Source organism: Fibrobacter sp. UBA4309, assembly GCF_002395745.1.
GTDB lineage: Bacteria > Fibrobacterota > Fibrobacteria > Fibrobacterales > Fibrobacteraceae > Fibrobacter.
The window spans coordinates 52,010-109,680 of sequence record NZ_DGUN01000074.1 but is presented as its reverse complement, the minus strand read 5'-3'; the positions used below and the strand labels follow the sequence as shown (position 1 = coordinate 109,680).

Below are 57,671 nucleotides of genomic sequence, written 5' to 3'. Positions count from 1 at the left end.
GGCCTGCATTATGCAACGTACGGCCAAGTAGAATCCGCTGTCCACGGAAATGGACGACACTTCTTTATCCGTACTGAACATGGAACGGGCCGTTCCGCGTTTATCCCCATCAGCTTTTTCTGTCCAAAAATAGGCTCCTTCTCCTATTGTCGTAGAAATTCCGTTCTTGTTGGCATAGCCGCCAAACATCGCCGTAAACGCATAGTCGTCGCTACCATTGCTGCGGAGCTTTACCGCGGCATCACTGGCGCCACCGGCATAGACTTCAAGCATCTTCCAGTCTTCGTCCGTCGCAAGGCGGGATCCTTCGGGGCATGCCGTCTTGGCGGCGGCCTGCGTGTAGAGGCGCCCGTAGGCATTGCAGTTCTCGTCGTCGCGGTCATAGCACATGGAACCTTCTTCCATGGCATAATTCAGGTTCTGCACGAACCACTTGACCCCATTGATATCCTTCACCTTGTATACCTGGTTATCACGCGGGTCGGTAAACGACTCGAACACCGGGCAACGCGTTTCCAGTTCAAGCGAAGCAAGGATAGAATCCACCTGCGGCTGCCAAGCCGTACAGAAACGGAAAAGCTGGCCACCCGGCAACGCGGTGCTGTCGGCCTTGTGCTGTTCGGCCCAGCGCTGCACATACTTCACGGACGGAATCAACGTATCGGGAATAGCCAGGGCCTTCGCGTTCGCCTGCATGATATTCGCGAACTTCACGGCAACGTTCATCGGGCACTTCCAATAGCCTTCCTTAAGGCCCGTGCCAAGTTTTTCGTAAAGCGGTGAGGGCTTCGTAACCGTAACAACCGTATCTACATAATGTTCCGGCTTGGCGGGGCAAGAAAGCTTGTGCGCGACATCGTACATGGAATCGGCCTGGGCAATGCACTGGGCAAGGCATTCTTCCTTGGCCTTACCCTTCTTGGGACAGGCGACCCACATTGTCGTATCGACCTTTTCCTTTACCGGCTTGTTGAAGCCCTTTGTCTTCAGGGCAACTTTCGCCACCTTGTCCAACATGTCCAGGGCGTTGGTGTTGCCGGCGACGGCATCGTTCAAGAGAAAGGAAACGACTTCAGTACAGGCGTTTACGGCCTTCGCATTGGCGCAAACCTTGGTTCCGTAACCGTAGGTAAACTGGTTGGGGCAAGCGGCAAAGCTCTGTTCGGGCATCTGCTTGAAAATTTTTTCGTAAACGCTGACGGCATCGTTCGCAGACATCTTGCCGCAATATATTTCTTCAATTTCTCCGTTCTTTACCATTTTCTTGGCTGCAGCCAAGTCGCCGGAATCAATGGCGTCATGCAAGGAATCCTGCGCAAACGCACCAATAGCTAAAAATAATACAACGTAAAGCGAACGTTTTACAGACAAAGTTCTCATATACTCCTTACATACCCAAACGGATTCACGCATACACCTTATAAACCGTTTATGGCCTTAATATAGCAATCAAAACATATCTTTCCGGCCATGTAAGATTATTTTACAGCAGACAGTATTTTTTAAGAAAAAAAGTAAAAAAAGTATATTTTGAAGCCCATATTGTATCCTTTTGTTTACAAGCATCCTGTTTTCGGTTTTCTAAATTTGTGGACATGAACGACGCGAATGCTCATGGCACCATTTTTCTCGACGCGGAATCGATTCGTGGCGAATTCCCGATGCTCGTAGCCGGCGACAAGGAAGAAAAACCCCTCGCCTTTTTGGATAGCACCGCCACCACGCAGAAACCCGCATGCGTCATCGACGCGATGGATGACTTCTACCGCGAGCATTACAGTTCCGTCAAGCGCGGCGTGTACCGCTTGAGCGCCCGCACCACCGAAGCCTTCGAAAAGACCCGCAAGGATGTGGCGAAGTTTTTGAACGCCAAGAGCGAAGACGAAATCGTCTTTACGCGCGGCACGACCGAAAGCATCAACCTTGTCGCCTGGAGTTACGGACGCAAATTCTTCGATGCTGACGACGAAATCGTCATTAGCGGACTCGAGCACCACGCGAACATCGTCAGCTGGCAACTCGTCGCCGAAATGAAGGGAGCCAAGATCAAAGTCATCCCGGTAAAAGATGACGGGGACCTGGACCTGACAAAGCTGCCCGAACTCCTGAACGCTCGCACCAAGATGGTCGCCGTCACGCACGTGAGCAATTCCATCGGAACAATCAACCCGATTGCCGATATCATCAAGACGGTCCGCTCCGCTGCACCGCAGGCAAAGATCCTTATCGATGCGGCCCAGAGTTCCAGCCATATCAAGATTGACGTGCAGGCGCTCGACTGCGACTTTCTCGCCTTCAGCGGGCACAAGATGTACGGCCCCACCGGAATCGGCGTGCTTTACGGGAAATACAGCGTTCTCGATTCCATGCCCCCGTGGCACGGCGGCGGCGAGATGATCAAGAACGTGACGTTCGAAAAGACGACTTTTGCCGACGTGCCCGCACGTTTCGAGGCCGGCACGCCCGCCATCGCCGAAGTCATCGGACTCGGCAAGGCGATTGAATGGCTGAACGAAAAAGGGATCGACAACATCCGCGAGCACGAAGCGGAAATGACGCAATACGCCGTCGCTGAGCTGGCGAAAATCCCGCAAGTAAAGATCTTCGGGAATCCCAAGGAACGCGGCGCACTCATAAGCATTACCTTGGACGGAATCGCCGTAAGCGACGCCGCCATGATCCTGGACGAAGAAAACGTCGCCGTCAGGAGCGGCCACCACTGCGCACAGCCCGTGATGGACCGCTTCGGAGTAGACGCGACACTGCGTCTGAGTTTCGGCGCATATACACTAAAGCGCGACATTGACCGCCTTGTCGCCGGCATCCGCCGCGTCATCAGACTTTTCGCCTAACTTCTGAAAATTATTTCTTTGACATCGCCTTGAGAGCCGCGTCGATTCGGCCCGTCATCTGCACGGCTCCCGGATAGCCGAGATGGTCCTTGTTGATGGCCATGTTGTCGGCATAGTCGTGATCGCCCATCTTGTTTTCGTCCATGAACGTGAAGTTCGGGTACTTGGCCGTCAGACCCGCAATGTATTCCACCAGGGCAGGAGCCTCGCTGCGGCGCAGACCGTACTTTCCAAATCCACCCGTCTTTTTGAAATTCGGGCTCTGCGGGAAAATGATTCCCAGCACCTGGATATCGTGAGCCGCGGCCATCTCGATAATTTCTTCGATATGGCCAAGGGATTCGTAATACGTACTGGGATGCTTGTCCATCCAAGTGCTGTCGTAATCGACCGTCGGATTGTCTTCCCACGTAGCCCCATCCAGCCGCACATAGCCCATCTCGTCCCTGAAGTATTTCGCATAGAATTCGGAGCCATAAGTCGCCTGCGTCATTTCTGCCAGACCCTCGGGGTACGCCCCCTGCCAATAGGAATGGTTCTGGTCGTATACGAATCCGGGGAATTTTTTGTAATCTTCCAAGAAGAAATAATAGTTGGAATGTTCGCTGTAGCTCCACAAGTCGATATCGATTGAGATGACCAGATACTTGAGGTTCTTCACATGCGGCAAGATATAATTTTCAAAAAGGTATTTCGATGTAATCGGCAAGTTCGGGACGTTCGCCATGTTGATCGCATAGAACTCGTCACTCAGCAACGCCGGTATAACTCCTTCGAGCATGCGCGACGATCCAAGCATTACCGTATTCGCCGAATCCTTGTGCGTCCAGAGAAGTTCGAGCTTGTAACGCAACATCATAGCGGCTTCGCCGCAATCGGGCGTACAATAGACTCCCGCACTATCGATATCCAAATCGCCATACGCTACGTTATCTGCAGAATTTGACCACAGGGCCGGGTGCCACAGGTCTTCGCCTTCTACCACCTCGATAACGAGATTCGCATAGAAATCGATAAGGACAATCTTGGTATGGGCGCCGTCGGCATTGGTAAGCGTTGCGATTGCAGCTCCGCCCAACGTTTTCGGCGTCACGTTGTAAATCCATTCCGTATGGTCAAAAGTATAGGGTTTAGGAGCCACGATTCCCTGAATCAACCTTCCGGTGCTGTCGGCGATAAAGACGATCTCATGAGTCCTGTAGTCCATCCCGGCGGCATCCTTGCCTATCTGCGGGGCAAAATCCAAGAAGAGCGTCCTCTTGCTTCCGTCTTTCGAAAGCGATGCGTTGCAGGCCTGCTCGTTACCGTACCAGACAACGTTCTGAACCGTACCCGTATCGCCTGGAGGAACTATACGGGCACGCAGCCTGCTCGATCCGGACACGGCCAGGCGGTTATCCTCGCTGATGCCGCCATGGTAGGCCCCATCGAAAAGCTTCTGGGGAATCCCGAACTTTCCGCCCGAGAACTTTACCTGCCATGTAGATTGTGCCAGGAACGAAGCTTCGTCCTTGTTGTCGGCAGCAGACGTCACGTACACGATTACGGTATCGCCGTTCGGCAGAACACGCCAACGCGGTATGGCCGCGCTTTCCACATCCAGCTTCACAAGACCGCTGCCCGAGGCATCGAGATTGCGCACATAGACAGACGAATTGGCTTTAGTGCCTTCGAGCCCGGTACAGAAAGCAACGCGGCTGCCGTCCGGAGAAATGTCCGGATGGTACGAATCGATATCGTCCTCAATTTCTACCACGGAAGGGGCCCCGACCGTGTAGTCGATAAAAGCGAGATTGCCCGTGACCTCGTTACGGAACACCAGCTTTGTCTTGTATGCGCCGGTCACTCCGCGAATGGTCACGAGATTAGCCAACGGCACAATGCGCTGACTTACGGCCTTGCCCGAATTGTCCAGCCATGCAGGATTGGGAATCGGCCCGAATGCAAGCCTGAACCCGACATACACCGCATGCGTCGACGAAGTTACCGCATAGATATCGCCACGCGAATAAATCTTCAGGTTCTCGGGAGCCGTCCTGAATCCGCCGCCCTTCACAATGCGTTGGCCGATGCCGTCCCCTTCGGCAGCACCGACAAAGTTGGTCACCTGCGACTCGCCGAAATTTCCCAACCAGTCGTTGACCCATTCCATGACGTTACCCGCCATATCGCAAATGCGGGCCTGGGATCCCGAAGTACACACCTTGTGGGCCGCATTTTCGGCATTGCCGGAATTCCAGCTATTCTTCTCATCCCAGTTCATCTGCGCGGCAAGCGTCCATTCCGCTTCTGTCGGCAGTCGCAAGCCCAAGGCCATATTGCGGAGCGTCAAGCCCTCCAGACTCGAGCAGTGCCCGTCATTATCGATAACGGACTTGCTGTATGTATAGACAGTGTCCATACCAAGAGCCTTGCTCCGCGCATTCGCATAGAGAACGGCATCGTAATATGTAACATCGGCCACGGGAAGCGAATCGGATGCACAGGGGACCTGCAGCTTGGAAACAGCCTGCATCGCCTCGTTGAAATCGCGACAAGTCACTTCGCCCTTGCCCAGGAAAAAGTCGTAAGTAAACGCCACCTTCATTTGGGGGCGTTCGTTGCTCTTGGCAGAAATTTCCTCTGTCCCGACATAGACATACTTGCCGCTCGCCTGGATCTTTTCGAAACCGTCCATGGATTCGGGGAGAGCCACCGGTTCGTCGAAGGAGCTGCTGGAAGGAGTCTGCGAATCCGACGATTCCGCATCTGTCGAACTGACATCAGAAGAACCGCATCCGGTATACAAGCCGAATACACAGAGAAACAATATCCAGAAAGATCCAACCTTTCGATACAAAACGCTAACCCCGATAACTTCTTTTTCTGCCATAAATATATATCTTTCTAACATGGCCGAAGAAATAAACAACCTCATAAAAAAAATTTCTCCCTTTTTGGAAGAAAAAACAGAGGTTTTTCGTGAACTTTCGGTGTTTTTCGGCGAAGGAACGACCCCGGAAACCAACCGCAGGGACCTTCTGGCGTTCCTGGGACGCAAGCGCCTGTTCCGAGTCATCCGCATTGCGGGCACGAGTTTCAAGGACTGCGTTTACCAACTGGTCGACAACTATCCCGAATCGCTGGAGACCTTGGGAATGTTGCGCTACTACAAGTCACCTGGCGCACAGATTCCATGGGAAGAAATAGAAAAGGCCGAGATAGCGCTCGGCAACGAACTCACGGCAAACGCCTACGGATGGACTCCGGACGCCTGGACAGCGTTCCCGAACCGGGATCCCGTCGTAGACAACGACAACCCGTACGGACTGGTCGCCATTCTCGCCTTTGATTACGGCGACTAGCGGGCCTGGGGCAAGAATTCAAACAAAGTAATTCCCGGCAGTTTACCCTTGCGACTTACAAGGTACTGTGCCAGCGGTTGCTCCACGGTCTTATTCTTTAGCGAAGAGGCGTGCCTCAATTTCGGAATTTCTCCCTTACGGAAAAGAACGAAACCGGTATGGGTCGCATCGATTTTATCGGACTTGCCAATAAAGGCGATGCCGACAACCTTATTTTCTCCCTGATACGGATTCCTGGCCCAGGCAATCGCCTTGTCCAGAGGAAGGTAACGGATTTCCATCGGGGTATCCACAGCGGGTTTTCCGTCGACCTTGTACGGGATTTTCTTCGACTTGAAGAACTCCGTCTTCGGCATAGTTCGCGTAATGACCGTATCGCCGTCCATCGGAATCACCTTGGCAAAACGGCCTTCGCCGACCCAGTCATCCAACATGTAATGCTTGCGGGCAGTGTAGTCAATTACGCCATCCCTGTAACGGATGCGCTGCAGTTGCACGAAAATGGAATCTTCGTTCGGGGCCAAGGCAAGCGCTAGGACATGCTCGACAAACGTAACACAATCCAGGGAATCCAGATAAACTAACGGCTTATTCTCGACAGAATCCAGGTAGCTTTCGCCCATGGGGCCAAGCTTGTACGGCCTATTCAAAAGGGCTTTTGAAAAATGGTCCAACCGGGCCGGAAGCCCTTTCTCGTTCTGCGCCAGGAGCCAAAGCCGTTTCATTTCCATCAACGATGCATAACTGTCGCTCGTCTGCGCAATCAGGCGCATCCACAGCGTATCCAGTACGTCCTTCAACTTCTGGTCGGGATTCTTGCCCGTCTCGTTCAGGTACATGGCCACCGTCAGCGTATCGCCGTCCATCGGGAACACGTAGCCTACAAGCGCATGAGCCTCGCCAATGAAACCCGTCTTGAAATGCGTGAGCCACGGATACGGCAGATCGAGCATTCTCTTGCCGCCCGTACCGACACCCGGACTTGCAAAACTATTGATGTAGAACGCTCCCTTCGGATGCCGCGCCATCTTGGCGAGCATCTGCGTTTCCACGGAAGGTTTGAGCTTGTTCTTGGGAGAAAGCCCGCAACCATCCCATACCTCGAAATCGTCCGGATTGATTCCCATCTCCGAAAGGAACTGGCGCTCCATCTTCTTTCCGCCCTCCACGCTGCCCTCGCCAGCCTTTTCGGCACCGAGATTGCGGAACAGCGTTTCTGCATGGAAATTCTGGCTGCGCTGATTGATTTCGTCCAGGATGCTCAGGAGCGGGGCCGCCGAAAAAGAGAACTTCTTGATGTCTATTCCGGCAGGGACGCTCTTGTCTTCGACATAAGCGATACCGCGTTCCTTGAGGGCAGTCAGCAGCGCCGCACGGAAATACCCGACCGGATTTCGGATGGGCAGCACAAGACTCGCCGAGTCTACACCCAAGCCGATACTGCCGCCCAGGGTGATTTCGGACTTGACCGAATCGATGGCGTACGTCCACTTCTTTTTCTGTCCAGCGACCGTCACCAGTTCGTTCTTGATCGTCACGTACCCCACATCGGGCAATACGGAAACAATCGCCGTATCGCCTTCCTTTTCGCCGGGCTTGAATCGCACCATGGTGCAGTTGTCGTTGAATCCCAGCGGGCCGATTTCGGCTCCGTACCAGGCGTTATAGAAGTTCTTGCGCCAATGCTCCGCCTTCCACGGCCCCGTATAGTAACTCGTATCGAGCTGGATGCGGCCATGAATGGAATCAATCCCCAACATCGCGATCGAATCCGCCATGGCGTTCAGCATGTAGAACGGATCGGCAAAGTAACGCCCCGAAAAGTTCGGATCCCCTTCACCTCGGATATTCACAGAACCCCAGAACACCTTGCTGCGGATACTGCCGTTCATGGAAACTTCCGTTTTCGGCTCGTAGTCTATCGGCAAGAAATGCAGCGCCGTCGCCGTCGTAAGCGTCTTGAGCGTACTGGCCGGAGTAAATTTCTCCATGCCGCGGATGTTCATGATTTCCTTGCCCGTCTTTACCGACCGTACAGACAGCCCATACCGCGAACCGGGAACAACCGAGTCGACATAGGCCTGGTACGGCGCCACATCTATTCCCGCCAGCAACGGAGCGGCAAGAACCAAAGAAAGGCAGACAAGTCTATTCCATCGCATCATTTGGCCAGTCTGTTGAAGTCTTCGAAATACTGCGGATATGTCTTGTTCACGCACGCGGGGTCCATAATCTTTATCGGGACTCCACCAAGGGCGACAAGGCTAAAGCACATCGCCATGCGGTGGTCGTTGTATGTTTCGATAGTCGCCGGCAAAAGAGTCTCGGGAGGAACGATGCTGATGCTGTCCATGTCGCTTGTAACCGTCGCTCCCACTTTTTGCAGTTCCGCGGAGATTGCTGCAATGCGGTCCGTTTCCTTTACGCGCCAGCTGGCGATGCCGCTAATCTTGGACGGTCCGTCGGCAAAGAGAGCAAGTACGGAGACCGTCATCGCCGCATCGGGAATATCGTTCAGGTTCATGTCGATTCCATGGAGCGTGCAGCCGGAACCATCGCACTCGATCCAGTCCGGGCCGATTGTCACCCGGGCACCCATCTTGCGCAACACCTCGGCAAAAGCCACATCGCCCTGGTCACTCTCGCTACCCACTCCCAGCACACGCACCTTGCCCTTGGCAATAGCGGCCGCGGCCAGCGGATAGCTCGCAGAACTCGCATCGCCTTCCACGAGGAATTCCCCGGAGAAACTGTACACGCCCTGCGGAACATAAAAATCGGTCATGTTCTCCTGGCGCACCTCGATGCCGAACTGCTTCATGATTTCGAGAGTCAGTTCAACATAGGGAACAGAAATCAGTTCGCCTTCAACATGGATATGCAGCGGAGCCCTGCAATACGGAGCGCAAATCAACAACGCAGACAGGTACTGGCTCGAGATGTTGCCCCGTACAGAGACATCACCGCCATTCAACCCGTTCGCCTTGATGCATACCGGAGGATACCCTTCACTTTCCTCGTAGTCAATGTCGGCGCCTAGAGTACGCAACGCATCGACCAGGTCGCGGATAGGACGTTCGCTCATGCGCTCTTCGCCATGCAAGTGGAACTCCCCCTTACCGAGTGCAAGGGCCGCCGTAAGCGAACGCATTGCCGTACCGGCATTGCCCAAGAAAAGCTCCACCGGAGAATCCACCGAAATCGCGTCGGCATTGCCGTGCACCACGGCATCCCTGCCGTCGTTCGAAATATCGATTTTCACACCGAGCTTTTGCAAAGCCTCGCCCATGTAGCGGGTATCGTCGCTCTTAAGGAGGTTGCGAAGATGCGTAGAGCCCTTCGCAAGCGCCGACATCAGGAACACCCTGTTCGTAATACTTTTCGATCCCGGCAAGCGGATTTCGCCGTTATATGAACTTAATGCAGGTAACTGGATAAAACTTGGTCGGAATTGGAATTCTTTCATACATGAAAATTATACATTATTATTGACAACTCGGAAAAAAGAGGACTCCCATGGAACAAGAAATTACGACAAAAAAATTTGAAGTACGCTTTTCGGATTGCGACCACCACAGCAGACTCAAGCTTTCGAACCTTTTCCTGTTCATGGAAGATACCGCCATCACCGACGCCGAGCAGAACGGCTTTGGCCTGTGGAAGATGATGAAGGCCGGCTACACGACCGTCATCACCCGCATGAAGATCCGCATATTGCACCAGCCCGTCTGGGGCGAAAAGCTCAGCATTTCCACCTGGGCCAAGGACTTCTACAAGGACAAGGTTGTCCTGAAGGACTATTCCATCATCGATTCCCAAGGGCACTCCATCGCACAGGCGACATCGAGCTGGCTGCTCGTGAACATGCAAACGGGCAAGTCCGAGAATCCGGCCAACAGTCCGTTCCCCATCCCGCTCTTCCCTGGCAAGAACGCCCTGCCCGAGATGATGGACATCCTGAACCCCGAAATCGAACCGCGCATCATCCGTACCGAGGTGGCCAAGTACAGCGACCTCGACATGAATAACCACGTGAACCACTGCCGCTACGTGGACTGGGTCATGGATTCCCTCGACGTGGACGAAATCAAGAACCGCCGCATCCGTTCCATACAAATGAACTACATCGCACAAGTCCCGCTGGGAGCCAAGGTCGACATCGTACGCTTCAAGAATACGAACCACCACGCCTACATCTTCGGCATGAACGCCGAGGACAGCACCCAGTGCTACTTCCAGTCGCGCATCGGATTCAGCGGCTAGCGGCTACAGGCATCATTCCTTCAATACGCCCAGTTCCCGGTACAGCGAGAACCGCACGCTACCGTCCCTATCCGTTCGGAAAAAGCGCGCAGAATCACCCAGGACCAGTTCGTACTTGCGTACGACCTGTTCCGCTGGATGCCGATAGGGATTTTTCGCCCCGACACTCACTACGGCAAACTCCGGACTGACGCGGCTGACAAACGCGAGCCCGCTGCTACCGGCGGAACCGTGGTGCGGAACCTGCAGAAGTCCCGCATCGAGCGTCGGAGAAAGTTCCAGCAGCCGCCGTTCCCCGGCACTGTCCAAATCTCCCGTCAACAGGGCGCTGCCCGCGCCGAACCCGACGTGAACGACAATACTCGCACCGTTTCCGCCTTCACAAACATAACCGGGAGGCCAAAAGACCTCGAAGGACGGAACAGCCCCGTCGACCTCCGGCAAGCCGGCCACCGCATCGCCGCGCACGAGCGTATCTACCGGGATGCCGAAACGGCGGGCTAACCCGAGAACGCTGTCCCGCACGAAACCGCCCGCCGTGTCCGGCCCCACGTACAGCCGCTTCACCGCCACGCGCGGCGAGCTGGACAGGCCCTTCCCGGAAGCCAATTCCATAAACCCGCCCGCATGGTCCCTGTGGTTATGGCCCAGCAGTACCCATTCGAGCGTATCTACGCCGCGGGCCTCGAGCGAGTCCATCACCCCCGCCGAATCGGGGCCCATGTCGTACATGGCATAATGCCCCCCGTACTCCAGCAGCACCGCGAGCCCCTGCCCCACATCCAGAAAGACGGCCCCCAGCGCGAATTCTTCTTCACGGCCGCCGCTTTCGTACATACATCCCGCAATCCACGACAAACAGGCTCCGCAGACGCCCAATACAAAAGTCTTTTTTAAGAAAAAGGGTATCCTCATACCTATATAGACGGATTTTTCCCCGGATTCGAGCCTTTTCCCAACTTTTTTACTAAATTTTAGCCATGCAGCTTCCTAAATACAAAAAGAAAAAGCGTATCAAGCTCAAGATTTGCCAGGAACCCGGCTGCGGCCGCGAATTCTGGGGCCACCCGATTGCCAAGTACTGCGAACTGCACCGCGACATCAAGCAGCGCCAGAAGCAGAAGAAGAACATCGAGAGCATCGAGTCCAAGAACATCATCTTCCGCCACAACTACACGGAATCCATGGACCTCTCGTTCAAGTGCTGCCTGGACGGGTGCAACGAGCTGTTCACCATCAAGGTGTTCCCCAAGCAGACGGTCTACCCCCGTTTCTGCATGGAGCACAGGAACGACTTCAAGCGCGAAAACTTCATCCGCATCATGGCCAAGAAGGCCTCGGATTAAGTTTTTTCGACTAAAAAAGACTAAATTTGGCAACTTTTTTCCGCCATCCCTTGAAATTTGGGATGGCTTTTTTATATTTGGTCTCGCTACATGGTGGATGTAGCTCAATTGGTTAGAGTCCCAGATTGTGATTCTGGATGTTGCCGGTTCGAGTCCGGTCATCCACCCGAAAAAGACCCCGCATCAAGCGGGGTCTTTTTTTTCCTCCTAACCAAGTTCTACGTCTACTTGTCGTAGATGGTAATATTTATTCTGGCCCGGAACAGGTAGCCTTCCGCGCCGAGATCGCGGTAATAATCAACAACCGCAAAGACCTCTGCCTCATAGCGGAATTTTTCGACTTCCTTCTCGAACCGGTAGAATGTCAGTTCGCCGTCATAATCCGATTTTGCATATTCCGTATATTGCATAGACTCAAGGTCGTCTATGGTGAGCGTTTCCTGGCTCTTCAGGGTAAAGCCGTGCGCTTCCATCATCAAGGCATATTCATCGGCCTTGGCCTTGGCTTCATCGAAATAGTCATCATTACTAGCGCCGACACTAGAACCGAGTCGGGTATAACAATTCCAAGACGTCCACTTCTGGTCATTCGAATAGTACCTATAATGGTACTGCGTCGAATCTAAGACAAACTTCAGGTCTTCGGGGATTTCCCTGTACTTGGGAGAATCATAGTCCTTTTTCATTTCCGTCGGGATTTCATCAGCACCTTCCTCGCGAACAATCAACTTTACGTAGAACATCGCCGAAGGCATCGTGAAACCAAGCGTAGTCCAAACACGGACCTCGCCCTTCGTAATCACGAGCGTATAGACCTTGCCGCCAGACGTTCTCACGTAAACATACGAATCCTCGGTATAATCGTTATCCAGTGAATCATTGGAATACACACCTTCATATTCAAAGCCCTTTCCCGCAGCCTCGTTTATCAGTTCCGTCGCAACGGAATCACAAGCACCCCAAAGTGCAGGAGACTGGCCCCGCCACATAATCTGCGCCCCTTCCGCATACTCGGTGTATTCCGTCTTCTTTTCAAGGAAATCCTCGACAAAAGCCAGTTCGTCGGGCAAGTCCGGCAAGGTATCCTTCTTCTGTTCTACAGAACTTGAAGAAGATGAAACATACGGGTTGTAGACGGAACTCGACGAGGCGGCGCTGGAAGAGGAACCATCGGAACTTCCCCTCTTCTTTCCTGTTCCCTTGACGCAGCGGACAGAGAGCGCCCATCCGAGATCGGCCCCATAATACCATATCTCGGAATCCTTTTTCCTAAGTATCACATAATCCACAGTATTGATCATATTTCCCACCCCAAAAGTCTCGGTATTAGACGATGTCCAAAAATCAGTCAAGGAATCCAGCCCCACATAATTTTCGCCATCAAACATACCTGCAGGCATAGCATTGAATCCAAACTTGTCCGTACCGTACTGCCTTTCCCAATCATCGTCCCAGTAATACGACTGCAAACTATACGCAACAGAATCTTCATGGCTGTTATCTCTAGCGTATTCCACAAGGTCCATCCATTCTCCCTTATCCGGCAAATGCCATCCATCGGGGCACACACCTTGACGGGGATAGAAATCACTCTTCAAAGTGCATTTATAGAAGTACTTGCCACATTCTTCGCTTGTCGTATCCAAAGCAATGTCCCAGTCATACAGGCGGCCATACTTTTCGCAATTCTTCTCGTCGTCGCCATAGCAGAGGCTACCTTCAGCAGCATAGTTGAGGTTCTCCGCCATCCAGACCTGATTACCAATCCGGACCGTCTTGTATTCCTTTCCATCACGGGAATCCTTCATGGTGCCAAAAGATTTTCCGGACGAATCCTGGTTCGAACTGCTGCTCGATACAGGTTCCTCACCCGGAATATGCCAGCGCCCCTTTTCGCACGCGAAGTACTTGTCGTACATCTTGCTCAGCTTGTTCACGTTGCGCTTGACTTCGCCTTCGCGCTTTTCGGTACACTGGCCAAGCCCGTAGTTTTCCCACCAGTAGTTGGTCACGAACTTCTCGAACGCGGGCACGGTATCCGCATACTTCCAGCCTTCGACATTCTTGCGCACGTTCGCGAGCGTTCCCATGAGGTCGGCATCGCACGCCCAGTCCGCAATCACGGTCTTCGCGTCGGCATCTTCCCAGGCGCCGCCTTCCGCAACCGCGATGCTGAACTCGCCCATACGCTCGGTGAGGCCCGCGACATCCACATCCGCCTGCATCAATACGCTGATGGCGAGCAGGGCAGCGTTTCCGTCGCCCGATTCAAAGATGTTCAAGTCTTCGGATTCGCCGAAGTCACCCGCGATATTGAACGCCGCAAGGATTTCCTTGTCCGCCTGCGCCTTCGCTTCGGCAATAGGCTTTTTCTTCTCGGTCACGAGGTACATCACACGCTCGTATTCCAGATGTGTGAGCAGGTTGATGTTCACCGTCTTGCGGTTGCTGAGGTCGGTCAGCGCGCGGAGCGTCACCGTGCCCGTAGATTTTTTGCCTGAAATCTCGTCGCGGTAATAACCCGACGCCTCGAGGATGGCATACTGCGACTTGAGATCGATATCCTTGATGGCAAAATCGCCCTTGTCGCTCTTGATGGAGCCCTTGAAGCTCTTGCCCGTCTGCTTGAGCGTAATGCCGTCAAGTTCCTGCACCGTCACGGCGGAACCTGTGACGAACGGGCCCTTCTGCGTAACACCCGCCACTTCCCAGTCCGTGACCGCAGTGATGCCAGCATCTTCCGAAGTACCGCCGGCAATATCATCGGAGCCAGAATCGGAACAGGCGGCAAGCATGCCAAATATGGCTACGCATGTCGATACAAAAAGCGAGCCCCTTCCAAATACCTTATAGAGATTCGTTTTCATTTCCGATCCTCCCCTTTAAATTTATATTCCTTTTTTTCCGGCAGGCGTTCACTCATCGGAAACAATTGTAAGTTCAGGCGGTACACCTGCTCCGTCCCGTCATCTTCTGCGGCAATCGCCACGATGCGCCGGCGGCAATCTGCCAATTCCTTCTTGATCCGGTCATACGCACGGCGCGTAAGCCCCATGGTCAGCCCCGACATGTCGCGTTCAGAAAGCGGCAGGTCCAAGGCCTTCACCGCAAACTCCCCCATCTGTCGCTGCATATCGCGGGCCGCCACGGGGACCGCATCTACCGAGCCCATCGAGATGGACTTGTCCGTCTGGCGGTAGTTCCCGCTCCTGTCCTTCTTCAGGAGCTTCGCACGCACCAGAAAGTCAAGCGTTTCGGACACTTCGGCTGCCGTGATTGCGGGTTTGCAAGCCCTCGCCATCTCGAGGGGCCTTGCACCGGGCATGTGCGGGGCAAGCTCGCGCAGCACCGGGTTCCTCCAAGACTTAAAATAATCGAATTCCTCGTTCCCGAGCACGCGCACCTTGTGGGCATGCGCCAGCGCGCAACGTTCCTCGAATGCGGCACGTTTCGCCTTGTCGCTCTTGGCATGTGCATACGAGACCATCAAGACAAAGTACGTCTGTTCGTAACCGGCGAGGCCCATCGCGGCGGCAACGGAACCTGCGGCGTTTACGCTCAGGTTCTTCTTTCCCTCACACACGTACTTCAAGTACACCGCCGACGAAAAACCGGCATCGCGGGCGAAGTCGCGCCACGTGAATGCCGAGCAACGCTTGCGTTCATCGTAGTAGTCCTGGATGAACTTGCGGTAATCTGTGTATTCAACGATTTCCTTCATGTACACAAATATAGGCTGTTTTTAGCGTTTTAGAACACAAAATCGCCATTTTTATGCAATTTTTACCATTTCTAGCAAAATTTTCAAGAATTCAAAGAAACAGAATACAAACGTTGTATTCCAGGAGTACAAGAAATGTTCCCCGGAATACAGAAAAACCCCGCCATCGCTGGCGGGGCATTCCCCCTACCCTATTTAAGATTTAGTTCTTTACGCAGCGGACAAAGGCCTCACTTAGCGGATCCTTGGACATTGAATAATCTACGCCCCAGATATTAAGCGTGGAAAGACCATGTATCCCATATTCACGGAGATATTCTACCATTTTCCGAGCATCCTCTTGATGACCTTCATTATATAATTGCGTCCAGATTTCGATTTCTTCCTCATCATTTTCAGCACTAAAGACAGCCGGGTAGGTGTGGTAAGAAAGCGGATCCTTTTCATCTTTCGGCTCTTTAAGGTTGAAGTCAAACCTGTTATAGTATACGCCGACATCTTTCCACGTTTCATCAATCAGGTTGTAAACACCTCCTACATAATCAATCAGGGCTTTCCATTCCAAGTCATTGAACACGTGCCAGCCATCAGGACAAATTCCTTGATGAATCGAATCGAGTACGCCCTCCTCTACAGCCTTCTTCATGTATTTTTGGTCAATCTGCAAAGCAGTCGTCCAACTGTAAAGCCCCGAGGCTGCTTTGTACTTGAGGTCTTCCGCCATCCATTCATATCTTTTGCCTTCGTACTCAAAGCTTACCGTCTTGTAAGTCTTTCCATCTCGCGGATCCGTCATCGTTCCCGATTCATGGTCAATCTTCATCTTGAGCGAGTCAATATATCCCTTTGTATTCATTTCCCAGTAAACCCCGTTGCAAAGGAAATAACCGGAATCCTTAACCACCATCCTATAATCAGTGTCATCCATAACTAGGATAGGCCTATGAAAATCCCTATATTCACCCCAGAGACTTTCAGTGCATTTTTCTAGTCCCATATAGTTCAAGAACAAGAGCACGCTAAATTCGTATTCCTTTTTCATGGCAGAAAGAGACCCATACGAACCTGGATCGACCGCATCCTTTTCCCTCATACCGCTTTCATCTATATATTCAAGATGATAGAATTCCTTGGCATCACCGTAGGCTTCCGCCACGAGCCATTGCATAATGGCATCGCTGAGAATACCATCATCGGCAAAGTCATCTGCAAAGCCATCAATAAAGTTTTGCAATCTAGAGCAGTCAATATTGTCCTTAGAATCGTAATAGGCCCATCTATCATATTCACTGCCCTCGCCGTCCCAAGGATCCCACAGGGAGCGGCTATCTATAAGTTTGCTGATATTGTACAGGGTTCTATCCGCTTCGGACGACTTGAATATGTTCAAATCCTCTGCAGTAGGCACTTCCATTTTGACACCGAATGCGCCAAGGACTTCCGTAGCCGCCTGCTTCTTGGCCTCCGCGAAAGCCTTGCCGGATTTCACCAGGTTCAAGACCCTCTTGTATTCAAAATGGGTCAAGAGATTGATGTTCGAGACTTTGCGATTTTCCAAGCTAGTGACAGCATCAAGCCGCATCGGACATTCCGAACGCTCACCGTCATATTCATGGGTATAGTAGCCTTCAGCAGAAAGTAACACGTACGGGCTTTCAAGTTCCACCGAGTCTATTCCGAAACGGCCCTTATCGTCAATGGTTGTGGTTTCGAATTTCCTTCCTGTGGGTTCGAGTTTTCCGTCTGCCGACGTCTCCCTCAAAACAACGGAGGAACCCTTTACAAGCGGGCCCTTCTGAGCCACACCCGAAATCATCTTGCCCTCAAGCGCAATGACGCCTTCGCTCTCTTCGCTCGTACCCGCGACATCCTTGCCGCTCTCGAAACAGGCGCAAAGCATCGCCCCCAATACAAGAGTCGGCAAAATCCACTTTGCCTTTTTCATTCCATTACCTATAACCATACCCTACTCTCCTTTCCCCGACCCGTCCGAGTCTTTGTTAATGTTTTCCGTAAGCGGGAAAAGCTGCATGTTCAAGCGGCAGACCCTTTCCAGTTTCTTGTCCTTCGAGACGATAGCCACGATCCTCTTGCGGCACAGCGCAAGTTCCTCCACGACCTTCGCGTAGCTTTCGGCAGTCACGCCCATGGTGATGCCGCTGAAGTGGCGTTCCGAAATCGGCAACTTGTCAAGCGCCTCGAGCGCGAATTCGCCCATCTGGCGCAGCAGCGAATGCACCGCCACAGAGACAACCTTCAGGCGCCCCGTTGTAAGCGAGCGGTTCGTCTGGTGGTAATTGCCCTTGATGTCGCGCGTCAACAGCCCCGCCTTCGTAAGAAAGCTGAGACTCGCGCTCACGTCGGCCGCCGAAATCGCTGGGCGGCATACCTTGGCAATCTCGTTCGGCTTTGCACCCGGCATGGCAACCGCCAGTTCGCGCACCACGGAATGCTTCCAGGTTTCGTAGAACGTGTAGAATTCGCTCCCGAGAATCTTCACGTTGTGCGCCGAGCTCAAAGCCTCCATTTCCTCGAAGCACTTTTTCTTTTCGCGGTCCGTCTTCGCGCTCTCGTAGCGCACCATCAAAATAAAGTAGTCGTACTCGAAGCCGAGCAACCCCATGGCAAGGGCAGTTTTCTTCGCCCCCTCTTCGCGAAGGCGCGTCTTGCCGTCGCAAACCAGCTTCAAGTACGACCCCGATGCGAACCCGGCAATCTTCGCGAACTCGCGCCACGTGAAAGCCGAGGTGCGCTTGCGTTCGCGGTAGTAGTCCAGGATATACTGGCGATAGTCCTTGTATTCGACAACCGATTTCATCATGACAATAAAATAGATTATCGCCGCACCCCACGCAATATTTTCTAAAAAACAAAAATAGCGTTTTTTTAGAAATTTAGCCATATTACTCTACAAGAATAAATTTTTTCACATTCTATAAAACAAAATGCAGGAATACATAAAACAAAAGGAACCCGGATTATTCCGGATTCCCTGTTTCTAGAGTCAATATTTTATAGACGAACTAATGGCAGACTATTTTGCAGTCGGATGATATCCCGAAGTGAGAGGATCGTAGGCCGTATGCGCAGTATCTATCGTCGCTGTCGACGAAGATTTAAGAACGCGGATCTGATCATCTCCCCTAATCAAGAGGTTATTCGTGAGGAGAACGGCGTTATTATAAACTCTAAAGCGGGAAATCGGAAGTCGGAATGTATTACCACCTATGGGTCGTGCGACAAGATTAATTCCATTCAAAGTCGGCCATGCCATGGTAGTATTGTCAACAAGGAGTTTTCCCCTGACAATAAACGTAGATGCGGTATGCCAAAGGCCATTTAAATCGCCTGTAAAATCCAATATTTCAGAGTTGATAATTTGCATGGTCGTATTGGCACCAACTTCGACGTGATTTTCGTTATATAAATTCAAACTGCCCACCTTTGTTGCGTCATACATACTCGCATCAAACGACATATGCGAATTCATAATACGAATGGGGCCGTAATTGTCTGGACCGGAGTATATACGGCCAAGCAAGTTGCTATTGGAGAAATTCACCCCAATTCCAGAATTTATTTCTTCGGCATAAACAGCATCTACGCATAAATCACATCCGCTATTCTGGATATCCACCGAAGGTACCGCACGGAAGAAATTATTACCATTGAATCCCCTTCTAAAATAGAAGCCCTTATTAGCCTTAAAGATAAACACATTGCTTATCCAAGCCCAGTCAACCCAGCCAAATTCCATACCCACCATATTGTTCAGAATATACGATTCTATGTCGTTATACATTTTCGTTGCCGTCGCTTCTCCCGCATAAACACCCGTAATTCCATAGTAACTCGTACAGAACTGGGTATGGATATTGACATCCTCTATCGCACCCTGAGAAGTAATAGCATCCAAACGCAAGCCCCTCTTAAGGGCCGTCATATTGACACCCTTGATATAATGGTCGTTAGAGCCGCTCAAGTCAATGCCGGCATACGAATTAACCAAGGTCGTATTCATAACGGAGCAGCGCGAAAAATAATCGCCGCCCTCGTACCCATCGCCATGCGGGAAGGTTCCAACACCCGTCTGGCAAGAAATGGTCCATGGGTAAGGAACAGGATGAAATTCATCATTAGCTGTCGGAATCGCCTGTTGCGGGTAAAAAACATTTACGCCATCAAGAGTCGCGGTCCCCTGAAGGGCGATGCACGCACCGTCGTCTTTATGGTCCCAGGCCGGGTTGAAATTTGCAGGATTCCAGCCCCAGCCATGATAGCACGCGATATTAGTTCCATCCGTTCTATTCCACGTCACGTTTGCCTGGTTCACATATGTCTGCACATACAAATCTGATTGCGTGACATTGTGAGGACGATTGTAAGAACCCTTGAGCGTCATACCATGCGGGACAACGATTTGGTCGTTAAAATTCCACACTCCCGGAGGCAAGTAGACGCCTATTCCTTTCAAGTTTCGGGCATCGGCAAACGCTTCTTGCAACATCGCATTGGTAAAGTAACGACGTGTCGAATTCGTCCCGTTAACACATGACATCTTATAGCTGTCAATCGTCTTACATGAACCGCTCGGCTGGCCAGACGCATTAACAACTTGTTTATTCTTTTCTCTAACGAAGTCCTCGAAATTAATGTATTTACCATCCATAAGCTGGATGGCGAATGCCGATTGCATCATGGCAAGCAGCAAGACTGATATTGATTTTTTCATTTCGTTCCCTTTCCCTAAAAAAGGTTTAATCGTTTAACTTGTTTTGCTTTTTATAAATTTCTTTGAAAAAAGCGTTATATATATAAATTGCTTTTTAGACAAAGTAACATTTATTTTAATCAAAATATTGTTACCAAATTATTAAGGAAAAGGTTCAAACTGATTCAAAATCAATCCTTATAAACAAAATCCCCGGCCAAAAGCCGGGGACAATTAGAAAAACCGAAAAAGCTTCTGTATTTCGTTATTTCACCGAGACGCGTTGCACAAGGCCTCCGACGCGCACAAGGTAGCTACCCGCACGGTCCACCGGAATCACGACGTTCGCATCAGCCAAGATTCCCTTGCGGAGCACGCGGCCCTGCATGTCGATCAAGGCGTAGCTACGTCCAGCCGATACTCCCGACACCTGGATATCGCGGCCGACAACCGTTACCGTAAACGACGGCACCTGCGCAACAGCAATCAAACTTTCCTTGCTGCTGGAACTGCCGGATTTGCCCGAAGAACTGCTGGACTTGGCAGAAGAACTCGACTTCGCGCTACTCGAGGAACTCGAAGAACTGACAGGAATCCACTCGAAGTGGGCGACAAGCGTCGTATCACTCAGCACCTTGAACGCGAGAACCGGATTCGTATTTTTCACGTCGTCGGCCCAATAAGCGAACCTGTAGCCGTCAACCGGATATGCAACGACAGAATCAACTTCTTCGTAGGCATATATCCTGCCGTCTTTCAAGCCGTCGATGCGACCGCGGCCGGGCTTGTCGATGTACACGGAAACTTCGAAGTTGAGCCTTTCCCACTTGGCATAGAAATCCAGAGGTTCCGTACTTTCCTTCGAGATGGACGTCACCGTCTCGCCGCTCAGAGCGGAATCGGCATACCAGCCCCTGAATTCGAAACCACGCCGTATAGCCGTGTCGGGAAGCGCCGTTTCGACACCTTGGAAGTAGCTCTTGAAATAGGCCGCCGTATCGCCTTCGAAGGTATGGAACTTCACGGCAAGCTCGGTGCCGGCAAAATTCTTGACTACGCCGGAGAAATTCGGATATTCATCCACACCGACATTTTGCCCCCAGATGGAGCCGTTCTCGCCATCGTGCAACAAGCGCGCCACAGATCCATTCTTGAACAGCTCCATGGCCACAGGCGTACCGCCACGTTCATTGTCATGTACATTTTCCGGATAATAGGAGTTCTCTATGGTCACCCTACTATCGTCCCTGCCAATCAAATCATACTCAATTTTACCTGAATCTAGATCAACAACCGGTCCTATATTGTGGCTATTGACAATGGTCAAATAATTCTTTTTCTCATAATAGTGTTTCCAGCCGACAAGGCCTCCACCGTAAGAACTCCTGTACTCGACACGTCCGGCATTATAGCTATTCTCGATATAGAGTTTCGTGACTCCGACGTCACCCCCCACAAGACCGCCAGCAGCGACCTCACCATAACCCTTTTCGTAGCTATGCACGGTAGACGTACTATAGCAATTGACAACCCTGATATCGCCCTGCTGCTCGTATTCATAATGGACGGTCCTGCCCATAAGGGCGCCAACAATGTCATTCGCCGCAAAATAGGATTTTTCGATACCCAGGTTCTTGATAACTACATCTTCGTAATCGCCGACCTTGTCCACGCTCCCGAAGAACCCTGTTCCTCTCCGATCCTCATCCAGGGAGTCATTGAAATACAGTCCCGAAACGGAATGGCCCCGGCCATCAAATACGCCACCGTATTCCATGATGGGCGTCCATTCCAGGAAAATGTCCTTGTCGGCTTCGTTCAGCAAGCCGTTCTCGTCGATAACATCCTGGTTTACCACGATATCGTTCGCGAGGGACGCGCAGGCATAATAATCCTGTCCAAACCCGTCTGTACCGTTCACAATGGCGGCAAAGCCATACAGTTCCATGACCGTCTTGATGACATAGCAGCCATCGGCATCCTTTGCCGGACTTTCTTTCTTGGCCCACTTGGCGTAAAACACCTTGTCTCCGGTGTCTTCGGCAGTAATTGTGCCTACACGCCCACCGCTATAATCGCTTTTCGCATACCATCCGGCAAACAAGTAACCTTCGCGCACGACCTTATGCGTGAGCGTCAATCCCGTACCTTCTACATACGACGTTGCCGCATTGGAATCGACGGTACCGCCTACAGCGTTATACGTAATCTTGCATATCTTGGAAAACTTTGCCCAGAATTCCCTGTCTCCTTCGGAATCGGCAAAGATCATCCCAACAGTATCCCCTGACAACTCCACATTTTCATACCATCCTTCAAAGACATAACCTTCTCGATTGGCCTGAGGAAGCCGGAATTCGTAACCGGGAACATAATAATTCGGATAATCCGCCGTGTCCCCTTCATACGTATGCAGGACAAGATCATCAACTGATTCCGAAGCAAAACCCGTAATTTGATTTTTGAATACCGGACCAGGATCAGCCCCTACATCTTGCCCCCATACAGTTCCGTCACCATAATTATAGGTGTAGTTGCGCAGCAGATAGGCTACGGTACCATCCTTGAAGAATTTATCAGGCATCGCGACAGCAAACGTGTCCACTTCTTTCGAGGCCGCATCCAAATAAAAAACATTTTCAAAAGCAGGATACCGGCAATCATAGTTGCCGCCTTTATCATATGTGCCGACAAACCCGCCTTGATACCATGTAGCAGCATTCACTATACCCGTGCTATACGCCCCCACCACATGGGATCCACACGTTGGCTTGAAGAAGCCCAATATGCCGCCAGCATACCAGCTTCCATCAAGATTTCCCGTATTGTAGGCATTTTCCACAAAGGCTTTCCCTTCCAGACGGCCGACAATTCCCCCCGCGGATTCATACGCATTGATCTCAGCCTCATTGTATGATGTCCTGATATAAACGGCACTACTGTAGTTTTCCTTAATCACTTCACCAACAACGCCACCTCCATACATGCCATAAACGCTTCCGGTATTGCCGCATTTTTCAATGACAGCAACCCCCTCAACGCCGCCTATTATGCCACCCCCACGATGAACAGAACTTATATGCGCACTATTGGTGCAGTTCTCGATACTTGCCGAAGCATCCTCCTGTACATGGCCAACAATTCCCCCAGAAGAAGCACCAACACCCGAAACAATAACTCCAGAAACCCTACAATTTTTGACAGACGCGGATCCCTTCGATTCGCCAATCATTCCACCGGCATACTCATAAGCATCTTTCACTTCTATTCGCACATGGCTAAAACAATTTTCTATAGATACAGACGATTTGTAATCAACAGTACCGACAATGGCACCAACATTATCAGGTTCACTGAAAAAATACGAATCCACAACCCCTAGATTCTTGACAACAGTAGTGTTCCCACTTAATTCCGAGAAAAAACCTGCGGGAGTTTCCGAGACAAACAATGTTGTCTCCGCCATTTTTACATAATACAGCCCTGAAACCGTATGATTCTGGCCATCAAAAACTCCAAAAAAATCGGACAGCGGAGTCCACGGGACAAAATTCGCCGTATCCGCGACGTTGAGCGAGTCGTTTTGGTCTAACACGTTCTCGTTCACAACGATATCGGCCGTCAGCTTCGCACACCCGCTAAACGATGGATTAAATGTGCCCAGAAGATCGGCAAATCCATAAAGCTCCTCGGCATCCGAGATTTCGTAGCAACCATTCACAAAAGCGGGGGTTTTAGGAGTGATTGTCCTTGCCGCATTTGCAAACGTGGCAAGCAGGGTGACTACGGCAAGAAAGGCTCCTTTTTTCGCGAACATGATTTGCTCCTGTACGTTGTTCTAATAAATATAAACCAAAAAAAATCCCCCGGCATTGCCGAGGGACTTTTTAAGGGCTTTTTCTCAACTACGAGAGCCTAGAAATCATGTAACCGGCGCAAACTGCAGTACCGATAACGCCAGCCACGTTCGGGCCCATGGCGTGCATCAGCAAGAAGTTCTGCGGGTCATACTTGGCACCTTCCACCTGGGACACGCGAGCAGCCATCGGCACGGCGGACACGCCGGCAGAACCGATAAGCGGGTTCACGGGGTTCTTCGGGGTGCACTTGTTCATGATCTTCGCGAGGAAGAGGCCTGCAGCGGTCGAGAAACCGAAGGCGACCACGCCCATGGCGATAATCATGAGGGTCTGCGGGCGGAGGAAGATGTCGGCAGACATGGTGAGACCCACGGAAGTTCCGAGGAAGATAGTCACGATGTTCATGAGTTCGTTGGAAGAAGTCTTCACGAGACGTTCCACGACGCCGGCTTCCTTGAAGATATTGCCGAGCATGAGCATGATGATCAAGGCAGATGCATCGGGCACCACGAGGATGCACACAATCATTACCATCACGGCGAACACGATACGTTCGGCCTTGCTGACCTTGCGGAGAGCCTTCATGCGAATCTTGCGTTCCTTGTCGTTGGTCATCAGGCGCATGATAGGCGGCTGGATGAGCGGCACAAGGGCCATGTAGGTGTAAGCAGCCACGGCGATGGGGCCGATGAGGTGCTTAGCAAGTTTGTTCGCAGTGAAGATAGAGGTCGGACCGTCGGCACCACCGATGATACCGATAGAGGCCGCTTCACCGAGAGTAAAGCCACCGAAAGCCACGGCGCAGAACATCGTCGCGAACACGCCGAACTGAGCGCCACCGCCGAGAAGCAGTGTACGCGGGTTAGCGATAAGCGGTCCGAAGTCCGTCATGGCGCCCACGCCCAAGAAGATGATGGGCGGGAAGAGTTCCAGGTGGATACCCTGGCTGATGTAGTAATAGAGGCCGGCCGTCGGGGTAAACATACCTTCGATGCTCCAGCCGCCATCGTAGAATCCCGCACTCGGGATATTCACCGCCAGTGCGCCGAGCGAAATCGGCAAGAGCAACAGCGGCTCGTACTTTTTGACAATCGCCAAGTACATCAGGACGAAACTCACGACCCACATGATCACCATAGACGGGGTGACGTATGCGAATCCGGTGTCGCCTGCGAACTCAACGACCGATTGCAAGAGTGAACTCATTTATCTATACCTCTTAGGCGATGGTCATGAGAGTCTGGCCGTCGACGACAGTGTCGGTTTCCTTGACGGCGATGGAGTTCACGGTACCGGCGCACGGAGCGACGACCGGGTTTTCCATCTTGAGGGCTTCGATGATAGCCACTTCCTGGTTGGCGGCAACGGTGTCACCGACCTTGACCTTCAGCTTGAACACGGAACCGGCCAGCGGGCTCTTGACTTCGGTACCACCGGCGGCGGCAGGAGCGGCAGCGGGAGCAGCGGCCGGAGCGGCAGCGGCAACCGGAGCAGCGGCAACGGCTGCATTGGAATCAAGAACTTCTACTTCGACATCGTAGGTCTTGCCTTCGAAACTGATACGGACGGTTTTCTTCATTTTGTTATTTCCTGGCTTAAAAGCCTGTTGAGTTTTTAAAGGTTATCCTTACTTGACGATTGTCCAAGCAGGGGAGTTAATGTTTCTGTAAGCAGTCACGCGGCAGGGCTGACCAATAGCCTGGGTCGCCGCTGCAGTCACGAGGGCGAGGAACTGGTCGTTGCTCATACCCGGGTGTTCTTCGAGGGCTGCCACGGCGGCAATGCCGAGGAAGGCCTGGAGCTGCTTGTTGGTAAAGCCCGGATGGACGCTCTTGGCGTTCGGATCCCAGTCACAGTGGGCAGGGCCGATCGTCTTGGAAGCGGCGGCAGCGGCCGGAGCGGCCTTGACCGCAGGTGCCGGAGCCTTGTCCTTGTTGAGGCCGAGCTTGGCCATAATGAAGTTCATGAGGTAGCAGAGCACCGTGAGGCCCACGATAACCACCATCACCACGATAAGACCGGTTGCCTGGAATTCGATCAGGGAACCGATACCGAACGTTTCGGAATCGCCCTTACAACCCTGTTCGGTCGAGAATTCGCCCTTGCAGTAGGTGGAACCAAGCTTGGCCTTGGCGATGGGGAGCACCTTGTGGCCGCCGGCGTTCTCGATGGAATCGCGCACGTCGCGGGCAAGGACTGCCTGGTCATAGGTCTTGTAGAGAACAGAATGGTTACCAGAGTGGTTTTCCACGATCTTGTAAACCATGTCGTCATTCATACCCGGCATGGAGAGCTGTTCCTGAACCTGGGCGGCATCGGAGGGGAGCATGAGTCCGAGCTGTTCGTCGAACTTGCCCTTCACCTTTGCTTCAGGCTGCGGAGCAACGAGAGCCGGCTGCTGCACTTCCGCTTCCGGAGCTGCGGCGGGAGCCACTTCTTCGACTTCGGGTGCATTGGTCTGTGTTTCGTTCATATTGGACTTAATCCATTCTTATGGGTTTCTGTTTTGTAAAAATCAGCGGTGTAAATGTAGAAAAAAAGGGGGTTCTGGCCCCTACATCACGCCGGTTTCGAGGCCCTTCACGGGGATATAGCGCAACGAGCCGTCCGGAGAGACTATTATGGCCGCCCCGGCAAGGTAATTTACCCATTTCCACTTTTCGTAATAGCGCACATTCGCATGCCCGTCGGTCACATAGGCAAGGAGCGGCACCACCAGGTAGTCGTGGGTACACATGAAGTTGACCCGCTCCATCTGGGGCAAACTCGCAACGAGTTCGCCTTCGATAAGCTGCACGCTGCGATCTTCCAGATCGTAGAACGCATCCGCATAGGCACCGGTAAAGGCGTACCTGGAATAAACTTCCCAACCGCCATTGGCATCGACGTAGCCGCTTGCCTTCGCATCGTCCTTCACATACCACGCCCCGTCCATGGCAGGGACCACATTGACGGCGTAGCCAGCCTGCCCGTAACCTACGGCAATGTTCTCGCAAGTTTCCTTGGTGCGCGTGTAGCCGGAATAGCCGTAGTAGAAATTCCCCTTTTTCCCGGCATCGGCAAGGCGCTTGCCCAAATTCTTGGCGTACTTTACGCCGTTATCGGTCAAGTGTCCGTTCGGGCCCGTATCGTTCGTGCGTTCGCTATGACGAATAACGAAAATGACCTTTTCATCGGCCTTGAGGTTCGCATAGACTTCAACGATATCCGTAAAGCCGTCCGCCTCCTGCGGAGTCGCCTGTCGCCAGCTTCCCTTGTCGAAAATGTAGTAGTTGTCGTGAATGACGCGGCCTTCTCGGACCTCCCTGTCGTAAGTGCCCTGCCCGAAACCGGCCGTATCCTTTTCCATGGGCTGCGCGATGCGCCATTGGAATCCATTCACATCGCAAATAAAACGCACCGCCGAATGGTCAGATGTTTCGTAGTCGTTTGCAAAAATCGCACTCTGTCCCTGGTTCACGTATGTGACCTGTCCCGCATTCGCAGCGCTGCAGGGCACAAAGCTGTACGCCAGCGGGAAAAAGGCGCGCATGTACTTCTCGAAATTCGGCACGTTGCCGCCGTAGGCGGCCATCGCGTTGTTGCGGATATCGTTGTACCTCCAGTTGGAATCGAGACCTACAATCCAGTCCGCAATCTTGATTTTTCCGTTGGGGTCGCTCCATACGCCATCGCCTTTCAGGTCTTCGCCCAAAGTACGGATAAAATTCAGCGTTTCATCCTTGCTACCGCGATTCTGCACCATCGCCGCCACGGCGAGCACCACCGCACCGGAATCCATCGCGAACTGCGCGGAATCTATTCCGAAGGCGGCAGCCGTCTCGTATTTCGCCTGCACTACCGCCACTTCTTCGGGGATATGGCTCATCAACAACTGCTCTACACGCGGCTCCGACAAAAGGTCCAATATGTCGATACCGGAAGAATCGGGTGCCGCACGTTCCGCCAGAATCTCGTACACAAAGAGCGGGGCGTCTATCGTCTCTACAACTTCGCGGGAATCGTGCCCCGAATCCGTCTTGGCCCCGTTTACGGCACCTCCGTCCGCATCAGAACCGCAACCCGAAAATAAAAGAACTAACGCAACCACCAAACATTCCAAGCACCATTTCTTTTTCACCACACTACCTACATCGTCATCGTTCCGGATTCAAGCCCCTTTACCGGTACGTAACGGAGCTTACCGTCTTTACCCTTGATAATCGCGAGACCGGCCAAGTAATTAATCCATTGTTTTGTTTCAAAATATCTCAAATTCACTTTCTTGTTCGTGCAGGCAGCCGTCAAGGGCATGACGAGCATGTCGTGAGAGATCCATACGCCGACGCGATTGATTTTCGCAAAGCCGGGTTCCACCACTTCCTTGATAAACTTCTCGTTGTACGTTTCAAGATCGTAGAATGCATCGGTAAAGGAACTTTTGTAGACATACGCCGATGTCACCGTCCAGCCGCCTTCATTGGAATTCTTGTAGTTCTCGAACTTCGTTTCGTCTTTCACGAACCACTCGCCATCGAGTTCCGGAATAGTGTCAGAAACAAACGGGGACACTCCCGCGCCAGAGGCAAAGTTTTCGCAGGTCTCATAGCTTCTCGTGTAGGTGGAGTTTGCGAACTTGATATCTTCGCCCTTCAGCTTGGCTCCCACGGACTTCGACTGGCTCTTGCCATCGTCGGTCAGGTGACCCTTCTTGCCCGTATCGTCCGTGCGCTTGGCGTGGCGCAATATAAAGATGACCTTCTCGCCCGCAGCCAGCTTCGCGTATACGTCCTGGATATCCTCGAATTCCTGGATATCGTCGGCTGTAGTCGCGCGCCAGGCCTTGGTAGACTGCTCATAGATATAGTACTTGTCGGCATTGATCTTGCCGAAACGGAGCTGGCCGTCGTATTCGCCCTTCCCGAAACCGACCGTATCCTTCTCGATATCGGTAGCGACTCTCCAGCGGTGTTCCTCCGCATCGCAGATAAAGCGCACCCTGGGGCCGTCGGGCTGTTCGTAATAAGAGACAAAGAACTTGCTCTGGCTGTTGTTGATATGCTTGACAGTCCCCGCGTTCATGGTTCCGCAAGATTCGAACTGGTGAACCTTGGTCCAGAAGTTGCGCAGGTGCTTTTCGAAATCGGGTACGGGGCCCAGATTCCAGCTGGCCACGTTCTGGCGTACAAATTCGTACGTACCGCTCGTATCGAGAACCAGGAGCCAGTCCGCCAAGTCCGCCTTGGCGCCATTGTCGTCCCAGTTGCCGTTGCCCTTAATGCGTTCGGCAATCCCGTTCGCATACTGGAGCATCTCGCTACCCGAACCCTTGCGCTGCATCATGATAGATATCGCAAGCAGGGCAGCGCTGTACTCGTCGCCGTCGAACAGGTTGACATCTTCGGCAAAGCGTCCGTCGGTCGTCGTCACCGTCTGCTGCTGTCCGCCAAAATTCCAGCCTCCACCCCAGGCTCCGCCGCCGCCCGTGCTAGAAGATCCGCCCAGGTTGATGTCGAACGACGAAAGGATTTCTTTCAGGGACTGCGCCTTCACGGAACGGATGGGCTTGTTGTTGCCGCTGTCTTCTACAAGTTTCTGCACGCGGGGGGCTTCCATGTGCGTCAGCATGTTCACGTTCACCGTATCGCGGTCCGTGACATCGACAATCGCCTTGAGCGTTACCGACTTCGACGACACGCCCCCCGTAAGCTCGCTACGGAACATGCCGCTCGCTTCAACGCGCAAATAGGGAGAACGCAGATCCAACGCGTCAAAACGGTATGCGCCATCGACACCCGTGATGCATGCCGTATGCGTCAGGCGGGAATCGGCCAACCTCTGTACGCTGTCCAGTTCGGTAATCTTCACCGAGGCGCCATAACGGAACGGGCCCTTCTCGGCAATACCCACGATGGTAGCGCCCGGAATACGCACATCAAGCGTATCCAGACCCGAAGAAACCGTAGTGCCGCCACCGTAGCCGCCAAAACCGCCATAGCCTCCGTAACCGCCGGCCGGAGCCGCAGCGGCATCGTCCGCCGCGGTCTCGTCAATCGTCAGAACGCCATCCTTGCAAGATACCGTGAACACTTCTTCGACCGTAGAATACGGGACCCAGTTGCCGCCCAGGCAGAAATAGACCATCTTCTCGGCGTTCACCATGAACGTCTCGCCCTCGTTCTTCGCGGAACAGGCGGGTAGCTGGTCCACGTCCGTCACTATCGTCGTATCTTCTACGACGTTCGTATCGGCAATGACATCGGGCGGGACATACGAACTGGAGGAATTCGATACACGGCCGCTACTGCTGCTACCGTACTTCTTGTCCGGCTTGCCCGAAGACTTCGAGGAATCGGAAGAGCTGTCCTGGCCTTCCAGCAGGGTTTCGGAGGAATCAGCAAGAGCATCCGCTTCGGAAGCAGAGTCCGAACCGCACGAGGTAAAAAAGAAAACTGTCAGTCCTAGAAGGACGGCACGAAAGTACATAATCTAAGGACATAATATATATTCTAGGCGGCCATTTTTCCAATAGCCGCCCGTTGGATATAATCCAAAAAAAGCATTATTCGTGCATTTTGCCCGTTTTCAGGAACCGGGAGTGCATTTCGAAGGCACGGTCGAGCGGCAGCGGCTGGTGCAGTCCCTTGGCATGCTTCAACCCGTACTCCAGAAAATCCGTCAGCTCGTCACGGAAATCCGGATGTGCGCAGTTCCTGATGATCAGGCGGGCGCGTTCTTCGGTCGGGAGCCCGCGCAAGTCCGCAAGGCCCTGTTCCGTCACAAAAATCTGCGTATCGTGTTCCGTGTGGTCGACATGGCTCACGTAAGGGACTATGCTCGATATGGCACCGCCCTTGGCTACCGACGGCGTCAAGAAGAAGCCGAGGGCGCAGTTGCGGGCAAAATCCGCCGAGCCGCCGATGCCGTTCATCATCGCGGAACCGCAGACCAGCGAGCTGTTCACATTCCCGAAAATATCCGCTTCCAGCGCGGTGTTCATCGAGATTACGCCAATGCGACGGATGAGGTCGGGACTATTGCTCACTTCCTGCTGGCGCAGCACGAAATGGCGTTTCCAATCCTTCGCGTTCTCCACGAATTCTTTCTGTGCGGCCTGCGACAGCGTGAGGGCGGTACCGCTAGCGATACCGAGTTTGCCCTTCTTGAGGAGCGGAAGAACCGCCTCCTGGATGACTTCGGTAAACAAATCTATCTGGCCGAGACGGTCGTCATTGGCCATGGCGCAGAGCACCGCGTTCGCGATCTTGCCTACGCCGCTCTGGAAAGCCATGCCCTTCGGGAGCCTGCCGTGGGATTCCTCGAAGCGGATAAAGTCCAGGATGCGCTCACCGATATTTCTCGAGACTTCGTCGGGTTCCACGAACGGGGTCACCTCGTCGTAGCCGTCATTCTCCACGATAGCAATTACTTTATTCGTATCGATACGGACCGTATCTTCGCCGACGCGGTCACCGGCAGAATAGATGGCAAGCGGTTTTGCATGCGGAGGCAGTTCGGGAAGGGCGCAATCGTGCATGCCCATGCAGCTGTCGCCCAGGCGCGTGTTCAGTTCCAAGACAATTTTCTGCGCCATCTCCAGGTACGTGACGGAATTGCCGCCCGATGTAGAAAGGCAGACACGGCCGTCGGGCATAATCGCGCTGACCTCGATAATGGCGACAGTCGGCGCAGGCACGGCACCGGTGCGCACGAGATAGCCCATCTTGCCGAGATGCGCATCGATGTAGTCGACACTGCCGTCGTTGATTCCCTTGCGCAGGCTCGGATTGCTCTGGTAAGGCATACGGAGCTTCATCGCCTTCGCGCGCGCAAGGGCGCCGTCGCAGCTATCGCCTGTCGAGGCGCCCGCGAAAAGGGTCACCTGGAACTTTTCGCCCGCCTCATGGAGGCGTTGCGCCCGCTCCGCAATCGCGAGCGGAACAGCCTTCGGATAACCCGCCAGCGTAAAGCCGGAAACTCCGAGAATATCACCGTCTTGAATCATTTCGGCCGCAGCCGCGGCACTGCACTTTTTGCTAGCAATCCAGTCCATGGCGTAAAGATAAATTTTTCTATCTTCCTAGTGTGATCCACTTTATCAAGTACAATATCATCGGCGTACTGAACACGCTCATCACGCTCGCCACGGTGTGGGTGCTGCACCAGATTCTGGACTGGAACCTGGAACTGTCGAACTTCCTGGGCTTTGTCGCGGGCGGCATCAACAGTTACCTCATGAACCGCATCTGGAACTTCAAGAGCAAGAACAAGAAGCGCACCGAGGTCTTCCGGTTTCTCGTCGTGTTCCTCTGTAGCTACGCCCTGAACCTGCTGGTACTGGAGCTTTGCGCCTACCTGCTCGTGAACGCATCCTGGACAGCGCCGTTCACCACGTGGATTTCTAAGTTCATGAAGCCCACGTACTTCGCGAACATCGTCGCGAACGTGGTCTACGTCATCGCCAGTTTCCTGCTGTACAAAAAATGGGTGTTCAAGCGCTAGCCGCTAGCGCACGTATCCCTTGAACCATTCGGCAAAGGCCTTGATTCCGACATCCAGGTCGGTATCGGCCGTATAGCCCACGTCCTTTTCCAGTGCGGTCGTGTCGGCCCACGTCACCTCGACATCGCCGGGCTGCATCGGCATAAAGTTCTTCTCCGCCTTCTTGCCCAGGTGCTTTTCGAGTGTCTCGATGAATTCAAGCAGATTCACGGGCTTGCCGTGACCGATGTTATAAAGGCGATGTTCCGCTTCGGCACCAGGAGCATCCATGCGGGCAGCCCCAGCCTCGAATACCTTCACCACGCCGCCGGCAATGTCGGCCACGTAGGTAAAGTCACGCATCATGTTACCGTTGTTGAACACCTTGATGGGGCGGTCGTGCATGATGGCATCGGCAAAGAGCCACGGAGCCATGTCGGGCCTTCCCCACGGGCCATATACCGTAAAGAAACGGAGTCCGGTCGCATTCACCTGGAACAGGTGGCAATAGGTTTCAGCCATCAGTTCGTTGCTGCGCTTGGTCGCCGCATAAAGGCTCGAAGGCTTGCACACGGGATCGTCGGTGCAGAACGGCGTCTTGGTATTGCGTCCGTACACACTGCTGCTCGACGCATACGCGAGATGTTCCACCGGGAACTTGCGGCAGCATTCCAGCACGTTCAGGAACCCGGTAATGTTGCTGTCGACATAGGCCTGCGGATTCTGCAGGCTATAACGCACGCCAGCCTGCGCGCCCAAGTGGATGACTCCATCGAACTTCTCGCGTTCAAAGAGACTTGCCATAGCGGGAGCATCGGCGAGGTCCATCCGGTGAAAAGAAAAGTTGGCATGGTCCAGGCGCTTCAGGCGGTCTTCCTTGAGCGATACCTGGTAATAGGAATTCATGTTGTCTATGCCTACCACCGTGTAGCCCTTCGAAAGCAAGATCAAGGAGACCTCACAACCAATGAAACCGGCGGCACCTGTAACTAGAACCTTCTTTGCCATTTTTTTCTCCGCCGCAAAATGTAAAAAAAGGCTCCCCGGAGGGAGCCTTTTCATTTACAGTTCTAGCCGATTATTCGAACGGAACGAGTTCCACGCGGCGGTTCTGCTTGCGGCCCTTCTTGGTGCCGTTGCTTGCGATGGGCTTTTCGCCACCGTAACCGACAGCGCGCAGGCGGCTCGCTTCGATACCCTTCATCACGAGGTAGTTGACCACGGCAAGAGCACGGTTCTCGGAGAGTTCCTTGTTCTTCTTGGCGCTACCCACGTTGTCCGTGTGGCCCTGCACTTCGAGCTTGGAGTTCGGGATCTGCTGCATCAAAGCGACGATGTCGTTCAAGGTTCCATAGCTGTTCTTGGTGAACTTGGTGGAGTTGGTCTTGAACTCGATACCCTGCTTGAGCTTGTTCAAATCCTGCTTCTTGTCGGTCGGGCAGCCCTTGCCGTCGATCTTGATGCCTTCGAGAGTGTACGGGCACTTGTCGAGGTAGTCGGCCACGCCGTCCTTGTCGGTATCCATCGGGCAGCCGGTGCTGTCGACAGAAACGTTCTTCGGAGTATCCGGGCACTTGTCGACGCCGTCAGAGACGCCATCCTTGTCGGCATCCAGCGGGCAACCGGTGGAGTCGACCGTCACGCCTTCCTTGGTGTTCGGGCACTTGTCGAGATCGTCCGGGACACCGTCCTTGTCGAAGTCGAGAGAGCAGCCATTGGCATCGACAGTAGAACCGATAGCGGTATTCGGACACTTGTCGAGTTCATCGGGCACGCCGTCCTTGTCGGCATCGGTCGGGCAGCCAGTCGTGTCAACCGGGACTCCCTTCCTGGTGTTCGGGCACTGGTCAAGGGCGTCGGGCACGCCGTCGCCGTCGAAGTCGCCTTCGCAGCCATCGGCATTCACCTGGGCACCGACTCTAGTATTCGGGCACTTGTCGAGAGCATCGGGCACGCCATCCTTGTCGGCGTCGGCCGGGCAACCCGTGGAGTCAACCGGGATACCGACAGACGTGTTCGGGCACTTGTCGAGAGCATCCGGGATGCCATCCTTGTCGGCGTCAGCCGCGCAACCCGTAGAATCCACAGGCAGGCCTACCGGAGTATTGGCGCACTTGTCGAAGGAGTCGAACACGCCGTCCTTATCGGTATCGGCCGGGCAACCCGTCGTGTCGACGATAATGCCGGGCTGAGTATTCGGGCAACGGTCGTTGGAGTCCTCGACGCCGTCCTTGTCATAGTCACCTTCGCAACCGGTCACGTCGATCACAGCACCCTTCTTGGTCCTCGGGCACTTGTCGATGCCATCGAACACACCGTCTTCGTCGGTATCGCTCGGGCAACCCACGGAGTCAACCGTAGCGCCTTCCGGAGTGTTCGCGCAGTTGTCGTAACCGTCAATAACGCCATCCTTGTCCGTATCGATCGGGCAACCCACGGAGTCAACCGTAGCCTTTTCGGGCGTATGGGCGCACTGGTCGTTGGCGTCGGAAATGCCGTCGGAGTCTTCGTCCTTGACCATCGGGGTTCCACCGATATGCCAGTTCAACATGGCGACAGCCGCGTAGAGCGGGCCGGAGGTATAGCAGTAAGAAGCCTTGGAGTCGCTCTTACCCTTGTAAGCGATGGTGTAGTCGGAGCAACCCTTCATCTCCTTCTTCGGGTCGTAGTTGAAGTTCTTGAAGTTGCGCACAGCAAAATCAAGACCGATGCCCATGTCGACATTGCGTCCGAGGTGGAAACGCAAGCCCGGAGTGATGTACATGGGGTCAACCATCGCATCGCGCGGGAACCTGGTATTTTCGACACGCATTTCGCCGGAGTATTCCAGGAACATGTCCAGGCCTTCGCTCACGATCAGGTTGAGGCCGGCATCGTAAATCACGGCGTCGGATTCGTCAAGGCCGAAGGTATGCACATAGCTGCCATGGCCGTTCACGCGAATGGGGGCGCCAATCTTGGTAAAGTCCAAAGTCATCACGAGACCTGCACCGCCGGTCCATGCCTCGGATGTATACGGATGCGTGTATCCGTTATCGTCCAGATACCACACGTGGCGGGGACGCACACCTGCAGAAGTCGTGCCCGTCGGAGCATAGAGGTCGAAAATACCCGCAAGGGCGAAAACGGTCCTTTCGTTGCCGAACGGAGCGCGAATCTTCATCCACATGTCGATATCGCCCAAGCCGGCAGACCACATGCCGTTCTTCGCGGCAACGCCGTCCGATTCGTGGGCATGTTCATAATAGACGGGGAGGACGGCACCGAGGTCGACAAAGCTCAGCATGCCGACAGACATGTTGAAATTCCCGGAGAACGATCCAGCCCAGTCCTCGAAGGAGTACTGATGGCCGCCTTCGTCGCGGAAGTTTCCGCCGCGAGAGAAGGACCAAGAATCGTTAGACACGTCTCCACCCGTACCAACGGAGAAACCCCACTGGCCTAGCGTATACGCATTGTGCTGATGGAAGCCGTCCGAACCACCCTGAAGCCCAGCCTGGGCAAAAGCGATACTCGCAGCAACCAAGGATAAGGCGAATATTCCCTTCATATTGACCCCTTGTTGTTAATCATTCTAGACATTTTTAATTATAGAAAATGAATTCATTTCAAGTACAGGAATCAAGAATTATGCGTCAACAAGCGCCTTTTATGAAAAAAAGTTATCTTCAGAGGCGCGAAATGCAACGAAAATTTATCATTAATCATCAAAATTTACAGATATGACAACCGAGACGCCGATACTTTCTGTAAAGAACCTCCACCGCGACTTCAAGATGGGTGACGAGACCGTGCATGCGCTGCGCGGGGTGAGTTTCGATATCCACAGGGGTGAATTCGTGACCATCATGGGTACCAGCGGATCCGGGAAATCCACCATGCTGAATATTTTGGGCTGCATGGACCGTCCGACATCCGGCCACTATATATTGGACGGCGAGCACACCGAAAAACTGAAACGCGACGCTCTCGCCAAGATACGCAGCCAAAAGCTGGGATTCGTCTTCCAGAGCTACAACCTGCTAAGCCGCACCACCGCTATCGAAAACGTCGAGCTTCCGCTGCTGTACAACTCGAAAATTTCCTCTGCCGAAAGGCGCCGCCGCGCCGTAGAAGCGCTCGAAAGGGTCGGGCTCGTCGACCGCATGAACCACCTGCCAAACCAGCTTTCGGGCGGGCAGCAGCAGAGGGTAGCCATTGCGCGCGCCCTGGTGAACGATCCCGTAATCATCCTCGCCGACGAAGCGACAGGAAACCTGGATACGCGCACCAGTTACGAAATCATGATGATTTTCCAGGAACTCAACCGACAGGGGAAAACCATCGCCTTCGTGACGCACGAACCCGACATCGCGACCTTCAGCGGGCGCACCATCACGCTGCGCGACGGACTCCTGAAAAAGGACGTCAAGAACGAAACCGTGCAAGACGCGAAGACCGCATTCGAAGCACTCCCTCCGCCGGAGAATTTTGATAATTGATGATTGATAATGGATAATTGACGATGTCCCCACTAACTCTCATAAAAATCGCCATCCGTGCCCTGCTCCGCAACCGCATGCGGACGTTCCTCTCCGTACTCGGCATCGTCATCGGCGTCGCGGCCGTCATCACCATGGTCGCCATGGGCGAAGGCTCCAAGAAGTCGATCAAGGAACAGATGACCGCCATGGGCACGAACGCCATCATCATCATGCCGAACCGCGACCGTCGCGGCGGCGTGCAGATGGAATCCACCGAATCGCTCGAAGAAGCCGACGTGATTGCTATCCGCGAAAACGCCACCTACATTAACGGCGTCTCGCCCATGATTACCGTTGGCGGGCAGGCCATTGTAGGCAACAACAACTCCCCCACGGCATTGAGCGGCGTATCGGCCGACTACCTGAAAATCCGCAACTACGAAATCGAAGACGGCGTCATGTTCGACGACCAGGCAGACCGCATGGCCAAAGTCTGCGTAATTGGCCAGACTGTCGTGAAAAACCTGTTCCCCGAAGGCGACCCCATCGGCAAGACCATCCGTTACAAGAGCATTCCCTTGAAGGTCATCGGCACCCTGAAAGCCAAAGGCTCCGGCGATTTCGGGCAAGACAACGACGACGTGATTTTTACACCCTACCAGACGGTGATGAAGCGGTTCAACGCCACCACGAACATCCGCCAAATCTACGCGAACTCCATCGGCGAAGGCTACGCCGAAAAGGCGACCGAAGAAATCATGGGCATATTGAAGGAACGCCGCAGCTGGACAAAGCCCACCGACCCCTTCCGCGTCTTTACGCAAGAAGAGATGATCCAGATGGTCACGAGCACATCCGACATGCTTTCACTCGTGCTGACGGCCATTGCCGGCATTAGCTTGTTCGTAGGCGGAATCGGCATCATGAACATCATGTACGTGTCCGTGACCGAACGCACCAAGGAAATCGGCCTCCGCATGGCCATAGGCGCCCGCGGCCGTGATATCCTGCTCCAGTTCCTCTTCGAATCCGTCATTATCAGCCTGCTCGGCGGCGCCATCGGGATCGCGCTCGGCATTGCCGCCTCCGAAACGGTCAAGATTGCGATGAACTGGCCCATGAGCGTGTCCATCACGAGCGTTATCGTGAGCTTTGCCGTTTGCTTTACCACCGGAGTCTTTTTCGGATGGTACCCCGCCCGCAAGGCAAGCCAACTCGACCCTATCGAAGCTTTGCGATTTGAATAAAAATTTTTCGTTTACCAGGAACAGGCGCTTTACTATATTTGGGCACATGAAATTTTTTTGTATCTGGCTACTTTTGGGAATGTCGCTCAGCTTTGGGCAACTTGTACAAAAAAAACCGGCACCCACCAACGATACCGTCAACCTTTCCGGCCAGACGCACAAGATGCCGATGGTCTATTCGGACAGCCTCCACCAGAAAAACAACAAGGCCGCCTCGGGAGCTATCGCATCGGTGAACAAGGAAGAAGAGGGTGACGCCCTTACCGGAGCCGTCATCGGTGTCGGGGCAGAATTTGTGGGCCAGGTCCTCAAGGACATGATTTCGCCCAACTCCCCCGAAGCAGACGCCGTCGAGCTGGAAAGAACTAGACGCTAGTCCGCGCCCTACGTTTCAACGTCATTCCGAGGCGAAGCCAATAAACGAAACTTGGAAACTTGTTTCCTTAGTTGAGTTATGCCCTTTGGGTAGAAATCCAGGCCAAAACATAAAGAGCGGAACCATAGTCCCGCTTCTTCGATGCTACTCTCAGGATGACGTTTAGCCTAAATACTTCTCGCCGGATTCCACGCTCTGGTAGATGAGCGTGTTGATGGTCATGGGGCCAACGCCGCCGGGGACCGGAGTGTAGGCAGATGCCACGTCGTCGAGGCCCTTCTCGATGTCGCCCACGCCACCCGGATGGTAGCCGGCGTCGACCACGACCGCACCCTGCTTGATCCATTCCTTCTTGATGAACTCGGGCTTGCCCACGGCACCCACGAGGATGTCGGCCCGCTTCACGAATTCGGGGAGGTTCTGCGTTTTGCTGTGGCAGATGGTCACGGTACAGTCCGCGTTCAGGAGCATCATGGCCATCGGCTTTCCGAGAATGGCACTGCGGCCCACGACTACGGCATGCTTGCCTGCGAGCGGGATGTTGTAGGCCTTCAACAGGCGCATGATGCCGGCGGGAGTCGCGCAACCGTAGGCGGGTTCGCCCATCGCCATGCGGCCAAAGCCGAGGCAGGTCACGCCGTCCACGTCCTTGCGGGCGTCGATGGCCTCGAAGGCTGCACGTTCGTCGATATGGCGCGGTACCGGATGCTGCAGCAAAATTCCGTGCACGTCCGGATTCTCGTTCAGTTCCTGGATCTTGTCGAGGAGTTCCTGCGTGGTGGTGTTCTTCGGCATTGCCACGCGGATGCTTTCCATGCCCACGCGTGCACAGGCGTTGCCCTTCATCTTCACGTAAGTGGCGCTGGCCGGGTCGTCGCCCACCAGGATGGTCGCAAGGATGGGGGTCTTGCCCGTCTTTTCCTTGAGCTTCGCCACGCGGGCGCTGAGTTCTTCTTCAGTGGTCTTGGCGAGTGCCTTGCCGTCGAGGATGAGTGCTGCCATAAGGTCTCCGTTCGGGCAAAACGCCCGCTTGCAGGGTCAAAGATAGAAATAAAAAACTCCCCTCAAAAGGGGAGCGCCAAGCATTGTTAAAAAAAGGAGACAATCACATGATCACGTCGAGCATCGCCGGAATCACGATGCAGACGATTGCCCACGGGTAAGAAAGGGAGCCGCGGAGCCAGCCCGTGTTGCTAGGCCTGCTGTTGGAACGGACGTAAATCGGGGCGTCGCTCATTCTGAGAGAATCCTGAAGAGCTTCCTTCACACTGCTTACCGAAGCGTCAAACTGCTTCTTGCTCGCAGTAGCTGATTCGTAATAATGTTCAAAGTGGTTCATCATGGAGTTATCCTCTTGTGGAGTTTTTCCTCTTATTGTGTATAAATTTATAAATATTTCTGGCAAAACCAAGGGGTTTGTATGTTTTCCGTAACAATGGAAAAACCTCTAGAAGTCCGTCTGAATCAAGGACTTATCCACAAAAAGTGGCGAAATTTGAACGGTTTTGGGGTTTTTGGGTCGTGTAAAAGATTGTCCACTATGGACAAATCCTGTAAAATGCGGTTCAAAAAAGTGTTCGCCCACTGTTCTCATTCGGGCTCTCCGGACCACGATGCAGCCCCGATTGTGATGTAACGCACCTTTTTTTGCTAACTTAGTAGGGCACAATCCTGTATTTGAAGGGGTAATGAATGACATTTGCCAAGTATTTTCCAGCAATTTTCGGGATGTTCGCCCTGGTAGCCTGCGGCGGAAACAAGGATGCCGCACCTGCCGTGGACCCGAATCCCGCTCCGGCACCCGAACAGAGCAAGAAGGTTTCTCTTGACAGCCCGGAAGACCGCTATAGCTACGCCCTGGGTATGGACCTGGGCAAGGCCATCGCCAACGTAAACGTTCCCCTGAAGATGGACGTGCTCATGTCCGCCATCCTCGACGAGACGGATTCCACCCGCAAGGTATTGCTGAACGACACCGCGGCAGAAACCGCCCTTCAAGACCTCCTGCTCCTGATGCAGAAAAAGAAGGAGACCGACGAAGCCGCCGCTGCCAAGAAGGCCCTCGACGAACAGGCGGCCTTCCTTGCCAAGAACATCATGGATTCGACCGTAAAGACAACCCCCAAGGGCGTGCAGTACAAGGTCCTCAAGAATGCGGATTCGACCGGCATCTCCCCGAAGGCTAGCGACAAGGTCAAGGTCCACTATATCGGCTCCCTCCTCGACGGGACCGAATTCGACAACAGCGTCAAGCGTGGCGAACCGCTGGAATTCCCGGTGAACGCCGTCATCGAAGGCTGGCAGGACCTGCTCCAGGTGATGAGGGAAGGCATGAAGGTGAAGGCCTGGATTCCGAGCGCTCTCGCCTACGGCGAAGAGGGCGTCCCGCCGCTGATTCCGGCAAACTCGCTCCTGGTGTTCGAAGTTGAACTCCTGAAGGTCTACGCCGAGGCCCCGGCCGCAGATACCGCAGCCGTAGTGCCCGTAGCCCCGGCCGACAGCGCCGCGCCAGCCGCCGAAGCCCCCAAGGCCGACGACAAGAAACCCGCCGCCAAGGCCGAGAAGAAACCTGCCGAAAAGAAGCCGGCAGCCAAGAAATAGGCTAATTTAACACTTTATTGAATTACGGTCCCTTGACGGGGGCCGTGTTTTTTTATGTTTATAGGCATGAACAAGTCTGCGTCTGATTTTTACTCTCAGCACTTCGAAGTCGCCGGGTTCATCCGGGAAGTCTTCGGTTACATGGACCGGTTCAAGGGCCAGCTCTTCATCTTGAAGATTGACGACAGCCTCATGGACCACCCCCTGTTCCCGGTGCTCATGCGAGATATCGCCCTGTTGCACAAGGCGGGTATCCGCATCATTATCGTGCCGGGTACGCGCAAGAGTATCGACGCGCAGCTCAAGGCTTGGGAAATCGATTCCAAGTTCCACGACGGCGTGCGGCTTACGAGCGAAGAAGCCCTGCCCCTCATCGAGCAGGCGTCTTTGGGTGTTGCCCAGCGCATCATGAGCCACCTCACGGCGAGCGGCCTGAGCGGCATCCAGGGCAACTGGGTGCTGGCGCGGAGCCTCGGCGTCATTGACGGCGTGGACTACATGAGGACGGGCCGGATCGAACGTATCCAGCGCGACATACTCGACCAGCTTTTGAACGAGAAGTTCGTGCCCATCATTCCGCCTATCGGCTGGAACAAGCTCGGGCATGCCTACAATATCAGCTCCACCGAACTGGCGACCGAAATCTGCAAGTACATGAAGGTGGGCAAGCTGTTCTTCATCGGTAACGAGAACGGTATCAAGCTCAAGGGACTCGTGACAGGGAAGAACACCAAGTACCTGGAGCCCACCGAGTCGGGCGTGATTTCGGCTTTGGACGTGGACCAGGCGAAGGAACTGTTGGAACTCAATTCCGACATGCTGAACTTTGCGCAGATGGATTACCTGATGAACGCCATCCATGCTTGCGAGGCGGGCGCGAACCGCGTTCACCTGCTAAGCGGTGAATTCCAGGGCAGCGTGCTGCAAGAAGTATTCAGCGCGCGGGGCGACGGTACCATGGTGTACGCGAACCAGTATTCCAGTATCAGGCCCGCGAACATCGAGGACATTCCGGATATCCTCCGGATTATGCAGGACTACATCGCGAAGGGTTACCTGGTGCCGCGCACGCAGGAAAGCATTTCCGAAAAGCTCAAGGACTACGTGGTGTACAGCATCGACAACAGTATTCACGGCTGTGGCGCCTTGCACGCCTTCGAAGACGGTATGGCCGAAATTGCGGGCATTGCCGTGGGCGCGAACTACCGCAAGTCGGGCATCGGCGATGCGATTGTACGGCACCTGATTTCCATCGGGCGCATGAAGGGCTACAAGAAATTGTTCCTACTTACGACGCAGGCTCTCGATTGGTTCTACCCGTTCGGATTCGAAGACGGGACGGTCGAGGACTTGCCCAAGAGCAAGCGGGACAACTACAACCAGAAGCGTAACTCGCGCATTTTGGTGCTGCCGCTGGACAAGTAGTATGAACGCACTTGAAGCAATACACACACGTCGCAGTACCCGCAAGTTCAAGGCACAGCCTGTGGAACTCGAGAAGTTGAAGCAGATTGCCGAGGCGGGCCAGTTCGGGCCTACCGGTGGCAACGCTCAGACGAATCACTTCTTCGTGATTTCGGATGCTTCGGTGATTGCGAAACTCAAGGAACTGGTGCAGGCTGCGTTCGCGAAGATGGAACTCCGCGATGACCTGTACAAGAGCCTCAAGAATTCCATCACGCTCGCCCGCAAGGGGAACTATTCCTTCTGCTATACGGCACCCGTGCTGATTGTGGTCGCGAACAAGAAGGAATACGGCAACAACATGGCCGATGTCGCCTGTGCCGTGGAAAACATGATGCTTGCGGCGAACGAGCTGAACTTAGGCAGCTGCTACATCAACCAGCTCAAGTGGCTGAACGAGGATCCGGCAATTCTCGAATACTTGCGCACTCTCGGTCTCAAGGAAGACGAGCGTGTGTACGCCTCCGTTGCCATCGGCTACGCCGATACCGAATCGGGCCTGCCGAACCGCGCGGAATCCCCGCGCGTCGGCAACGAAGTCGTGTTCGTGTAGGAGTGCACATGGATTTTCCGGCAAAGAGTATTCTGTCCATCGCCTGTATTGCGGCATTTACCGCTTGCAGCGACGAAAGTTCCGAATCGAGTGCAACAATTCCGGAATCGAGCAGCGCGGTGACGACGGACACCGTATGGAATCTCGCGAACCTCACATGGTACACCTCGTGGCCGGAACCCGGAAGCGAAGAATGCGAAGACTATAACGGCTGTACCTGGGCGGGCTGGTTTGCCGGCCTTGACGACCAGCAGACAGAAGAATGGGTAAGCCAGCACAACATCATCGCGGTTCACCAGAAAGACTGGGATACCTACAAGCTGAAGACCTTCAGACTCCGCAAGAACGGACAGACCATCGACGCCGTAGTTTACGACATGTGCTCCGACGACGATTGCGACGGCTGCTGCACCGAGAATGCGGGCGAAATCGGGTTCCTGATCGATATCGAAAGCTATACTCGCGCCAGGTTCAACAACTATGGTTCCGGAACCGTGGAATGGACCTGTCTCAACTGTGAATAAAAATGCCTGAACAAGAACTGACACGAGAAACCCTTGTGGAATTCTTCGGCGAAGAGGAATTCAAGAAACTGTGCAACCACGAGGCGGGCCACGCGCTAGTCGCCTACCTGTTCAAGCGCCCCGTCGATTACGTGAAGATGGACAAGTCCAAGGAACGCCCGGGCATCACCCACATTCCCGGAAGCGAGCTGGAAGGAGACGCGCATATCGCCATGGCGGGACACATCGCGGAATTCTTGATGCGCAAGGGCTTCGATTGCGGCCTTGACACGCTCATGAAGGACTTACCGGCGGAACTCTACAGAAGCGACCCGGACTACCAGCGGTTCCAAGCGGCCTGCTATTATTTTCACCTGGTAGAGACGAACGTGGTGGAACAGGATTACAACCTTCTGATGGCATGCCGCAAGGCCCTTTGTGGGATTGCCGAAGCGTTGAATCAGCGCGTGTACCTGACCCGCGATGATATCGAAAACATCCTGAAAAAAACCTAAAAACCCCAAAAATACGGTTTTTGGCAAGTGACATTTTTTGTCGCTCTCTTTTTTGTATATTAATCACTGTGCTTATGCATATATTTGCATACATGCATAACAAATATGAAACAAACATTAGAAAAATACCAGGAGGTTTTCCATGGCAATCATATTCGACGATTCAAGATCTATCAACGATTACCTCAAGAAACCGGACTCCCATCCGGAATCGTTCGTCTCAATGTGCAAGCGGCAGGCGGCGGGGCTGAAGCTGATTAGCGACGAAATGGAAAAGGAGAGAAAAGAGCAAGAGGAACTGCACGAACTCCAGGAGAAGCATTTCGAGCGCAAGAAGAAATTGCTGTTCGACAACCTGGACCTCATCATGCGCCACAGGGACGAAATTCTTGCGACACCGCGCTACGCGAACATAGACGCCCACTACGCCATCAAGGGCGGCGGGCTCTACGTAGGCCCCCTGCACACCTCAAGGGCGTTCAACGTCGCAGGCAGCATCTTCAGGGTCGGCCTCAGGCTTGCGACACTTCTGCGCATCTGGGAAACCGACCAGTTCAAAGTCGAGTGCAAGTGCGGCGGAACGGCGGTCATCCGCAGCTTCACCGGGTCCCCGCTTTCGGGCAGTTCCCGCGCGACCGCATATTGCCCCGAGTGCAAGCAGGAAATTCGCGTCAAGAACCGTAGTTTCGGGCAGTATTTCTGGTTCTTGCAGACCAGCCTTTCCGAAGACGTCGAGACCATCGCAAAGTCAATCATCGCCAAGTGGACGCTCGCCGAAGCGGAATACGAGAAGAAGGTCAAAAAGGGAAACTATAAAGACCCGAGACCCGGAGCCGAATTCCACGGCGACGGCGAGTACTGCGACCTGGAAACGATGATCAACGAGCTGAAAATGAAGGAATTTGACTTTTCAACGACTTCGCAACACAAGCGACAGAATTTGACATAACCACTGATTAAATTTAAAATAGAGAAAAGGAGCAAACCATGACACTCGAAGAAAAGGTAAAAGAACTCTACAACGAACTGAAGCCCAAGTGCGAAGCGGAAGGCCTGAATCACTTTTGGGAAGTCCACAAGGCATTAAGGCGATTCCGCAAAGAACATCCCGATCTGGACGAGCAGTGGTCCAGAGAAGCCGAAGGACTGTAACTTATAACTATATTCTTGCCATGCTGCACTTGAAATTCGCTTTGAACCTGGAAAATCTGGCCGACGAGATGATTACCGCTCTCGGCAAGTGTTGGACGGACCCTTTCGATTCGCCCATCGTGATTTTCCCGGACCCGAAAATCGAGCAGTGGTTCAGGCTGCGCTACATTGTGAAATGCGGTGTCCTCGCGAATTTGGAGATTGTCACACTCGATAAATTCCTGTTCAGGTATTTGACGCAAGGGGATACGTCCAAGCAGAAGTTGACTGCAGATATCCTGTGCAACGTGCTAATCGCTTACTTGAACGAGACCTATTCCGCAAAGTCGAAAGCGATTCCGAAAGAAATCAAGAAGTACCTCTATAAAAAGTCCGGTGAAATCGACGAATCCAAGTTGTTTGATTTTGCACGCACGCTGGCGGGGCTCTTCTTGGAATACGAAACGAGCCGCCCGGGCGGTTTTATTTCGCCCTTGCAGAACAAGCATCACGAGGGCCTGCTTGCCTACTGGAAAGAGGGCGAGCTGCGGGATTTCTTCTCGGATAAAGGCAGCATTTTGCCCAAGGAAAAATGGCAGCGCGATGTGTATGCACAGCTGTTCCACAATGCGGGCGGCAAGTCCCTGCTGACTCGCGTGTTCGAGGCGACGCACAAGCGCACAGGCAGCGATACGGAATACCTCACGATTCCCTACCTGTTTTCGCAACAAAAAGATTCGTCGCAATGGAAAAAGCCGGTCTTCATTTTCAGCCTTTCGGGTATGGGCCAGTTCTACCGCGTAATCTTGCAAAAGTTTGCGCAGGAACACGACATTTTCGCCTTTATCCAGAATCCGTGTATGGAATTCTGGGAAGATGTGGGCAACCGCGCCGTGACGCGCTGGAGCAAGAAAGACGAACCATCGCGAATTGCGCTCCCGGCGGTCCAGGATTCCGCTACCGAAGAGGGGCTTGCCCAGAACGAGAACTTACTCCTTAAAAACTGGGGCCGCACCGGTCGCGAAAACATTCGCCTGTGGTGCTTGGCATCGGACTATACTTTTGACTTTGTCGGTTACGAATACGCTCCGGATTCGCTGTTGCATCAGATGCAGTACCTGGTTTCGCACCGCCTGAACCGCTTTGACGAATCCGAGGCGACGCCTGAATCCATTTCGCCTAAGGCCGACCGTTCGCTGACTCTTACCGCTGCGCCCTCATCGTTACGCGAAGTCGAGAATTTGCATACGCAGGTGTGCCTGCTTTTAAAGCAAGGCGTGCGCCTGGACGAGATGGTAGTGATTGCGCCCGAGCTGGATGCGTACCGCACACCGATTGAGCAGGTGTTCAACGCGGCCCCGCACGATAGCGAGTTTTACATTCCCTACGCGATTACGGACTACCCGGAAAAGGATTCCCTGATTGGCAAGGCCATTGCAAATCTTCTGGATATCCACCAGCAGCGTTCCATTTCGAGGCCGGCGTTCTTCGACCTCGTGAAAAATCCGGTGGTCCAGTCTACGCTGCAGATTACCGACAGCGATGTGGCCGCCTGGGAAAAGTGGGTGGTGAACATGAACGTTTACCGCCATACCGCCGAGGGTTCCGAAGACGACTGGAGCCGTTGCATAAACCAGATGCTTTTTTCGCAGGTGACCGACGCTCCGTTCGCCTCGGCCCACGAGCGTTACTTGCCCTACGAAGATATCGAATCTTCGGACGACGGGCTCACCATGAAGTTTATCGCCTGCATCGACGAACTGAACCGCTGGATCCGTTTTGCGCCGGAGGGCATCGAACCACACCAGCCGAATTCGCTTGCGGCGCTGAAATCGCATTTGGCGCATTGGGTGGCGTTGAACGCCAAGGAAGACCGCTTCGCCGTCGAAAAGAAGATTTGGCAGAGGGTGCAAGATGCAATCGACCTGATGGAATTCCAGTTCGATGCGGGCGCATCTTGGATTTCGTGGAAAATCGCGGGGCAGATGCTTTCGAGCGCCTGCCAGGATTCCCACACCGGAAACACGCGGCTTTTCAGCGGTGGCCTCACCTTTATGCGCTTCGCTGTCAACAGGGTCGTCCCGGCAAGGCATATCTTTTTCCTCGGCGCAAACGCAAGCGTATTCCCGGGACAAAAGAAAGCGAACACCATGGATTTGCGCACCCAGACGACGCGCTGGCCGGGTGACGATACTCCGATCGACAAGAACTGCTATACCTTCCTGTGCCAGCTGATGAGTGCTGCCGACGGGTTCCACATCAGTTACATCAACAGGAACCTGAAAAAAGACGAAGAACTTTTCCCGTCTTCGGTGATTCGGGATTTGCAATTCTTTATTGCCGAAAGCGAGGTTCCCAATAAAGCCGCCTTTGACGAAAAGAAAATCCATCTTGACGAAGACCGGCCGGACGAAGAACTGTTTACGCTCCGCTCCATCCGCAACAAGTTGAACCGCATTCTGGAAACCCGCACCGAAAATACAAGCGAAAACGAGCCGGAAGAAGTTCAGGTTGCCTTGCCCGATACGGTGAATACCCGCGACTTCAAGCGGTTCTTCGATGATCCGTTCCAGTTCCAGCTGGCGCGAAAGGTGACGTTGCCGTCGGTAGAAAACGACCCCGAAAAGGAACTTTTCGAGCCGGTGTCGCTGAACAACCTTGACCGCTCTATTTTGCTCAAGGATTTTGTGCAGTCCGTCATGGATGCCGAACGCATCAAGGATTCCAAGACAGAAGAGGAATGGATTTTAAAGAAGAAAATTCCGCGTGGAGTTTTTGGCGACGTCGCCCTTGACGACATCAACAAGGAATCGGAAGTTATTTACAACCTGGTTTCTGAAAGCGTTGGCTGCAGGAACGCGAAATACCAGGAACAGCTGGAAGTTTCTTTGTCGGAAGGTGCACACAGCTGGACATTGCGCAGCAAGCTTGACTGGCACAATGAACTTGCAAATGGAACGCATGTGCTATTCAGCGTCAAGTCCGGCGACATTTCCAATACGGATTTTACCAAGCTATTTTTGGACGCCCTATTGATTGCAGCATCAAACTCGAACGATGCTGACGGAATTCCTTTTGAATTGAGGGTGTTCTCAAGCAAGAACAAAGTTGCCGAAAAGAAATTCTCGATAGACCGTCGCGGCGCCATGCAGCGCCTGAAAATCATATACCACCGCTGCTATGTCGAAAATTACCGCAAGTGCGTGCCTGCGAAAATGTACACCGAGGGCGACATGCAGACCTTCTCCAATTACCGCCTGAAACTGGCGGGCAAATATGGCCCATGGTCATATTTTGACGGAAAGAATCTATTCGATCCCGAAAAGTTCTCCGGATTTTCGCACGAGGATTTTTCGAAGGACTGGGAAATCGCCGTAATGGAACAAACCCGTTTGCTGGACCCGATTTGGAGGGATGACGATGAATAATGTTTTTGACATAGAATCGTTTACCGGCAACGAGAACCTTTTTATCGCAGCCTCCGCAGGCACGGGCAAGACTTACACCATTCAGCAGGTAGTGGGTAAGCTGGTGGCCCAGGGAATGAACCTGAACCAGATTCTGATTGTGACCTATACCGAGAAGGCCGCCGGCGAACTCAAGGACCGCATCCGCAAAAAAATCGAAGAAGAATTCAAGAAGGATAGCGGGAACATTTACTTGCAGCAGGCATTGCACGATGTCCAGGGCGCCCCCATCGGCACCATCCATTCGTTCTGCCAGAAGGTGACGCAGGAATTCGCCTACGAAGCCGATGTGCCCTTGAAGCAGGAACTAATTGACGAAAGTGCCGTAGAAGAACTGATTCAAAAATCGATACGCGACGCGTGGGCGCACGAAGAACTTTTCAAGTGCTTTGTGAAATACAACGGGGACTTGGAAAGCTTTACGGAATTGCTGAAGGGCGCCATCGCAAGCTATATTCCCGAAACAGTGCACTTCGCAGGAAACATGGAACTTCGCCTCGGCACAAAAGACATTGACTTCGACGATGTCGGCTGCATGGCCGAAGCCGAAAACTTTGCGCATTTGAGAGAAATTCCTTGTGTAGATGCCGCCTGCGACATCCTCAAGATTCACCAGGACGAACTCATTACAAAATCCAAGACGGCAGGCGACTTGCTTAAAGCCATTTCGACTTGGCAAAGGGGGACAGGCCTGTATAATGGGGTGTCGTTCAAGTTCAATGTCGTGGGCGATGGCTCGGAACTGGATTCGGCCCTCGGTATCATCAAGGATTTGAAGGCTTTGCTCGACGAAAAATCGGGCGGTATCGAAACGCTGCTTTTGCACAAGTGCCTTTACGAATACACTCCCAGGCTTTTCGATGCCTGGCAACTCCACAAGAATACAAGCAAGATCCAGTCCTTCAACGACATGATTCGAAACGTCTACAAGGCGGTCCTTGATGACGATTCTCCGCTGGTAGATTCGTTGCGGCAAAAATACCTGTTCGCAATTATCGACGAATTCCAGGACACGAACTTGTTGCAATGGGAAATTTTCAAGCGCGTATTCTTTGATGCCGACGACGGACTGCACCATATTCTGGTGGTGGGCGACCCCAAGCAATCAATCTACAGTTTCCAGGGCGCAAACGTCAAGGTTTACGAAAATGCCGTTGACCAGATTGCAAACGGCAAGGTGCTTTCGACAAACTGGCGTTCTTCCAAGGCGATGATTGAAGCCTGCAACGAACTTTTCCCGCCATTCGGTTTTGAATTCGAACCGTCGAAGAGCCCTATCGAAGCTAAAAAAGATGCGACCTACAAGGGAAAAACCATCAAGCCATTCCTAGTGAGCGAGCCGAATATAGACCCGAAAGATTACGCCGAAATCGTGGTCAACAACATTGTGGACTTGTGCTCTTTCAAGGGCGGCAAGACGAACCTCCAGATTCCGGACAAGGAAACGGGCGAACTTCGCAACGTCATGTTCTCGGATTTTGCCGTCTTGGCAAGAACCCGTACCGAACTTGACAATATCGAATACGGCATGAAAAAAGCCGGCATCCCGTTCTTGCGGTACATGGACGCGAACCTGTTCCGGAGCCGCGAATGCGCCGAATGGACCGCGCTTTTCAGGGCCATCGATGTTGAAGACTATTCCGACAGGAACCGCAGCCTGCTTTATGCGGCGCTCATGACGGACTTTTTCGGCAAGGACATGGACTACATCAACGCGTTCAAGCCCGATGAAGACGGCGCACAGTTTATTACCATCTTCTCGCGGTGGCATGCATTGGCGGAACAGCGCCGCTGGGCCGAATTGCAGGAATCCATTTACAGCGATTCGAGCAATCTTGTGTCGCTCAACGCTCCGGATCAGCTCCAGAGCCTGAACAAGATTCGCCAAGTGGGCGATTACGCTATTGAATACCTCTATACCGCCAACGCCTCGCTCGAAGAACTGATTCGGCATTTGGACGGCTTGGCTATCGGTAGCGAAGACGCTCTCGAAAATTCGAACATCGTGGCGAAAGGCACCGACCTTGACGTGGTGCAGACCATGACCATTCACGCTTCCAAAGGCCTGGAATTCCCGGTAGTGATTTCGGTCGCGAGCGAGCGTGGGCATGCAGGGTCTTCGGGGCCATACGTTTTCAACAATCCATCGGGCGACCTTTCCCGCGTAATGACTTTTGAAAAAGGCGGAAAAGAAATTTGCCAGCATGAAACCGAAGAAGAATGGCGCAGGCTTTTCTATGTCGCTTTCACTAGGGCCTCGTACTTGATGATTTTGCCCTGGTTCCCGAAATTCAAGCCTGACAAGAATGGGAAACTTCGAGCCCGCTGCAAGGCGATGGACTGGTACGTAGACATTCTTGAGGGCTTTTGCAAAAAAGCCGAGAACGCCAAGTTCTTCGATTTTGTCGAAGACAAAAAGTTTAAGGACCGTAATGAATCCGTACGCACAATTTTGAAGTTGATGCAGAAAGATTCCGAAACGGTTTCGGCGGCAAGTATTGAATCGGCCGCACAAACGCTCAAGTCGCTTGATGTGTGGCGCAAGTTCCCGCATTCTACCTCGTACTCGCAAATTGCCCACGGTACGCAGGAACAAGAAACGGACGAAGGCCGCCTGCAAAAAGACGAAGTCGACAGCACGAAGGCCAAAACGGAAAACGCAGCGCCAACGGCCGAAGACAAATACCCTCGCGGCGCCGAACTCGGTAACGCCATCCACAAGATTTTCGAGCTGGTCGATTTTGAAGAAGTCGGCAAGCTCACGCTCGCAGAGGCTCTCGAATTCAAACCGCTGCTGGAACTGGTTCGCAAGTCCTTCATTGACGAGAATCTGGATATTGAACATCATCCGCAATGGCCCGCAAGAACAGTCGAGATGGTTTGGCATACCCTGAACGGCAAACTGGAAACAATCGAGGGCGCGCAAAAGACCGGCGAATCGTTTACCCTGAACGAAGTCTCGTTTACAAACCGCCGCAGTGAACTTCCGTTCCACATGGCGCTCGATGGCGTAAAGGGGTCGGAACTTCTGGACCGTTACTGCAAGGGCTTTATAGACCTTCTGTTTGTCCGCGATGGCCGCTACTGCATTCTCGACTGGAAATCCGACGTGCTGGGCGATTACGGGAACGAATCGATGAAAGAACACATGGTGTTCAGGCACTACGATGTGCAGCAGATCCTCTACTCTTACGTGCTGATTCGCTGGCTTAAGGGATTCTACCGGGATTTGACGGAACAGCAGATTTTCGAGAAGTATTTTGGCGGCATCTATTACGTATTCTTCAGGGGCTGTAGTGAAGGTGAAACCTCCGGCATCATGTCGAGTACGTTCGCCTCTTACGAAGAACTGAATACACTTTACAGCAGGATTATCTAGCCATGGACAAGAGCAACGAAAACTTGATGAATGCGTTAGTCGACTGTGGCGCCGTAACCCCGCTGCAAAGGCGTCTCATGGATGCGATTCCTACCTTCTGCACCGATGCGGACCCTGAACTGTTTGATTTGCTTGCCCTTTTGCTCTGCAGGCAGAATTTTGGCGATACGCGCATTCCGCTAGATTTTGGCAAACTGGAAGCGAGGCTTTTGAAGACGCTCGAAAACTTCGCCATCCCTTGCGAGCCCTGCCATAAAGAATCCCTGCAGAAAGCGGCAAAAAAAATCAGCGACGGCGGTTACGAAGGAATTGTCGGTACAAGTGCGCACGAACATTCCTTTTTCAAGAAACCCTTTACGCTGAAGGACAATTACCTTTACCCGACCAAGTATTTCTATTCCAAGCTCACTGTTGAGCAGAAAGTCCGCGAACTCTTTGTGGCACATGCCCCGGTAAAAGGGGCCGCGGAAAAATGCATCGAAAATGTCGCCTCGTTCACAAAAGACGCAAACGGAAATCCGGTACGGCTCGAAGCGGAGCAGGCCGAAGCGATTGTGCGCGGTGTCGACGAGAACTTGATTGTCACGGGTGGCCCAGGCACGGGCAAGACGACCGTCATATTCTTCTTGCTTCGGGAACTTTACTGCGAGCACCCGGACAGGCTTGCCTACCCGCTGTATCTGGCGGCCCCGAGCGGCAAGGCCGCCGACCGCATGAAGGAAAGTATTGTCAATTCCATGAATCTGGTCGGCTCCGAGGAATTCGAGAACCATCTTGAGATTTACAACAAGATTGCGAATGCAGAAACGTATACCATCCATCGCCTGCTGGGTTACAAACCGAACGAAAACAAGTTCTTTCACGACGAACAGAATCCGTTCCCCGAAAATGCGGTTATTGTCATTGACGAGACGAGCATGGTGGACATCTCGCTTTTCGGGGCTTTCTTGAAAGCGGTCCCCAAGAGCGTTCGGCTGTTCTTGCTGGGCGATGCGGACCAGTTGCCGCCTGTAGATGCGGGCGCCGTGCTTGGCGACTTGCTCGGCGTAAAGACTAATTCCACCGTCAAATTGACTATTTCGAGACGCTTCGACAAGAATTCCCAAATCGGGAAACTCGCCTCGCTCGAAAATGCCGATACGCTTTTCGGTTTCAAGGATTTGAACGCGTGGATTCCCGGAAGCACCGCACAGGATTCCTCGCAGAGTGCAGTACAGATGCTGGGATTGCCTGCCGAAAATTACCGTAACGAAGTCGAAGCCTTGCTTACCCGCTGGTTCGAAAATTACCTCTCGGACTTTGTAGATGCGGTTAGCCAAATCAATCCGCAAAAGCAGTGCTCCCCGCAAGATGCGGAATACGCAAATTGCCAGAAGGTGTGGGAATTCTGCACGCAGTCAAAAATTCTTTCTGCCGAGAGGCAGGGCGGCATCGGCACGGACTTCGTCAATCAATTCATGGAACGCCTCGTCCTCGAAAAATGCCGCGGCAAAAGAACATGCAAAATGCTTATGCTCGTCAAGAACCAAAAAAACTTCCGGCTCTACAACGGCGACATGTGCATTCTCTGTTACGATCGGTCGGGCGAAAGCTATCTGATGTTCAAGAAGGGCAACGACTTCGTCTTTTACCCCACGTACCTTTTCCCGAAAGACGTATTCGAGCTCGCCTACGCTTCGACCGTCCACAAGGCCCAAGGTTCCGAATACAATCACGTACTGATGTTCCTGCCTGCGCGCTTGGGCCACCCCCTGCTGAATCGCCAAATCCTCTACACGGGCATTACCCGCGCCAAGAAGACCGTGACCATCGTCGCGACTCCCGAGACGTTCAAGGCGGCCTGCGAGACGGTCATCAAGCGAGATACGGGAATCGAGTTGTAAGAAAAGAGCGCCGAACGAGCACTCTTTTTTCAAAAACAGTCCGCAGCACAGCGACGGTTAGATGAGCTTTTCAACCTTAGAGCAAAGCAACTCCGCTTCAGCAGCAGTCGGTGCCTCAGCAATCACGCGAATTACTGGCTCGGTGTTGCTCGCGCGCACATGTACCCAGGACTTTTCGCTGCTGAGCCAGAGGCCGTCGCGTTCATCCATAGTCCAGCCTGCAAACTCCGCCTTGACCTTCGGCAAAATATCGGCCACCTTCTTGTCGCCGAGTTCGAATTTCTTCTTCGGCATCACGTAGGCAGGATTTTCGGCCACGAATTTTTCGGGACCGCCGTCATGGTGCGCCATCCAGCTCAAAACAAGCGCCGCGGCCACAAGGGAATCGCGCCCATAGTGAAGCGCCGGCAAAATCACGCCGCCGTTACCTTCGCCACCGATAACGCAACCGTTGTCCATCATCTGCAGGCTCACATTGATTTCGCCCACCTTGGCGCGGCTGAAACCGCAGCCGTACTTCGCAGCGACATCTTCATTCATGCGGCTTGTCGAAAGGTTCACGCAAACGCTCCCCTTCTTCTGAGCAAGCACTTCGTCGGTAGCGATGGCAAGCGTGTATTCTTCTCCAATACTTTGTCCCAAGCCGTCCACGAGGGCGCAGCGGTCGGCATCCGGATCCACGGCAAAGCCCACGGCGCAACCATTCTTCTTCACGGCTTCACGCAAGTCGCCCAGATTCTCCGGGATAGGCTCAGCACCGCGCGGGAAAGTGCCGTCGGGGGTGCAAGATACGCGCACCACTTCACAGCCGAGCTGCTCCAGGAGGCGCGGCACAATAAAGCTGCCCGCACCGTTCACGGCATCTACCGCCACCTTGAACTTTTTCGCACGGATCGCTTCCACGTCCACGAACGGAATCTTGAGCGTACCGTCAATATGGATGCCGTCGGCATCCGGCGCGACCTCGTACTTGCCCATCGTGCGGTAATCCGGATACGTGAAATTGTCCGCATCGGCGAGTTCGAAAAGTTTCTTCACGTCATCGGGGCCAAGGAAGAGTCCCTTGTTGTTGAGGAACTTGAGCGCATTCCATTCAAGCGGGTTATGGCTTGCGGTAATGATGATGCCCGCATCCGCCTTGAAATGTGTCGTCAAAAGTTCCACGGACGGTGTTGTCGAAAGGCCCACGTCCACCACGTCCACACCGGAGAGGCGGCAGATGCCCGCGACGTACTGCACGATAGCTTCGCCGGTGGGGCGGCTGTCACGCCCGATAACAACGCGTTTCGCCTTCGTAATCTCAAGGAAGGCTCGCACATGACTCTTGAGAACCTGCGGGGTGAGGGTATCGCCGACAATACCGCGGATACCCGAAATAGAACGCATCAGTTTAGACATCTTGTATACTCCGTTTTTTAAATTTTCGCGACCCGATTTTACGCGGCATCTATCCGAGTTCAGGAACACACGCATAGAACACGAGCGGTTCCGCACTCTCGTTAATCAAACTGTGGCCGTGGCCCTTCGGACAGAAATGGCACTGGCCAGCTTCGACGTATTCTACGCCATCGTCAAAGAGCACCTTGCCCTTGCCCGCGAGAAAGAACATAATCTCGCTGTTCGTCTCGTGCTTGTGGTAGCCGATAGATGCGCCCTGCTCGAGCGTCCCATGCATAATGCGGGTCGTGCCGTCAAAATACATCTTGGCCTTGTATTCCTTTTCGCCGCCCTTGAAGTTCGGGAGGACGGTGGTCTCCATCCCTTTCAAATCAATAATCATACAACCCTCTAATGAGATTCCGCCAAATAATAGAAAAAGCTACGCATCCATACGCGCATAGATTCCCGCCAGTATCGTTCCGCTAATGGAATGATAAGCGCAGCTGATGGCACAGGGGACTATGCACAAGGCCGCCTCCGGATGTGCGGCGATATTTTCGGGATTGGCAAAGAACGCCGCGGCGAGCACAGTCGCCATACCAGCATTCTGCACACCGACTTCTATCGAGATAGTACGCTTTTTCGCCGTATTGAACTTGAAGAGTCTGCCGACGCCGTAACCCAACGCGTAGCCTAGACCGTTATGCAGGAAAACCACGGCAAGCACCAGGGCAATCAGGCCAATACCGTTCGCGAACAGCTGCGGACGCACCGTGACAATCACGCCGCCCACGATCAACGCCAGGCCGATAACGCTCACCGCCGGCATGTTCGACTGCACTTCCTTGAACACGGCGTTCTTACCCAAGAAATAATTGCAAAGGAATCCGATGGTAATCGGGGCTACCGTCACATACAAAATATTCAGGAACATCCCGACCGCATTCACGTTGATGCTAGTATCGGCGAGCCAAAGCACCAGCATCGGCGTCATAATCGGGGCCAGGAGGGTACTCACCATGGTCATGCTTACGGAATACGCCACATCGCCCTTTGCCAAGAAACTCATCACGTTGCTGGACACACCGCCAGGACAGCAACCCACAAGGACTATGCCCACTGCCAAATACGGATCCAGCCCGAACAGCTTCGTGAGGCTAAAGGCAATCAGCGGCATGATAGTATACTGAGCGACCGCGCCCAGAAAGATATGTGCAGGCTGTTTCATGAGGTTTCGGAGATCATCGACCGTAATGGTCAGGCCCATGCTCAGCATGATTATTCCGAGAATTACGGAACTGACATTGCCATGCACCCACCCGAACAGGAACGGCAGGAAGAAGGCTATGACGGCACAACCTATGACAACAAAAGAAGTATAGGTCGAAAGAAAGCGGTTAAACAACTTGATAATCTTAAGCATGATTCAAATATAAGAAAAAAAACGTATAAAGCACATGTAATAGCCCTGTATTACGGTGGCAATACGCCTTTATAAGGGATTATGTGTTTTTTGCATGGTTCGGCCGCCATTTTCTCACAAGTAATATTCTTGTATCTATTTTGTAGCCTTTATAACAAATAAATTAGTTATTTTATTTGTCATAAATTCATTTGTTCTAAATAATCATGGAGGTTAACTTGAAGCAGCTACTATTTCTGCTATTCCTGTGCTCATTCGCATTCGCCCAGACAGGTCTTTTCGTCGAGGCACGAGATGAGCAGGTATACAACAACAATCAGATAGCGTTGAGACTACGCGTCAACAATAGCACCAGTGAGACATATAATAATGTTTCTCTAAAGTACTATATCCCCTACGATGCCAGCCGCACCTTGCAGGTGAACCCCTACTATGTTCCGTCTGCAACCGTTTCCCAGGACGTTGTCGGCGAGCAGATCGAAATTACCATCGAGATTCCTACCCTTGCACCGGGAATCTTTCCGAACGAATCCGGCATGAGCATCGGCATTAATTATGCCGACTGGCAGAGTTTCGACAAGACAGCTAGTCCCAGCTACCCCAATTCCAACAGCTTTATCGTAGCTGAAAACATCGCTATCATCACCGAAGGCGGCGAGACCGATCCGGAGCTCGGTGGCGAAACCGACCCCGAACTCGGTGGCGAAACTGACCCCGAACTCGGCGGTG

At 53.2% G+C, this 57,671-nt stretch carries 43 protein-coding genes and 1 tRNA gene (1 of these 44 cut by a window edge); 20 read left to right on the top strand and 24 right to left on the bottom strand.

Features of this window, described 5'->3' with window-relative positions; genetic code table 11:
- Positions 1–1,305 carry the 5' portion of an FISUMP domain-containing protein gene (locus B3M32_RS10670; RefSeq protein ID WP_290746579.1) on the bottom strand. It extends 6 nt beyond the left edge of the window, so 1,305 of the gene's 1,311 nt are visible here — the first part of the coding sequence; the start codon lies at positions 1,303–1,305; the stop codon falls past the left edge of the window.
- Positions 1,306–1,595: 290 nt separating this feature from the next.
- Between B3M32_RS10670 and B3M32_RS10665 the strand changes: the two genes are divergently transcribed.
- On the top strand, positions 1,596–2,852 hold the full coding sequence (locus tag B3M32_RS10665) for an aminotransferase class V-fold PLP-dependent enzyme (protein WP_290746576.1): 1,257 nt from the start codon (positions 1,596–1,598) through the stop codon (positions 2,850–2,852).
- A gap of 10 nt (positions 2,853–2,862) precedes the next feature.
- On the opposite strand, the gene B3M32_RS10660 is transcribed toward B3M32_RS10665, so the two are convergent.
- Positions 2,863–5,724: a TIGR02171 family lipoprotein gene (locus tag B3M32_RS10660; RefSeq protein ID WP_414655180.1), complete on the bottom strand. Its 2,862-nt coding sequence runs from the start codon at positions 5,722–5,724 to the stop codon at positions 2,863–2,865.
- Between the two features lie 19 nt (positions 5,725–5,743).
- Between B3M32_RS10660 and B3M32_RS10655 the strand changes: the two genes are divergently transcribed.
- Positions 5,744–6,196 carry a hypothetical protein gene (locus B3M32_RS10655; RefSeq protein WP_290746570.1) on the top strand — a complete coding sequence of 151 codons (453 nt, stop codon included), beginning with the start codon at positions 5,744–5,746 and terminating at the stop codon, positions 6,194–6,196.
- Here the strand turns inward: B3M32_RS10655 and dacB are convergent.
- The gene (gene dacB / locus B3M32_RS10650; protein ID WP_290746567.1) at positions 6,193–8,361 is read right to left on the bottom strand and encodes a D-alanyl-D-alanine carboxypeptidase/D-alanyl-D-alanine endopeptidase; all 2,169 of its coding nucleotides are present in this window, start codon (positions 8,359–8,361) and stop codon (positions 6,193–6,195) included. The genes B3M32_RS10655 and dacB overlap by 4 nt on opposite strands.
- Complete coding sequence (gene aroA / locus B3M32_RS10645) at positions 8,358–9,662, bottom strand: 3-phosphoshikimate 1-carboxyvinyltransferase (protein WP_290746564.1); 1,305 nt, start codon at positions 9,660–9,662, stop codon at positions 8,358–8,360. The genes dacB and aroA overlap by 4 nt, the downstream gene beginning before the upstream one ends.
- 50 nt (positions 9,663–9,712) lie before the next feature.
- Between aroA and B3M32_RS10640 the strand changes: the two genes are divergently transcribed.
- Entirely contained in the window at positions 9,713–10,459 is a 747-nt protein-coding gene (locus tag B3M32_RS10640) for an acyl-[acyl-carrier-protein] thioesterase (protein WP_290746560.1), read from the top strand.
- 12 nt (positions 10,460–10,471) lie between these two features.
- Here the strand turns inward: B3M32_RS10640 and B3M32_RS10635 are convergent, their stop codons facing one another.
- Entirely contained in the window at positions 10,472–11,317 is an 846-nt protein-coding gene (locus B3M32_RS10635) for a ComEC/Rec2 family competence protein (protein WP_290746557.1), read from the bottom strand.
- A gap of 122 nt (positions 11,318–11,439) precedes the next feature.
- On the opposite strand from B3M32_RS10635, the gene B3M32_RS10630 reads away from it, so the two are divergent.
- Both B3M32_RS10630 and B3M32_RS10625 read left to right on the top strand, forming a co-directional pair.
- Entirely contained in the window at positions 11,440–11,805 is a 366-nt protein-coding gene (locus B3M32_RS10630; RefSeq protein WP_290746554.1) for a hypothetical protein, read from the top strand.
- A 93-nt stretch (positions 11,806–11,898) separates the two neighbouring features.
- Positions 11,899–11,972 (top strand) — tRNA-His (locus B3M32_RS10625).
- Between the two features lie 57 nt (positions 11,973–12,029).
- On the opposite strand, the gene B3M32_RS10620 is transcribed toward B3M32_RS10625, so the two are convergent.
- The 12 genes from B3M32_RS10620 to B3M32_RS10565 all read right to left on the bottom strand — a co-directional run bounded on the left by B3M32_RS10620 (position 12,030) and on the right by B3M32_RS10565 (position 32,129).
- A complete protein-coding gene (locus B3M32_RS10620) occupies positions 12,030–14,672 on the bottom strand; it encodes an FISUMP domain-containing protein (protein WP_290746552.1) in 2,643 nt (880 codons plus the stop codon).
- Positions 14,669–15,526: a TIGR02147 family protein gene (locus B3M32_RS10615; protein WP_290746549.1), complete on the bottom strand. Its 858-nt coding sequence runs from the start codon at positions 15,524–15,526 to the stop codon at positions 14,669–14,671. Before B3M32_RS10615 ends, B3M32_RS10620 begins: the two co-directional genes overlap by 4 nt.
- A 202-nt stretch (positions 15,527–15,728) precedes the next feature.
- On the bottom strand, positions 15,729–17,489 hold the full coding sequence (locus B3M32_RS10610) for an FISUMP domain-containing protein (RefSeq protein ID WP_290746546.1): 1,761 nt from the start codon (positions 17,487–17,489) through the stop codon (positions 15,729–15,731).
- Positions 17,490–17,492: 3 nt separating this feature from the next.
- Positions 17,493–18,347: a TIGR02147 family protein gene (locus B3M32_RS10605; protein WP_290746543.1), complete on the bottom strand. Its 855-nt coding sequence runs from the start codon at positions 18,345–18,347 to the stop codon at positions 17,493–17,495.
- A gap of 213 nt (positions 18,348–18,560) precedes the next feature.
- Entirely contained in the window at positions 18,561–20,258 is a 1,698-nt protein-coding gene (locus B3M32_RS10600; protein WP_290746541.1) for a hypothetical protein, read from the bottom strand.
- 244 nt (positions 20,259–20,502) lie between these two features.
- Entirely contained in the window at positions 20,503–24,054 is a 3,552-nt protein-coding gene (locus B3M32_RS10595; RefSeq protein ID WP_290746538.1) for an InlB B-repeat-containing protein, read from the bottom strand.
- A gap of 88 nt (positions 24,055–24,142) precedes the next feature.
- Positions 24,143–25,303 (bottom strand): sodium ion-translocating decarboxylase subunit beta, encoded by a 1,161-nt coding sequence (locus B3M32_RS10590; RefSeq protein WP_290746535.1) that lies wholly within the window; start codon positions 25,301–25,303, stop codon positions 24,143–24,145.
- 13 nt (positions 25,304–25,316) lie between these two features.
- A complete protein-coding gene (locus B3M32_RS10585) occupies positions 25,317–25,676 on the bottom strand; it encodes a biotin/lipoyl-containing protein (RefSeq protein WP_173342189.1) in 360 nt (119 codons plus the stop codon).
- A 48-nt stretch (positions 25,677–25,724) separates the two neighbouring features.
- On the bottom strand, positions 25,725–26,570 hold the full coding sequence (locus tag B3M32_RS10580; protein WP_290746532.1) for a hypothetical protein: 846 nt from the start codon (positions 26,568–26,570) through the stop codon (positions 25,725–25,727).
- A gap of 81 nt (positions 26,571–26,651) precedes the next feature.
- Entirely contained in the window at positions 26,652–28,187 is a 1,536-nt protein-coding gene (locus B3M32_RS10575; RefSeq protein WP_290746529.1) for a phosphoglycerate mutase family protein, read from the bottom strand.
- A 38-nt stretch (positions 28,188–28,225) separates the two neighbouring features.
- The gene (locus B3M32_RS10570; RefSeq protein ID WP_290746526.1) at positions 28,226–30,562 is read right to left on the bottom strand and encodes a histidine phosphatase family protein; all 2,337 of its coding nucleotides are present in this window, start codon (positions 30,560–30,562) and stop codon (positions 28,226–28,228) included.
- A gap of 76 nt (positions 30,563–30,638) precedes the next feature.
- On the bottom strand, positions 30,639–32,129 hold the full coding sequence (locus B3M32_RS10565; protein ID WP_290746524.1) for an acetyl-CoA hydrolase/transferase C-terminal domain-containing protein: 1,491 nt from the start codon (positions 32,127–32,129) through the stop codon (positions 30,639–30,641).
- A gap of 32 nt (positions 32,130–32,161) precedes the next feature.
- Between B3M32_RS10565 and B3M32_RS10560 the strand changes: the two genes are divergently transcribed.
- Positions 32,162–32,578, top strand: a complete 417-nt coding sequence (locus B3M32_RS10560; protein WP_290746521.1) for a GtrA family protein — start codon at positions 32,162–32,164, stop codon at positions 32,576–32,578.
- A gap of 3 nt (positions 32,579–32,581) precedes the next feature.
- Here B3M32_RS10560 and B3M32_RS10555 read toward each other — a convergent pair whose 3' ends face one another.
- Entirely contained in the window at positions 32,582–33,565 is a 984-nt protein-coding gene (locus B3M32_RS10555; protein ID WP_290746518.1) for an NAD-dependent epimerase/dehydratase family protein, read from the bottom strand.
- Positions 33,566–33,635: 70 nt separating this feature from the next.
- Positions 33,636–36,107 carry an OmpA family protein gene (locus B3M32_RS10550; RefSeq protein ID WP_290746515.1) on the bottom strand — a complete coding sequence of 824 codons (2,472 nt, stop codon included), beginning with the start codon at positions 36,105–36,107 and terminating at the stop codon, positions 33,636–33,638.
- Positions 36,108–36,279: 172 nt separating this feature from the next.
- On the opposite strand from B3M32_RS10550, the gene B3M32_RS10545 reads away from it, so the two are divergent.
- The 3 genes from B3M32_RS10545 to B3M32_RS10535 are packed head-to-tail and all read left to right on the top strand — an operon-like array spanning position 36,280 to position 38,643.
- The gene (locus B3M32_RS10545; protein WP_290746512.1) at positions 36,280–37,038 is read left to right on the top strand and encodes an ABC transporter ATP-binding protein; all 759 of its coding nucleotides are present in this window, start codon (positions 36,280–36,282) and stop codon (positions 37,036–37,038) included.
- A 23-nt stretch (positions 37,039–37,061) separates the two neighbouring features.
- Positions 37,062–38,267: an ABC transporter permease gene (locus tag B3M32_RS10540; RefSeq protein ID WP_290746509.1), complete on the top strand. Its 1,206-nt coding sequence runs from the start codon at positions 37,062–37,064 to the stop codon at positions 38,265–38,267.
- Between the two features lie 46 nt (positions 38,268–38,313).
- Positions 38,314–38,643, top strand: a complete 330-nt coding sequence (locus B3M32_RS10535; protein ID WP_290746506.1) for a hypothetical protein — start codon at positions 38,314–38,316, stop codon at positions 38,641–38,643.
- A gap of 162 nt (positions 38,644–38,805) precedes the next feature.
- Here the strand turns inward: B3M32_RS10535 and folD are convergent, their stop codons facing one another.
- Together folD and B3M32_RS10525 are read right to left on the bottom strand one after the other, a co-directional pair.
- The gene (gene folD, locus B3M32_RS10530) at positions 38,806–39,645 is read right to left on the bottom strand and encodes a bifunctional methylenetetrahydrofolate dehydrogenase/methenyltetrahydrofolate cyclohydrolase FolD (RefSeq protein WP_290746503.1); all 840 of its coding nucleotides are present in this window, start codon (positions 39,643–39,645) and stop codon (positions 38,806–38,808) included.
- A 103-nt stretch (positions 39,646–39,748) separates the two neighbouring features.
- A complete protein-coding gene (locus tag B3M32_RS10525; RefSeq protein WP_290746500.1) occupies positions 39,749–39,985 on the bottom strand; it encodes a hypothetical protein in 237 nt (78 codons plus the stop codon).
- 350 nt (positions 39,986–40,335) lie between these two features.
- Between B3M32_RS10525 and B3M32_RS10520 the strand changes: the two genes are divergently transcribed.
- The 10 genes from B3M32_RS10520 (at position 40,336) to B3M32_RS10475 (ending at position 54,139) form a co-directional block, all read left to right on the top strand.
- On the top strand, positions 40,336–41,244 hold the full coding sequence (locus B3M32_RS10520) for an FKBP-type peptidyl-prolyl cis-trans isomerase (protein WP_290746497.1): 909 nt from the start codon (positions 40,336–40,338) through the stop codon (positions 41,242–41,244).
- A 66-nt stretch (positions 41,245–41,310) separates the two neighbouring features.
- Complete coding sequence (gene argA / locus B3M32_RS10515) at positions 41,311–42,669, top strand: amino-acid N-acetyltransferase (RefSeq protein WP_290746494.1); 1,359 nt, start codon at positions 41,311–41,313, stop codon at positions 42,667–42,669.
- Between the two features lies 1 nt (position 42,670).
- A complete protein-coding gene (locus tag B3M32_RS10510) occupies positions 42,671–43,261 on the top strand; it encodes a nitroreductase (protein WP_290746491.1) in 591 nt (196 codons plus the stop codon).
- Between the two features lie 8 nt (positions 43,262–43,269).
- Positions 43,270–43,785 carry a hypothetical protein gene (locus B3M32_RS10505; protein WP_290746488.1) on the top strand — a complete coding sequence of 172 codons (516 nt, stop codon included), beginning with the start codon at positions 43,270–43,272 and terminating at the stop codon, positions 43,783–43,785.
- A gap of 2 nt (positions 43,786–43,787) precedes the next feature.
- Entirely contained in the window at positions 43,788–44,279 is a 492-nt protein-coding gene (locus B3M32_RS10500; protein ID WP_290746484.1) for a hypothetical protein, read from the top strand.
- Between the two features lie 142 nt (positions 44,280–44,421).
- Positions 44,422–45,228 carry a hypothetical protein gene (locus B3M32_RS10495; protein WP_290746481.1) on the top strand — a complete coding sequence of 269 codons (807 nt, stop codon included), beginning with the start codon at positions 44,422–44,424 and terminating at the stop codon, positions 45,226–45,228.
- Positions 45,229–45,266: 38 nt separating this feature from the next.
- Complete coding sequence (locus B3M32_RS10490; protein WP_173382651.1) at positions 45,267–45,431, top strand: hypothetical protein; 165 nt, start codon at positions 45,267–45,269, stop codon at positions 45,429–45,431.
- A 20-nt stretch (positions 45,432–45,451) separates the two neighbouring features.
- Positions 45,452–48,838 (top strand): exodeoxyribonuclease V subunit gamma, encoded by a 3,387-nt coding sequence (locus tag B3M32_RS10485; protein ID WP_290746478.1) that lies wholly within the window; start codon positions 45,452–45,454, stop codon positions 48,836–48,838.
- Positions 48,831–52,256 (top strand): UvrD-helicase domain-containing protein, encoded by a 3,426-nt coding sequence (locus B3M32_RS10480; protein WP_290746475.1) that lies wholly within the window; start codon positions 48,831–48,833, stop codon positions 52,254–52,256. The genes B3M32_RS10485 and B3M32_RS10480 overlap by 8 nt, the downstream gene beginning before the upstream one ends.
- A gap of 2 nt (positions 52,257–52,258) precedes the next feature.
- Entirely contained in the window at positions 52,259–54,139 is a 1,881-nt protein-coding gene (locus tag B3M32_RS10475; protein WP_290746472.1) for an ATP-dependent DNA helicase, read from the top strand.
- Positions 54,140–54,196: 57 nt separating this feature from the next.
- On the opposite strand, the gene glmM is transcribed toward B3M32_RS10475, so the two are convergent.
- From glmM to B3M32_RS10460, 3 genes are read right to left on the bottom strand one after another with little or no spacing between them, the layout of a single operon-like run.
- On the bottom strand, positions 54,197–55,537 hold the full coding sequence (gene glmM, locus B3M32_RS10470) for a phosphoglucosamine mutase (RefSeq protein WP_290746469.1): 1,341 nt from the start codon (positions 55,535–55,537) through the stop codon (positions 54,197–54,199).
- Between the two features lie 49 nt (positions 55,538–55,586).
- On the bottom strand, positions 55,587–55,919 hold the full coding sequence (locus tag B3M32_RS10465; RefSeq protein ID WP_290746466.1) for a cupin domain-containing protein: 333 nt from the start codon (positions 55,917–55,919) through the stop codon (positions 55,587–55,589).
- A 39-nt stretch (positions 55,920–55,958) separates the two neighbouring features.
- Positions 55,959–56,942 (bottom strand): bile acid:sodium symporter family protein, encoded by a 984-nt coding sequence (locus B3M32_RS10460; RefSeq protein WP_290746463.1) that lies wholly within the window; start codon positions 56,940–56,942, stop codon positions 55,959–55,961.
- 326 nt (positions 56,943–57,268) lie between these two features.
- On the opposite strand from B3M32_RS10460, the gene B3M32_RS10455 reads away from it, so the two are divergent.
- Positions 57,269–57,671 (top strand): hypothetical protein (locus tag B3M32_RS10455; protein WP_290746460.1); only part of this gene is annotated, 403 nt, incomplete at its 3' end.

Coding starts and splice junctions, on each gene's coding strand:
- B3M32_RS10555 (WP_290746518.1), bottom strand. CDS start 33,565: ATGGCAAAGAAGGTTCTAGTTACAGGTGCCGCCGGTTTCATTGGTTGT.
- glmM (WP_290746469.1), bottom strand. CDS start 55,537: ATGTCTAAACTGATGCGTTCTATTTCGGGTATCCGCGGTATTGTCGGC.
- B3M32_RS10490 (WP_173382651.1), top strand. CDS start 45,267: ATGACACTCGAAGAAAAGGTAAAAGAACTCTACAACGAACTGAAGCCC.
- B3M32_RS10600 (WP_290746541.1), bottom strand. CDS start 20,258: ATGAAAAAATCAATATCAGTCTTGCTGCTTGCCATGATGCAATCGGCA.
- B3M32_RS10615 (WP_290746549.1), bottom strand. CDS start 15,526: ATGAAGGAAATCGTTGAATACACAGATTACCGCAAGTTCATCCAGGAC.
- aroA (WP_290746564.1), bottom strand. CDS start 9,662: ATGAAAGAATTCCAATTCCGACCAAGTTTTATCCAGTTACCTGCATTA.
- B3M32_RS10535 (WP_290746506.1), top strand. CDS start 38,314: ATGAAATTTTTTTGTATCTGGCTACTTTTGGGAATGTCGCTCAGCTTT.
- B3M32_RS10620 (WP_290746552.1), bottom strand. CDS start 14,672: ATGAAAACGAATCTCTATAAGGTATTTGGAAGGGGCTCGCTTTTTGTA.
- B3M32_RS10475 (WP_290746472.1), top strand. CDS start 52,259: ATGGACAAGAGCAACGAAAACTTGATGAATGCGTTAGTCGACTGTGGC.
- B3M32_RS10585 (WP_173342189.1), bottom strand. CDS start 25,676: ATGAAGAAAACCGTCCGTATCAGTTTCGAAGGCAAGACCTACGATGTC.
- B3M32_RS10525 (WP_290746500.1), bottom strand. CDS start 39,985: ATGATGAACCACTTTGAACATTATTACGAATCAGCTACTGCGAGCAAG.
- B3M32_RS10595 (WP_290746538.1), bottom strand. CDS start 24,054: ATGTTCGCGAAAAAAGGAGCCTTTCTTGCCGTAGTCACCCTGCTTGCC.
- B3M32_RS10500 (WP_290746484.1), top strand. CDS start 43,788: ATGCCTGAACAAGAACTGACACGAGAAACCCTTGTGGAATTCTTCGGC.
- B3M32_RS10660 (WP_414655180.1), bottom strand. CDS start 5,724: ATGGCAGAAAAAGAAGTTATCGGGGTTAGCGTTTTGTATCGAAAGGTT.
- folD (WP_290746503.1), bottom strand. CDS start 39,645: ATGGCAGCACTCATCCTCGACGGCAAGGCACTCGCCAAGACCACTGAA.
- B3M32_RS10640 (WP_290746560.1), top strand. CDS start 9,713: ATGGAACAAGAAATTACGACAAAAAAATTTGAAGTACGCTTTTCGGAT.
- B3M32_RS10545 (WP_290746512.1), top strand. CDS start 36,280: ATGACAACCGAGACGCCGATACTTTCTGTAAAGAACCTCCACCGCGAC.
- B3M32_RS10520 (WP_290746497.1), top strand. CDS start 40,336: ATGACATTTGCCAAGTATTTTCCAGCAATTTTCGGGATGTTCGCCCTG.
- B3M32_RS10630 (WP_290746554.1), top strand. CDS start 11,440: ATGCAGCTTCCTAAATACAAAAAGAAAAAGCGTATCAAGCTCAAGATT.
- B3M32_RS10465 (WP_290746466.1), bottom strand. CDS start 55,919: ATGATTATTGATTTGAAAGGGATGGAGACCACCGTCCTCCCGAACTTC.
- B3M32_RS10580 (WP_290746532.1), bottom strand. CDS start 26,570: ATGAACGAAACACAGACCAATGCACCCGAAGTCGAAGAAGTGGCTCCC.
- B3M32_RS10460 (WP_290746463.1), bottom strand. CDS start 56,942: ATGCTTAAGATTATCAAGTTGTTTAACCGCTTTCTTTCGACCTATACT.
- B3M32_RS10485 (WP_290746478.1), top strand. CDS start 45,452: ATGCTGCACTTGAAATTCGCTTTGAACCTGGAAAATCTGGCCGACGAG.
- B3M32_RS10495 (WP_290746481.1), top strand. CDS start 44,422: ATGGCAATCATATTCGACGATTCAAGATCTATCAACGATTACCTCAAG.
- B3M32_RS10550 (WP_290746515.1), bottom strand. CDS start 36,107: ATGAAGGGAATATTCGCCTTATCCTTGGTTGCTGCGAGTATCGCTTTT.
- B3M32_RS10605 (WP_290746543.1), bottom strand. CDS start 18,347: ATGATGAAATCGGTTGTCGAATACAAGGACTATCGCCAGTATATCCTG.
- B3M32_RS10655 (WP_290746570.1), top strand. CDS start 5,744: ATGGCCGAAGAAATAAACAACCTCATAAAAAAAATTTCTCCCTTTTTG.
- B3M32_RS10570 (WP_290746526.1), bottom strand. CDS start 30,562: ATGTACTTTCGTGCCGTCCTTCTAGGACTGACAGTTTTCTTTTTTACC.
- B3M32_RS10610 (WP_290746546.1), bottom strand. CDS start 17,489: ATGGTTATAGGTAATGGAATGAAAAAGGCAAAGTGGATTTTGCCGACT.
- dacB (WP_290746567.1), bottom strand. CDS start 8,361: ATGATGCGATGGAATAGACTTGTCTGCCTTTCTTTGGTTCTTGCCGCT.
- B3M32_RS10540 (WP_290746509.1), top strand. CDS start 37,062: ATGTCCCCACTAACTCTCATAAAAATCGCCATCCGTGCCCTGCTCCGC.
- B3M32_RS10665 (WP_290746576.1), top strand. CDS start 1,596: ATGAACGACGCGAATGCTCATGGCACCATTTTTCTCGACGCGGAATCG.
- argA (WP_290746494.1), top strand. CDS start 41,311: ATGAACAAGTCTGCGTCTGATTTTTACTCTCAGCACTTCGAAGTCGCC.
- B3M32_RS10505 (WP_290746488.1), top strand. CDS start 43,270: ATGGATTTTCCGGCAAAGAGTATTCTGTCCATCGCCTGTATTGCGGCA.
- B3M32_RS10590 (WP_290746535.1), bottom strand. CDS start 25,303: ATGAGTTCACTCTTGCAATCGGTCGTTGAGTTCGCAGGCGACACCGGA.
- B3M32_RS10510 (WP_290746491.1), top strand. CDS start 42,671: ATGAACGCACTTGAAGCAATACACACACGTCGCAGTACCCGCAAGTTC.
- B3M32_RS10565 (WP_290746524.1), bottom strand. CDS start 32,129: ATGGACTGGATTGCTAGCAAAAAGTGCAGTGCCGCGGCTGCGGCCGAA.
- B3M32_RS10480 (WP_290746475.1), top strand. CDS start 48,831: ATGAATAATGTTTTTGACATAGAATCGTTTACCGGCAACGAGAACCTT.